The sequence below is a fragment of the Deinococcus aetherius genome, from assembly GCF_025997855.1.
Lineage (GTDB): Bacteria > Deinococcota > Deinococci > Deinococcales > Deinococcaceae > Deinococcus > Deinococcus aetherius.
On record NZ_AP026561.1, the window covers coordinates 1 to 56,810 of the forward strand.

A 56,810-nucleotide genomic window follows, 5' to 3' on the forward strand; every position below is an offset into this window, starting at 1 on the left:
GGGATTATTCGATCAGGTTGTTGCAGTGGGCCGCCCTAGCGACCTGAATGTGCTCCACAGGGTGGAGCACGGGAAGTTCCCGGATCGCCGCCCCATAACTCCAGAGCTTGTCGGTATGAATGACCTCCGGAACCTCGTACTCACCCAGCAGTCGGGTGAAGAAGGTCCGCGCCGCCTCCGACTCCCGGTGATGCTGGAGCAGGAGGTCAAGCACCGTGCCGTGCTCGTCCACAGCCCGCCACAGCCCATGTTTAACCCCTCCCACCGGTACGCAGACCTCGTCGAGATGCCACCGGGAACCCCGTCGGGGTTCCCGGTGACGCAGTTGCTCGGTGAGCAGGGGAGCGAACTTGATGTTCCACTGACAGATGGTCTCGTGGCTGACGGTAATCCCGCACCCTTGCAGCAACTCTTGGACGTCACGCTGGCTGAGCGGGAAGCGGTGGTACAGCCACAGGGCGTAGCCGACGATGCTCAAGGGGAATCGGTGGCGGTACGGCTTCCGGTCAGACACAGCTCACCACCCTACTCGCCTTAACTTGCCAGAACCACTACGAAAAAGCCACCCCGCGGGGTGGCTCAGATGACGATGACGCCCGGAATGTCCTTCAGCAGCTGCCGCAGGTCCTGGTCGACCTCGTCAGCGGGAGACTCGCACTCGATCTGGTCGGCCAGGCGCCGGGCCATGCGTTCGGCGTTGTAGGAGAAATCGGGTATGGACCTCAGCGTCTTCTTCGCCGTCTGCCACACCGCACTCTTGAGCAGTTCCATTTCCCCTCCTTACCTGCCGGGCAGGGCCTGTTCCACAAGCTGTGCCCAACTGCCACCCGTAGTCTCACTGTACCCGATGATGGGTGCGATATCAGGGTGGTTGACACCAAGCGCAGTCAACTCACCAGTCAGCCAGGCCTTCACGTCGGGGGTGGTCCTCGACTCCCAGGCCCACGCCAGGGCCGCGCCCGTGCCCCTGCGGCGTTCTCCGAGCCTCAGAACTCCGGTCACCAGGCCCCGGTAGACCTGAATGCGGCGCAGGCTTCCGTCCACCCCGGTCAGGGTTTCGAGCATGCGGTCCGCGAACAGTTCCGCCCCACCCTCCTCCAGACCGTAGACCCGCTGCCTGTCTGTACGAAGGGCATGCCACCATTCGTGAAGCAGGAACCGGAGGCCACACAGCCTCGAACGCACGTCCGGGTGATTCAACATGGCGGTGAGGCCAGGAGTCACGACGATGGCATGCGCGGGCCAGACGTAGAAGGTTGTGGTTACCCTAGCGTCATCGTAGGCAACGCGAAGGACGCTGCACACTGCCCGCAGCACCTGATCGTCCGGAGCAACGAGGAGCTGCGGCACCCCGCGCCCCGGACGGTGTTCCTGACTCAACCTGGTCACCAGGCGGGCGAGGCGCTCGTCCAGCGGCCCATCCAGGTAGGTGCGGTAATCGTGCCGGGGGAGGGGAACGTCCTCGATGGCGGTGGTGTTGGCGTTGGCTCGGTCGATCATGGGGAAACGGTCGCCCCAGTATCGGGCACGCGAACAGCGGACGTTGTCCGCGAAACCACTTCAGGCGTCGCTCCCTGGAGACAGAGGGTGTCCGCAGTGAAGGGAGAAGTGACCGCTCCGCCACCCTGGTGGGTGACCATTGTGGTAACGGTTCTGGGGTTCTGGCAACTTAACGCCGGTAGGGTGGTGAGCTGTGACTGACCGGAAGCCCTACCGCCACCGTTTTCCCCTCAGCGTCATCGGCTACGCCCTCCGGCTCTCTTACCGCTTCCCCCTCAGCCAGCGTGATGTCCAAGAGTTGCTGCAAGGGCGCGGCGTCGTGATCAGTCACGAGACCCTGCGGCAGGGGAACGTCAAATTCGCTCCCCTCCTCACCGAGGAACTGTGCCACCGAGAACCCCGCCGGGGTTCCCGGTGGCATCTGGACGAGATGTGCGGCAAGGTCGGCGGAGTCCATCACTGGTTGTGGCGGGCGGTCGACGAACGTGGGGACGTGCTGGACATCCTCCTCCAGGAACACCGAGATACCGGGGCGGCGGGGTCCTTTTTCGTCCGCCTGCTGAGCGAGTACGACGTCCCAGAGGTCATTTACACCGACAAGCTGTGGAGTTACAGGGCGGCCCTGCGGGAACTCCCCGTGCTCCACGCTGTGGAGCACGTCGGGGTCGTGTCCACGGCCCGCTGCAACAATCTGGTCGAGCAATCGCATCGCAGGGCACGGCAGCAGGAACGCAGTCAGTTCGGCTTTCAACGGCGAAGGCGGACTCAGGAATTCCTCAACCTCCACGCTCGACTCTCGAATCTTCACCGACACTCGAACCACCGTCCCCGCCCTCGTCCGACGAAGCAACCAAACCGCAGCACTTCTCCTCTGCCGAGAGGCGATGCAGCAGGCGGCTTAATTTTCAAGCCGCCTGCTGAGCTACTCCGGCCCCGCTGAGGTTAAGTTGCCGGAACCCCACGGAGCGAGCCGATGATCTTCAGTCAGTTTCGCCCAGTTTTTGGGGGGCAGACCACTTTCCACCCAGACCCTTTCTCGGTAAGGGTTGAAGCGTGTTCACACGGCCCCCTCCCGGTCGAAGCTCTGAATTCCTTACGTCGCCGACTTCTGCGCTCAATGTGCCTGACCGCTTAACTTGCGCTGTTAGTATACATGCTTAGTACAAATCTGTACAGTGGAGGGGTGAGCCAGCCCAAGACACGACCCCGCAACCGTCGCGGTGAGGGTGGACGCCTGCGCGAGGACATCCTGCGCACCGCCGCCGAACTGCTGGACGGGGGAGGTGAGGGGGCCGTGACCCTGCGCGATATCGCCCGGATCGTCGGCATTTCGGCCCCGTCGATCTACAACCACTTCGCCGACCGCGACGCGATCCTGCTCGCCGTGGTGCAGCAGACCTTTGCCGAGTTGGGCGCCGAACTGGGGGCGGCGCTGGACCGGGCGGGGCCGGAACCGGTGACCCGGCTGCGGGCGTTCTGCCAGGCGTACCTGAACTTCTCCCTGGAGCGCCCGCAACGCTACCGCATCCTGTTCGGGGGCCTGTGGAACGCCCGGCAGGCGCCCAGCGTGCAGCCTCAGGCCGCCGACCTCGGGCTCGACGTGTTCGCGCTGCTGGTCGAGACGCTCAGGGCCTGTGTTCGGGCCGGGCGCTCGACCAGCACCGATCCCACGGCCGACGCGGCGGCGCTGTGGGTGGCGCTCCACGGCCTGGCCCAACTGCGCACCGCCGCCTCTCTGTTTCCCTGGCCCGAGGAGTTACTGGAGCGCCTGACCAACCGACTGGCCGGCCTCACCCCCTGGCCCTGATCGAGCGCCAACGTGCCCTGGAGCTGGAAGGTTCCCCCGGCAGGGAGTCGGGGTACGGCTACCGATTCCCCTCGTGGCCGTTGGGGATGTCGTCTGGCCAGGTCACCGGTTCACGTTGGGCCAGCGCGATGTTGAAGAGCTGCGGAGCGGGGGAGCGGTGTCACCCACCGGCGTGCGCGGCCGTCCATGGGGACCGAGCAGAGCGAGAACCTGGGACACGGAGCGCGGTCGGGGTGGATGGCCGTGCTGGGGTAGCGACACGATCCACGCAGAATCGTACGCTTAGCCCTTCGCCCTGGCCTCAGCGGGCGAGCCAACAGATGGGAACGTTCCTGGTATAAACGCCCGGGCCCTTGAGTCACCGCAGGAGCGCAGATGCGGTTGAACGAGGCGAATCATGGGCCCCTTACTCCTTGACGCCGCCCGCCATCGTGCCGCCCACGAAGTAGCGCTGGAAGCCGTAGAACAGCGCCACGATGGGCAGCGCCCCGAGGGTGGCGGCGGCGGCGAAGATGCCCCACTTGGTCGAGAACTGGCCGCTCGTGAAGCTCAGGAGCATCACGCCCACCGTCCACTTCTCCACCCCGGTCAGCAGCACGTTCGCCAGGATGAACTCGGCGTACGTACCGATGAACTGGTTCAGGAAGATGAACACCAGGATGCCCCCCGACAGCGGCAGCACCACCCGCAGGAAGGTCTGCCAGCGGGTCGCCCCGTCCACCATCGCGGCTTCCTCCAGCGACTCGGGGAGACTCTCGACGTAGCCCTTGAAGATCCAGGTGTTGAAGGCGATGGCCCCGCCCGAGTACGCCAGGATCAGCCCGGTGAAGGTGTTGTTCAGCCCGAGGAGCACCATCAGGGTATACACGGCGACGAGCGCGAGAAAGACCGGGAACATCTGGATGAAGATGAAAAACAGCAGGGTCTGGAAGCGGCCCGGAAAACGCAGACGGGCCATCGCGTACCCGGCGGAGGTGGAGAGCAGGATCGCCAGGGCGCCGGTGATGCCCGACACCAGCAGGGTGTTGCGCACCGACAGCAGGAACTTGCTCTCGTTGCCCGGCCCGGTGAACTGCGCGGGTGTCATGAAGACCACCAGCACGGCCAGCGCAGCGATCAATATGCGCATCACCCAGGTGCGGGCGCTCGTCAACCTCGCCGACTCGCCGCCCAGGCGGCCCCTCAGCGTGAGCAGCAGCAGGGCGGCCAGGGCCGCCCCGCCGATCACTGCCAGAACGATCTGCCAGCCCGGGATGGTCACCCCGTCGAAGAGCCGCCGAAAGTTCTCCAGGCTCAGGACGTTCAGGTTGGGCAGCAGCCCCGAACGGTACAGGATGTTCGGGTTGCTGAAGTCCGGGAACGCGAAGAGGCTGTTGCGGGGGTCAAAGGCTGCCAGCAGCACGTAGAAGAGGGGGTAGATCGCCACCAGCACGACCAGAATCAGAAAGAGGTGCGTGAGCTGGTCACCCAGCACGGCCGCGTAGCTGACCTTGCGCCCCGTCCGAGCCTGCCCGATGCGTTGCCCGATCAGGCTGGTGAGGGCCAGCACCCCGCTCGCCGCGAGCAGGAACAGCAGGAAGCGAATCCAGCCGCCCTCGATGAAATAGATCGTGAAGCTGCGGGGCCGCCCCTCCATATTGCGCGCCAGGAAATACCCCAACACGCCGAGGCCGAGCACCAGCGCGGCCAGCACGGTCCAGGGCAGCGCCCGCCGCAGGGGGCCTGGCTCGTGATGAACATATCCGCCCGGCGGCAGGGGAGAGGAAGAGCGGCCCGGCCCGCTGCCGGGAGTGGGCGTCGGCGTGGCGGTCATACGGGGACCTCCTGCGGGAATGGACGCGGGACCCCGGTCACTTGCGGGCCTCCCGAAACACGCCCGCCGCCCGGAAGTTCACCAGCGAGATCGCGAGCGTCAAGAAGAAGATGATCAGCGCAATCGCGCTTGCCAGCGAATAGTTCTGCCCGCCCGAGGAGGCGAAGGCCGTGTTGTACCCCCACGACAGCAGGATGTCGGTGCTCTGCGCCGTGCTCTCGCGCCCCTCCTGCGGGGGGCCGCCCTGGGTCAGCAGGTAGATGATCCCGAAGTTGTTGAAGTTGAAGGCGAAGGCCGACAGCAGAATCGGCGTGAAGGAGGTTCTGAGCAGCGGCAGCGTGATGTTCGTGATCTGCTGCCAGCGGCTGGCCCCGTCGATGCTCGCGGCCTCGTAGAGGTCCTCGTTGATCGTCGAGAGGGCGCTGATGGTGGCCGTCATCATGTACGGAAAGCCCAGCCACAGGTTGACGAACAGGATGCTGATCTTGGCCCACAGGGGATCGCCCAGCCACGGCACGGCGGTCAACCCCAGCAGCCCGAGCGTCTTGTTCACGATGCCGAACTGCTGGTTGAACAGGGCTACCCACATCTGCACGCTGATCACCGTCGGGATCGCCCACGGCAAGAAGAGCAGCGTGCGGTAGATGTTGCGGCCCTTGAGCCGCTTGTTGTACAGCAGGATGCCCAGGATCAGCCCGGCGACGGCGTTGAGCACCACCGTGGAGAAGGCGAACACCACCGTCCAGACGAAGACCGGAATCAGCGCCGTGCTCGCCTTGGCGAAGATCTCCTGGAAGTTCGCCAGCCCCACGTAGCCGTAACTGTTGATGCGCGTCGCCGACACCGGCTGGAAGGTGTCGGGCACCGGGGCGACGAGCGTCAGGGTCTTGCCCTGTACCGCCATGATCTTCACGCGCAACGGGAGGGCGGCCTCCTCGTCAAGCAGCGCCAGCGAGGCGTCCGCGCAGTTCACCGCCTTGCAGCGCAGATACTCCTGAACAGAGGTAGCCTCAGGTGTCTCCGCCAGAGTCACGGTGCGGCGCTCCGGGCTCAGCCGCACCTCCGTACGCACCGCCGAGTCGGGGTTGCCGCTGTTCTGACCGCTGTAGTTGGTGAAGGCGTAATTTACGGTCAGGACCACTGGCAGCACCGTGAAGGCCGCCAGGAACACCAGCGCCGGGAAGAGGTAGTACCAGGTGGTGATCCAGAAAAACCGGCGGGCGACGAAGGGCATCGCCACCACCAGGGCCGCCAGGCCATAGACCAGGATGATGTAGGGCGGGGCACCAGGCAGGAACCGTGCCGTCAGGCTGGAGAGGAGCCAGCCGAACAGCGCGGCGCCTCCGAGCAGCAGCGCGAGCACGAGGACGGCCAGCAGCACCCCGCGCGTGCCCTCGGGGGGCGTGGCGGACTGCCGGGGAGCAGCGGGTAGGGTTACGGTCATGGTTGTCCTTACGAGGTGACGCCGAACTGGATGGCAGCAGAAATCCAACAAAGCTGGCCGATGGCTGCCCTGAGAGCAACTTCCTCTGCTCCGGTCAACACAGTCAGCTTTTGGATAAGGGAAGGGCACTTGCCGCAAAGCGGACGGGAGGGGGCTCTCCCGTCCGCTGTTCCAGGGCGGGCGCCTTACTTGATGCTGCCCTTGATCTCCTTCAGGGCGTTCGCCAGGATCGTGGCGTAGTTGGGGCTCGGCTTCTGCACGCTCTGCGCCACGGCACTGCCCCACGGCCCCCAGACCGCTCCCATCTCCGGCACGTTCGGCATGGGGGTTCCCGCCGAGATCGCCTTGCCGAAGCCCGCCACCACCGGGTCCGCCTTGAGCCGGGTCCGCGCCGCGAGGCTCACGGGAATGCGCCCGCCCGCCTGGTTAAAGGCGAACTGCGCCGGGCTGGTGACCAGCGCCTTGGCGAACTGCGCCGCTGCACCCTTGTTCTTGCTATAGGCATTGATGACGACGCCCTGCACTCCGACGAACGGCCCCCATTTCCCGGTGGCCCCGGGAGGCGTCGGGATGGTGGTGATGCCGTAGTCGATCCCGGCCTTCTTGATGTCGCCCATGTCCCAGGGCCCGGTCACGACCATCGCCAGCCGCCCGTCTACAAAGGCGCTCTTGGCGGCGTCGGCGGACACGCCCTCCGGCACCAGCTTGTACTTGTAGCGCAGGTCGTTCATCAAGGACAGGGCCTTCTGGGCGCCAGCGTTGCCGATCCCCACGTCCCCCACGTTCAGGGTGCCGCCGTTGTTCTTGAAGATGTAGCTGCCGTAGGCGCTGAAAAAGCCGTAGTTGGCGTAGGCGTTGCCCAGATCGACCAGGAAGCCGAACTTGCCGTTTCCGGTGTTCTTCTGGGCCGCGCTGATGAACTCGTTCCAGGTGGTCGGGGCCTTGGGGACCAGCTTCTTGTTGTAGATCAGGGCTACGGACTCGGCGAACATCGGCAGACCGAAGAGCTTGCCCCGGTAAGTCATGGCCTGCACGGCGGTTCGGTCGAGGTCCGTCTTGCTCACGACGTACCTGTCCATCGGCTCGATCACGCCCGCCGCCGCCAGTTGGCCGAAGCGGTCCTGCGGGAGGGTCACGACCATATCGGGCCCCTGCCCCTTGGGGGCGGCCTGGATCAGCTTGTCGGGGATCTGGTCGAGCGGCAGGCTCACGATGGTGACCTTGTTCCCACTGGCCTTGCTGTAGGCGTCGGCCTGGGCCTTGAGCCAAGACACCTCGGCGGCGTCGGTAAAGTGGCTCCAGACGGTGAGGTTGGCGGCGCTGGCGCTGCCCGCCAGGGCCAGGGACATCAGAACGAGCATCTTTTTCATGGCACTCTCCTTGGGGCTCAGTCCCGGACTGCTCCGGGTTCTGGCGAAGTGGGTGGTTAAGTCAGTTCAGGCCGTCGATGCCGACCGTCGCGCGGGCAGCGTCGTCGAACAGGGAGCGGCGTGAGGCGTCGTCATCGGTCCAGTCGGGGGCCATCAGCCATCTGCTGCTCTGGGACCAGAAGGCTCCCCAGTAGAAGATGCCGCTGCCTCCGGCGTTCCGGACGACCGGGGTGAGAGCTTTAAGATAGTCGTACTGCCCCTGCGGGGTCTGCGGGTAGGGCAGGTTGGTGTACCCGCCCTGGTTCTGATCCCAGTAGAAGGCCGTTTCGGCCAGGTACACCTTCGCCCAGGGAAAGTTCGAGCGCAGGGCCGAGATGGTGCTGCCGAGGCCTGAGAAGTCGCCGTGCCACATGGGGTAGTACGACAACCCGATGGTGTCCACCCAGCCGCCCGCGTTGATGAACGCCTGGTACCAGGCTACGGTCTGGGCGGCGTCCCCCGTCTTGGCGAGGTGGACCATGATGGGCGGCATGGTGGCCTTGCCGCCGCTGGCGTCCCGCACCGCGTTCGCCCCGGCGTTGGTGAGCTTGACGAAGTTCGCCATGTTGGCGATGCGCCCGTTCTCCCACAGCATCCCGCCATTGATCTCGTTGCCGATCTGAACCATGTCTGGCGCGGTGCCCTGAGCGCGGAGCCCGGTGATCACGTCCTTCGTGTAGCTGTAGACGGAACTGGCGAGGGTGTTCACGTCCTGCCCGGCCCAGCGGGAGGGTGTCCACTGGTTGCCGGGGTCAGTCCACCAGTGGGAGTAGTGTAAGTCGAGCAGCACCTTCAGCCCGCGTCCCTTGGCGTCCTGCATGACCGCCTTGACATAGGGCAGGTCCTGCAACAGGCCGTACCGACCGTCCGGGTCCACCATCAGCCGCACGCGCACCCAGTTGTACCCGTGGTCGGTGACAAGCTGGAGGGCGGGCTTGACGGTGCCGTCCCGGTCCCTGAACTGCACTCCTGCCGCCTCCGCTCCCCGGGCCTCGGAGACGTCGATCCCCCTGATCCACTCGCTGGGAGCGGTGGCCTGCGCTCTCAGCGCCGCCGGGCTGGACCGCTCGGAGGAGCAGGCACCGAGGGCCAGGGTGAGCAGGCCCAGCACCGACAGATGGGGGCGGGAGTTCAGCACACTCTTCATGCGGGCACCTCCGAGAGCTGAAGTGGGCGGGTGCTGACGGGGGCCAGCTCCAGCCCCTGCCAGGTCACGGCGTGGCCGTTCCAGTTCTGAAGCAGCGTGACCCCGCCGCGCCGGGAGAGGCGCACCCCTTCGGGGAGCCGCGTGGGGCGCAGCTTCACGGCCCTGAGCCGCTCCTCCAGCACCTCGGTGATCAGGGTCTCGCTGTGCGCCCCGATCACCGTGACGTTCCCGTGGCGGATGACCGCCGCTTCCCCATCCAGTGGGCCGCCCCGGTAGCGGCAGAGCGTCTGTGCTCCCCCAGGTTCGTAGCTCTCCGCCCAGTGTTGGGCCAGATGCGGCGGCTGTTCCGTCCCCTCCACTTCCTGACCCATTCCGGGGCGCAGGCTGTCGTAGTTCGAGAGTGAGGCGCCCACCAGCGTGCTCAACTCACCGAACTGGCCCTCCTCGGGCGTGCGACCGGACGAAGTGCGGAAGGCGGTGCGGGGCCCAAAGACCAGTGTGCTGCGCCCGGCGGCCGTCTCCAGATGCCGGGCCCGCTGGGGCGTCATCATCGTCAGGGCCGGGGCCACGATCAGCGCGTAGCCGCTCAGGTCACTCTCCGGGTGCACCACGTCCACGTCCATGCCCAGGGAGCGCAGGGCGCGGTAGTAGGCGAAGGTCTGCGCCCAGTAGTTCATCCCCTCGGCGTGGGGCTGCATGTTGTACAGCCACAAGCTCTCGTAGTCGTGGAGCAGGGCAACCTTGGCGGGCACGTCTCCGGTGGGGAACTGCGCCGTGTCCAGCGCCGCGACCTCTGCGTACCCTCGGTCAGGCCGCTCGTTGTGGCGCAGGAGGCCGGAGTGCAGGACTTCCTGGGCTATGGTCGCCGCGCGCCAGCGGAAATAGCTCACCACATCCGCGCCGTGGGCCCAGGCCTGGGCGGTCCAGAGTTCCACCGCGCCCCGGGCGGGCAGCGGATTGGACGGTGCCCAGTTCACCTGTCCGCATTGTTGCTCCATCACCCAGAAGCCGGGGGGATCGTCCTTCCCTGTGCTCCCCTTCACCATGCCCCGGTACAGGTCGTGGTTGAAGGCAGTCACGTCCGGGTGGCCGGTCCGGGCAAAGTCCAGCATCAGCTCCGGCTCGGCCAGCCCCCACTCCCCCACGGCCTCCAGGGTCCCGGTCGGGTAGCTGTCCCAACTGGCGAAGTCCAGGCACCGGCTCACCCGGTAGTGGTCGAAGCCGCTGAAAAAGCCCATGTAGTTGTGGGTCACGAACCGCCCCGGCGAGCACTCCCGGAGGATGACGACCTGTTCTTCCTGGAACGTGGCGATCTGGTCACTCGAAAAGCGCAGGAAGTCCAGGGCGTGGGCCGGGTTGACTTCGGCCACCGCCTGTCCTGGCAGGGGAATCTGCTCGAAGTCGCCGTACTCCATGCTCCAGAAGACGTTGCCCCACGCCTCGTTCAGCGCCTCCACCGTGCCGTAGCGTTCCCCCAGCCAGCGCCAGAAGGCGGTCAGGGCCGCCGGGGTGTAACTCTGCGCGGTGTCCCCCCAGCCGAACTCGTTGTCGGTCTGCCAGCCCACGACCGCCGGGTGCTCGCCGTAGCGTTCCGCCATCGCCCGGGTGATCCGGCGGGAATGGTCACGGAAGACCGGGCTGGAAGGATCGTAGTGTCGCCGTGAGCCGAAGGTCTTGAGCTCGCCCGCGCGTCCCTGGGGCAGCACTTCGGGATGCTGGGCGATCAGCCAGGCCGGGGGGGCCGCCGTGGGGGTACACAGGACGACCTGGAGGCCCGCCGCCGCGTAGGTCTCTAGGGCCTCATCCAGCCAGGCCCAGTCGTACTCTCCGGGCCGGGGTTCCAGGCGGCTCCAGGCGAACTCCGCGAGACGCACGAACCGCAGGCCCAGCGCCCGTTGTGCCCGGGCGTACCCGGCCCAGCGGTCTTGCGGCACATGCTCCGGGTAATCGCAGACCCCGAGTTCGAGGTGGGAGAGGTAGAGGGGGAACGTTCGGGGCATAGACACCTCTGCGGACCGCCACACCGGGGATGGGCAGTGACGCCGGACCACGGCACGGGCACGGTGATGGAGCAAGGCTGGGAGGCCTGCTTTGCGGACAAACTGATGACCAGAAGGTAGGGGATGTTAAGGCTAACACTCGTGCGCTGACTTACCTTCGACAGGCACGGGTCCTCCCCAGTTCAAGGAATGTTCCATGCGGTTTGGTGAAGCTGCTTAGAAAGCATGACCAGGAGGCCAAATTTGCCCTAATGACTCACGACACCCTGTGGGGTACGCCCCCTTCATGAACCGGACAGCATTGGGCGGTGGGACCAAACCTCGCTTGACCTCCACGACATCAGCTCGTGTGTTAGCCTTAACACATAGAGGCATGCGTGAAGACAGGGGGAAAGGCAGCCACGCTGGCAGATGTGGCCGAGATGGCGGAGGTCTCTCAGCAGACGGTCTCGCGCGTCGTCAACAACCAGGGTCCCGTGGCGGCCCGTACCCGCGCCCGGGTGATGGAGGCGGTGGGCCACCTGAACTACGTTCCCAACCGGCTGGCCCAGGGGCTGGCGCGGCAGCGCAGTCACTCCATCGGCTTCGCCACCAACGACATCTCGCTGCACGCCCCGTCGCAACTCACCTCGGGCATCGAACGGGCCGCGCGGGAAGCGGGCTTCAGCCTGGTCGTCTCCATCGTGCCCGGCTACGGTTTGGGAAAAGTCACGCAGACGGTGCGGACCCTCAAGGAGCGCCAGGTCGATGGGGTCCTGATCAACGCCTCGCTGAGCGGCGCGGACGCCGCCGAGATCGCCCGGCGTTTTCCAGATCTGCCCTGCGTCTTTATGGACGTGCCCGCTGACGCTCCCGTGAGTGCGGCGCTGCTCGACCAGTACCATGGCGCCGCGCTGGCCGCCCGGCATCTGGTGGACCTGGGGCATACCCGCATCGCCTGCATACACGCTCCCCAGGACGCGGTGGCCGAACACTCCCGCTTGCAGGGCTGGCGGGAGGTGCTGGGGGGACGCGGCCTCACCCTCGTGGCCGAGCAGGAGGGCGACTGGAGCCCGGCGAGCGGCTACCGGGCAGCCCTGGCGCTGCTGGCCTCCGGGGTGAGCTTCACGGGGCTGCTGGTCGGAAACGATCAGATGGCGGTGGGCGTGCTCCGGGCCCTCTGGGAGCGGGGCCTGAGCGTGCCCGGCGACGTCTCGGTGATCGGCTACGACGACACGGCCGAGAGTGCGCTGCTGATCCCCCCCCTCACCACGGTCCGGCAGGACTTTCCCACGCTGGGCCAGCGGGCTTTTCACCATCTCAAGGCCCTGCTGGGCGGACAGGACCCACCGAGGATGACGCTGACCCGGCCTGCACTGGTGGTGCGGGCCAGCACCGCCGCCCCCCGCTCGGGTGAGCGGTTGCGACTGCAAGACGCCCTGCACCTCCTGCAACGCCATCTGGAGGGAGCAGGAGGGCAGGAGCCCCCGGGCCGGACTTAACGGGGACACGGGGACGGGGCAAGGTGTTTGGGCACCTGAACCGAAGTACGGCCGGGAGCCGGGCGTGCTGTTCTACACCCATGTCAGCGACCAGTACGCCCCCTTCCATACCAAGGTCATCACCACCAACGTGCGCGACGCCATCCACGTGCTCGACGGGCTGCTGTACCACCAGTCCGAACTCAAGCTTAGGGAACACTCCACCGACACGGCGGGGTACACCGAGCAGGTCTTCGGCCTGTGCTTCCTGCTGGGCTTCCGCTTCGCCCCCAGAATCCGTGACCTCGGGGAGACCCACCTGTACCCACCCGAGAAGCCCTCTGCCTACCTGGGGCTGGAGCCGATGATCGCCCAGCGCCTCCACCTCGGCCTGATCCGCGAGCACTGGGACGAACTGTTGCGGCTGGCCGCCTCGATCCGCGCAGGAACGGTGACGGCCTCGCTGATGCTCGGCAAACTCGCCTCCTACCCGCGCCAGAACGGGCTCGCACTGGCCCTGCGGGAGTTGGGGCGGGTGCAGCGGACGCCGTTCACGTTGGAATGGCTGCAAGACCCGGGGCTACGCCGCCGGGTGCAGGCGGGGTTGAACAAGGGAGAGGCGTTGCACGCGTTGAAGCGGGCGGTGGCCTTTCACCGCAGCGGGGAGATTCGGGACCGCTCCTTCGAGGCGCAGAGCCACCGCGCCAGCGGCCTGAATCTCGTCGTCGCCCTGATCAGCACTTGGAATACGGTGTACCTGGAACGGGCAGTGGAGGCGTTACGGGTGCAGGGGCGGGAGGTGCCGGACGAGGTGCTGGCGCACCTCTCGCCGCTGACGTGGGAGCACATCGGGTTGACGGGGGACTACGCCTGGCGCCCGGAGCATGTGCCAGCGCCGGGAGAGTGCCGGCGGCTCAGGCCGTAGCCGAGTGCGGCGGCGGTGTCGGATGCGGCCCCCGCCTTACCGTACGATTTTGCGCGGATCGTGTCGCTACCCCGTGCTGTCCTTCCCCCAACGGAACGGAGCACCGCGATGACACCTTGCCCCAACCCCGCGTGCTGGGTGATGCTCACCGGAAGTTGGTGCCAGCGGGGCCGCCTGGCCCGGCCCGGTGAGGCAACACCACCCACGCGGTCGTCCTGCGTCCTGCCGTCCTACCCTCTGCAGGGGCCTGGGAAACGGCTCCTCGTGCATCAGCAGCCCAGCCCGACTTCCTATGGCTAATCGAGGGCTGTCACCGAATCACGGTGACGGGCACGCCGGCGCTCAGACTGCTCCAGGCCCGGTCTGCGGTGAGCACCGGCACGCCGAGGCGCTGCGCGAGGGCGAGACAGTAGCGGTCACCGAGGGAGAGCTCAGCGCTCTTGGTCAGGGGCCGGAGGCGAGCGGCGTTCAACGCGTCCTGAACCGTCCCCACATCCACCGTCAGCAGCTTCATTACCCCGCCCGCTTCCAGCACCCCAGTGAATCCTCCGGGAAGCTGCCCCGCTCGGCCAGCCGCGACAGCACCCCTGCGAAGTTCACAGCATGAATGTCCGCTTCCGCCAGTGCAGCTTCCACCGTCTCTGCCCCGGGCTCTTCGTAGACGTAGGCCAGCAGGGCGGAGGCGTCGAGTACGATCACTTGTCCGTCTCCTGACGGCGTTCCTCAATGAAAGCATCTGTCTTGCTTTCTACCCGCTTGAGGTGAGCGAACAGCCCACGCCCTCGCCGTGCAAGGGTCTGGGGTGTGATGACCTCCGCACTTCCATCCTCCCGAACCCGGAAGATCAGGCTCTCGCCTTCTTTCACCCTCAACGCCTCCCTAAGTTCCTTGGGAAGGTTCATACGCCCGTGCTCTTTGATCGACACAGAGAATTGATCTCGTGCCGTGGTTTTGACAGTCTATCCCAATTTTCACTGTTTGAACTTCGCAGTACGCACACTCGGCGAGCTCTTCAGCGTCAGGGGAGCCAGTAACCCTACAGAAGGAAGAGAACACCCTGCTGGGCGTTCTCCGTTCATCACTAACCATGTTGAGGCGGTCAAGTTGAGGGTGTTTCGGTGTTCCGGGATTTTTTGAAGGCAAATCCCAGCGCCGCCAGGGCGGCCAGCCCTAGCAGTGCCCAGGGACCGACGGTTCCGAGGCTGTCGGCGAGGGCACCCAGAGGATTGCTCCACCCCACCCGGTCGCCGAGCCACCCCAGTGACGCGAGGACCGCGAGCGAGGCACCGAGGACGCGCACCGGCGGGTACAGCCTCGTCTGCGCCAGTAGGATCAACCACGGCATCGTCACGGCAATCACCAGGAGCTGCATCGCCTCGATCCCCAGGTTGAAGCCCAGCAGGCTCAGCACCGTCTGCCACGGGCTGAGGTTCAGCTCCGCCAGCGTGTACGAGAAGGCCAGCCCGTGAATCAACCCAAATCCTCCCGCAATCAGGAGTTCACGCCCCGGGAAGATCGGCCGCAGGGCGTGAACGGCCGAGACCAGGATGGAGACGGCGATCAGGGCCTCGATGGGCTGGTCCGGCACGTTGACGATCCGCAGCGTGCCCAGCAGCAGCGTCAGCGAGTGACCGACGGTGAAGGCGGTGGTGATCTTGACGATGTTGAGCAAGGAGCGCCGGGTGCCGCCGAAACCGCCCCAGCGGCCCGCCACGGCCAGCAGTGGGGCGGGGAGCAGCAATGTCAGCAGGAACAGCAGGTGATCAGTGCCTTCGGCGATATGGCGCACCCCGAGCTTGAAGATGCCGACGAAGCCCTGCCACGCGCTGCCCTGGTCCTGATTGACGGGCAGGAGGGGCACCAATCCGGTGCGCGGGTCTGCACGAATGACGCCCACTTCCACATTCTCGTTGCCGCCCTCGTTGTTGAGCCCACGCTCCCAGTCGCGCCGCACGGACACGAGGATGGAGTGCGTCCTGACCTCACGCACGACGGCGTCGTACTTCAGGGTGAAGTCCCGCACACCCGCCCCGGGTGGGGGCGTGAGTCGCGCGGGCACCACGAACTCCTGGTAGGGTCCGCTCGCGGTCTGCTGCGCCTGGGACAAGATGGGCTCACCGATCTCAACCGTCCACGTCCGCCCATTCGTTCCGGTGAGCGCGAGGTGCCGGGCGAGGTACGCGCGCAGCGGCTCCCCGTACTGTGCCAGAACCTGCGGGTTGTTCACGAGCTTCCAGCCCGTCGCCAGTTGCAGCTCGTTCAGGGGCAGGGCGAGTTCCGCCGCGACGTACCCCGAGTGCAGGTCGAGTTGCACCGTCGTCGTCGGCATGGGGTGGGCGAGGCTGCGGCCCGGCAGCAAGGCGAGGACGAGGGCGAGGAGCCACGAAGGCGGAAGAAAGGATCGTGGGCGGGTCAAGGGGTCACCTCCTTGCCCGTTCAGGACCGGGCCACGATGTACTTCACGGTGAGTTGTCGGCCGTCGTTGCTGTGCCCCTGCCCGGTGACCCCGTACTGCCAGCCCGCGCCCGGCAGCAGGAAGATGTTCGCCACCCACTGGCTTTTGACCGGCTGGTAGCGGTTCTGGTAAGTCAGGGTCTGCGCGCCCGGCCTGTCTGCGCGCCTCGCCGTCGCGTAGATCTTGAGGACGCCGCCCTCCTTGAGCAGTGCGACCGGCGGCACCTCCACCTTCTCCAGTGTCCAGGGGACGGCCACCCCGTTCAGGCTCAGGGTGGACTGACCCAGCACCCGCCCGGCGTAGGTCCGCGCCTCCGCAGCAGTGACCTTCCCGTCGCCGTTCGGGTCGAGGGCTTTGATGATGGTCCCCACCACCTGCACCCCGGGCGTCAGGTCCAGTTCGAGTTGCACGGCCCCCGGCGCGAGGGTCAGGTAGGCGGCCTGAACCACCTCGTCCACCGGATGCGCCCCGGCCCAGCCGGACCACAGGGCCAGCAGCGTGAGGGTGAAGCGCCTCATCTCACCGCCTCATTTCGTCAGGGCCGCGCCGTAGTCGTTGCCCGGCTCGCGGTACATGTTGTGCAGGTGGTTGGAGGGATCGCCGCCCATGCTCTGCGGCGAGAACTCGATCAGGACCGTGGGGCCGGTCACCCGGTAGTACGCATTCGCGGCACCCTCCGCCGTCGTCGGGCCGTACCATGCGAAGTAGGTCTGGTCGAGGTTCTTTTGCACCGCCGCGAGCTTGGGGGCCGCGTCATCGGCGTTCAGGATGCCCAGGCGGTCCTTGATCAGGGTCAGGAGCTGCGCCTTTTGGGCGGCGGTCATCGCGCTGCCCGGCAGGCCCTCGGGTTGCAGGGTCTTCCCGTCCTGTCCCGGCCCGAGCACGAGGTCGATTCGCTGCGTGCTGACGACGGCCCTGGCGCGCTGGGTGGTGTTCAGGCTGCTGAGGAGGGCGTAGGCGTCCTTGACCTCCTGCGGCACCTTCTGCACTACGACGACCGTCTTGCCGTTCTGGGTCGCCCTGATCGGCTGCCCGCCGGTGAGGCTGGGGGCGAGGGTGATGTTGGGTCCGACCACGGTCGCGTTGATCGCCAGGTGGTGCCCGCCGAACTGCAAGGTCCATGGCGAGGTGGTCGAAGGCGTGCCCAGGAACGACACGTAATACTCGTCGCTGCCGAAGATCAGCCGCCCGCCTCCGCCGCCGTCCGTGTTCTTCAGCACGTCGTCGGCGTTCATCTGCTGCTTCACCATCGTGAGGCCGTCGGGGCTGAGCACCGTGCCGAGCAGGTTCATCAGGGCCGTGCGCTGCGCGGCACTCAGGTCACCGTACCGCACCCCCGCGCGCTGAAAGATGCCGGTGGGAAAGTTCGACCAGCGGGCCCGCTGCGCGCTGTCCGTGTAAGCGAAGCTCACCGCCTTCTTCTGCGCTGCGGTCAGCGTGCCGAGAAAGGCGTTGGCGGCGCCCACCACCCGGGTAGTCTGGGCGTCTGCCGTCATCTTCGTCGCCGAAGTGGAGGTCGCCGCTCCCTGCGAGACGGCATACGCCGAGTAGGTGCCGCACAGGGCGGCGACGGTCAGGCCGGAAAGAATCCTTTTGTTCACGGGAAGCTCCTCGGGGAATGGGACGTGGGGTCGCCGAACGGTACGGCATGGCCTTCTGGCCAGTGACCGAGCGTCACAGCCAGGAAGCTACGGGGGACCTGTGAAGGTTCTGTTCATACCCGCCTCGCCCTCGGTGCAGGAGCATTCCGGCCTGAGAACCACGAAGCGGGCTGGGAGCCCTCCCAGCCCGCTTCGCGCCGGGCCCTCCTTCGGCGAGGTCCAGGCCGCGCCGTACTCGTTGGTGGAGTCACGGGACATGTACCCGTGAGGCTCGGGGAGAGGGTGATATTCGGCCCGACGACGGTGGCGTTGGTGGCGAGGTGGTGGACGGGGTACGGGGTGCCGACGAAGGACACGAAGTAGTAGTCGCTGCCGAAGCTCAGCGCGGGTCGGCTGCCAGCGGGAGCACCTCCCGCCGACGTATTGCTCGTCCCACCTGTGGAGGCCCCCCCGTGTTCTGTGTGCCTGACGGGGCCGGAGCGGTGCTTGCTGCTCCCGTGGTGGCCTCACCACCACTCGTCGCGGAGGGGGTCTGGCTTCCGGCTCCACGTGCAGCCGCGGCCAGCCTTCAATTAATACAAACAGGACCTGTCCTGGGCTACCCCGCAGCACAACCCGTCGGGAGACCAAATGGGCGGTCGTCAGGTCGAACAGCACACTCGGGCGGACGGTGCTGGTGGCGACCCGCGCGTACAGCCAGCGGATGAGCCGGAACGCCTGCGCGTCGTCGAACGGCCGGTAATCCAGGTGCGTGAGGATCAGTCGCTGATGCTCGAAACGCGTATTGACCTGCCCGAGGTCCTGGGGCAACACCTCGGGGTCGAGGTGCAACTGGTCGGCGACGTTCTCAAGGACGACACTCGGAACGTCGGAGGTCGGCCTCCTGGCTGGACCTGGGCTTTTTGCCCGGAAGGTCTTGTCCAACCAGCGCCGTGAGGACAGCCCGCCCGGGGTCGCGCCTCGGGAGCAATGCAGGCTGCCGGCTGCGTTCGGAGCGTTGTTCCGCTGGCGGAGGGAGGGCTTGACACTCTCCGGTTACGTGTAGATACTCCTACCATGGCGGGGGAAGCAGAACAGGCACCGGGAGTGCAGGGGCAGCTCAACCTGCCATGCGCTTGCAGCCGGCTGCGCAAGGCCGCCCGCGCCACCACCCGCCTGTACGACGACGCCCTCCGTCCGGTCGGGCTGCGCATCACGCAGTTCAACGTGCTCTCCAGCCTCGCCTACCACGGTCCAGTCACCCTGACCAGGCTCGCCGACGATCTGGTGCTGGAGCGCACCACCCTCGCCCGTGACCTCAAACCTCTCGAGCGCGACGGCCTGATCACGGTGGGTGTCGGGCAGGACCGCCGTTCGCGCGTCGTGACCCTCACGGACAGAGGCCGGGCCTTGCTGGACCGCGCGGCGCCCCTGTGGCAGGCGGTCCAGCATCAACTGGCGCTCAGCCTCGGCGAGGAGCGGCTGTCGGATCTGCTGCAAGAACTCCGGGAGGTGGTCAGCGTCACCCGTCGCCAGTAACTTTTTCGGACCTTTTACGTGTAGGTACCCGTATCTGCCTCGACGTTCCATCCCTTCCAGGAGACCCCATGACCTTCCAGACCATCCTGATCACCGGCGCCGGAAGCGGCTTCGGCCGGCTCACCGCCCTCGAACTCGCCCGGCGCGGCCACACCGTCTTCGCCGGCATCCGCGACACCACCGGCCGCAACGCGGGGGCCAGCGGGGAGCTGCGCGACCTCGCCGCCGCCGAAGGGCTCGCCCTGCACGTCCTCGACCTCGACGTGCAAAGTGACGTCTCTGTGGAAAACGCCGTGGGGGAGGCCCTGGGGCGGGCCGGGCGCCTCGACGTCGTGGTCAACAACGCGGGCCTCAGCGCCATCGGCCCCATCGAGGCCTTCAGCTCCGCACAGGCGCACCTGCTGTTCGACACGAACGTCCTGGGCAACCTGCGCGTCATCCGCGCCGCGCTCCCGACCATGCGCGTGCAGGGCAGCGGGCTGCTCATCCAAATCAGCTCGGTCCTCGGGCGCGTCGCCTCGCAGTTCACCGGCCTGTACGCCGCCAGCAAGTTCGCCCTCGAAGGCCTCACCGAAGCCCTGCACCACGAACTCGCCCCGTTCGGCATCGAGGCCGTCGCGCTCGAACCCGGGGCGTATCCGACCGATCTGCTCGCCAAAGGGGTACAGCCGGGGAGCCCGGCCGTCACCGCCTACGCCGCCGGGCTCCAACAGTTCGGCGCCGCGGTCGGGAGTGCGATGCAGTCGGCGGGCGAAGCGGACCCGGGTGACGTGGCGAAGGCGGTGGCCCGTCTGATCGAGATGCCTGCCGGAACGCGCCCCGTGCGCCTCGTCGTCGCGCCCGGCAGGCAAGGACAAGGCCCCGAGACCGTGAACACCGCGAGCGAGCGCGCCACGGCCGAGTTCTTTTCGGCGATGCACCTGACCGCGGGCGAGCTGACCTCGGGGCAGGACCCGTACACGACGCCGACCGCCACCGACTGATCCCTCCCGACGTTCGTCGCCGACCGGCCCCGAGGCCTCCACCCGGGTTCACGGCAGCCCGCGTGCCTTTCCTGACCGTCCTCCAGCGACACACCATCCCACATGCGGCGCCGTCTCTCGGCGTCCGTCTCCTCAAGGAGCATCCATGCGTTACAAACTCTTCGGCCCCACGGGGCTGCGGGTATCGGAACTCACCCTGGGCACGGGCACGTTCGGTACAGGCTGGGGACACGGCGCCGAGAAGGAGGAGAGCCGCCGCGTCTTCGATACGTTCGCCGAGGCGGGCGGCAACTTCATCGACACCGCCGACGTGTATCAGGGCGGCCAGAGCGAGGAATTCCTGGCCGATTTCCTGCGATCAGACCGCGACCACTTCGTCGTCGGCACGAAGTACACCATCGGCCCGGGCGCCCTCTCGAAAAGCGGCAACAACCGCAAGAACATGCGCCGCGCCCTGGAGGCCAGCCTGGGACGCCTCGGGACCGAGTACGTGGACGTGTACTGGCTGCATGTCGCGGACGGCGTGACCCCGATGGAGGAGGTCATGCGGGGCCTGGACGACCTGGTGCGCGAAGGCCGGGTGCACTACGTCGGGCTCTCGGATTTTCCCGCGTGGCAGGCGGCGCAGGGCGCGACCATCGCCCAGTTGCGCGGCCTCGCGCCGCTCACGGCCCTCCAGATCGAGTACAGCCTGGTGGAGCGCAGCGCGGAGCGTGACCTGCTGCCCATGAGCCGCGACTTCGGCCTGAGCTTCCTGGCGTGGTCGCCCCTGGCGGGCGGGCTTCTCACCGGCAAGTACCGGGACGCGGGGGCGCAGGGCCGCAAGACGCAGGGTGGCGGTCCCATCCAGCCCGAGAACGCCCGGACGGGTGCCATCGTGGACGTGGTGGTGCAGGTCGCCTCGGAACTGGGATGCACGCCGTCGCAGGTGGCCCTCGCCTGGGTGCGGCAGCAGGACCTGGGCATCATCCCGATCCTCGGGGCCCGCACCCAGGCGCAGTTGCAGGACAACCTGGGCGCCCTGAACGTCACCCTCTCGGGTGAGCACCTCGCCCGACTGGACGACGTGAGCCGCATCGACCTCGGTTTCCCGCACGCCATGCTGGCCTCCGACGGGATTCGTCGGTCGGTGACGGGGGGCAAGGACGACCTGATCGACCAGCGTTCGGCCCGCCGGTAAGCCGGGTGATTCCCCGACCCTCGCTGTTCGTGTCGCCCGGCTGTGCCCGCACCTGACCGCACGAACCGGGCGCCCTGGTCTCGTGAAACCCGGCACCCGCCCTGCCCCGGAGGAGCCCCATGACCCCACCTCTTGCCGTCATCGTCGGCGCCGGACCCAACCTCGGTCTCGCCCTGGCCCGCCGTTTCGGCGAGGACGACCACGCCGTCGCCCTCGTCGCCCGCGACGGTGACCACCTGGCCGGGCTGATCGGTGAGCTGCGGGCCGCCGCCATCACCACGCACGCCTAACGCCCCGGACAGTTCGAACGCGAGATCGTCGGTAGATCAGGAACCGCGCCGCGGACGCGCGCGTTCACCCGGCCAGACGCCTTCCTCGTTTCCCCATGATCCCGCCTCCAGGAGAATGACACCCAACCCTCGTCGTCGCCGGAGCAGGCCCGGTTCTCGGCCTCAGTCTCGCCCGGCAGTTCGGTCGGCGCGGCTTTCGCGTCGCCCTGATCGCCCGACACCAGGAGGCCCTCGACGACCTGGTGCAGGACCAGGACCTCTCCGCTCACGACATCGAGGCGGCCTTTGCCGGGATCAGGGCGCGGTTCGGCCCGGTGGAGGTGCTGGAATCCAGCCCCATGCCCAACTTCGCCACGGGTCCAGGCGGCTTCGGCGCTCACGGCGGGGCGTGTCCAGGAGACGTTCCAGACCCAGGTCCTGGGCGCGATCAACAGCGTCACCCAGGTGTTGCCCGACATGCGCGTGCGCGGGCGCGGCACGCTGCTGTTCACCACCGGCGCGGCCACCGTGCTCAGCGTCCCGGCCATCAGTTCGGTCGCCGTTCCCCTGGCCGCCCTGCGGAAGTACGCTCTCGACCTGAACGCCGAACTCGCCGACCAGGGCATCTACGCGGCACACGTCTGCATCGGCCGGGTTATCGAACCCGGCACCGAGGGTGACCCGGACCGGCTTGCCGAGGCGTGCTTCGAGCTGTATCAGCAGCGCGACCGTGCCGAGCGGTTGCTGGCCTTTCCGGAGCGTTGAGGCGGTGTTTCCCCCACAAGCGGGGCAGGACCTCGAGTTCATGGTTCAGTTGCGCCATCCCGAAAAGACCCTGGCCATCTTTCCCGGCCTGCGCGACCTCACGCCCGAGGACCACGCGAGGCTCTTCGGCCTCGGGGCGGCGGCGTACGGGCAGACGCTGGAGGACTTCACGGCACGGGTGCGCGGCGTGGCACGGGAGTTGCCGGCGGACCCCGAGTTCGCCGCCCTGCCCCTCGAACCGGGGCAAACCATTCTCGGGCTGGGAGACAGCCTCACCGCCGACCGTCAGTCCTGGTTCGAGGTGTTGCGCCAGGTGCTGGAGCTGCGCCGACTGAACGACCGGTTGCGCCTGATCAACGCGGGTGTCTCGGCGGACACGACGGTGCACCTGCTGACCCGTCTTGCCCCACTTACCGTGCACAATCCCGCATGGATCCTCACGCTGATCGGCACGAATGACGTGCGCCTCCACGGCAAGCATTCCACCAAGCGGCGTGCACAAGAACAGCGGCATTCACAACAAGGCGGCGTATCACGTCATGACGGCCAGAGCCGCCGACGGCCGCTGGCTCTTCGGGGCCGAGGAGCTGGTCCGGCTGTTCTACCTGCCCCTGCTCCAGGGGCTCGGCGAAACCTGGGCTTTTCAGCCAGCCGCCGCGCCCTGGAGCGCGCGGTCCTGACCCTGTTTCCCTCGCCTGCCCGGCAGATCCAGGCGCAGGCCGTTCAGACCGCCCTCGACGCGGTGGGAGTGGTGGGCTGAGTTCACCCGAACCGCGTGTCCGGGGGGCTGTGAGCTGCAGGCCCTGCCCGCCGGGGACACGTCGTTCACCAGCGGGCAGGTGCTGCACCCCGACGGCGGTGAGGTCGTGGGTGGGGAGGGGAGACCAAGAAGGGCGGGCCGGGAACTTCCCGGCCCGCCCTGTGCTCGCGTTCCCTGAACAGGAGAACGTGACAGGAACGTTTTGGTTAGGACCGCACTCCGGCGGTCGCAGGCTGACCACTCAGGTCGGATGAATTCAAGTGATGACCTCCTGTGAATGAGATGCGGCAGGATAGCTCGAACTGGCGGCCGGTTTTGTTCTGGCTTTACTTTGGATGTTCGTGCTGTTCGGTCCGGGGGAACAGCCCTCTTCGGGGAATGCTGGCAGCGCATCAGACGAGGGTCTGGGGCGGGGGCGGGTGCATGGGGGAGGGGAGGGGGCACGAGGTGGGCTGAAGACCTTCTTCCTGCTTGTACTTGTATTAATTCGAGTTGAGCGACGCTGGAGCCCGGGGGCGGTGTGGGACAGCGGTGACGCTTTCGACACGCTCGAATCCGATGGCCACCCTCTCCAACACCCCTCCTGACCCTCGCAGGGGGCCTGATCAAATGACGGGTGGTGAGCCAGATGAAGAGAGGAAGATCCTTAACGGCCGGTGCAGGCGGCGTTCACCTTCGCCTTCGCCGCCGGGTGAAGGGTAGGGGGGCTGTGGGGGCGAGCAGCCCCGGCTCACGGCCCGCACGAGACCGGCCCTCAGGAGGACTCTAGCCATGACGACGTACCGCAGACTGGGCCGCAGCGGCCTGCACCTCTTTCCCATCGGCCTGGGGTCGATGCAGTTCGGCTGGAGCGCCGACGAGGCCACCTCACAGGGCATCATGGACGCCTATGCCGAGGCGGGGGGCAACTTCATCGACACCGCCGACATCTACACGACCTGGACGCCTGGCAATCCCGGCGGCGTCTCCGAGGAGATCATCGGGCGCTGGATGAAGGCGCGCGGCAACCGCCAGGACATCGTGGTCGCCACCAAGGTCCGAGGCCCGATGGGCGAGTTCGGGGGCGAGGGGCGGCAGACGGTCCACCAGCGCGAGGGGCTGTCCCGGCGCTGGATCATGCGAGCCTGCGAGGACAGCCTCCGAAGGCTCCAGGTGGACTACATCGACCTGTACCAGGCACACTGGATCGACAACCAGACGCCGGTCGAGGAGACGCTGGAGGCCTTCACGGAACTCGTGAGGCGCGGCTACGTCCGCTATATCGGCTGCTCGAACTACTCGGCGTGGCGGCTGATGCAGGCCCTGTGGACGAGCGACAAGAAGGGGCTGGAGTCCTACATCAGCATTCAGCCCGAATACAGCCTGCTCTCGCCCACGCGGGCCAACTTCGAGCGCGAACTCATGCGGGTCTGCGAGGCGTACGAGATCGGCATCGTCCCGTGGAGCCCGCTGGGCGGCGGGATGCTGACGGGCAAGTACAGGCGCGGCCAGCCCCTCCCCGAGAGCGTGCGGGCGGACGAGAACGCGCGGCGGCGCTTCAGCGACAAGAACTTCGACATCGTGGAGACGCTGGAGGCGGTCGCGGGGCGGCACGGGGTAGGGCCCGCGCAGGTGGCGCTGGCCTGGATGCTCGCCCAGCCCATGATGACGGCCCCCATCGTCGGGGCGAACAACGTGACCCAGCTCGGGGAACTCCTCGGCACGCTGGGGCTGGAGCTGACCCCGGAAGACCTGGACGAGATCACCCGCGTCAGCGACTGGGAGCGGGCGAGGACAGAGCTGGAGATGTGAGGGGGAGTCGTTCCCTTCCTGCGCGAGAATCGAACGAGAAGCCATGACGGATACACGACAGCCAGTCACGTCGCGGCCCTGGGGCACGTCCCCGGACGGGCAGCCGATCACCCTCTACACGTTGCGGAACCGAAACGGCCTCCAGGCCGACATCATGGATTACGGGGGCGTCGTGGTGCGCCTCCTCACGCCCGACCGGGAGGGCAACCCGGGCGATATCGTCCTGGGTCACGACCGCGCCGAGCCGTATTTCAGCCTGGAGACCTCGCCCTACTTCGGCGCCTTGATTGGAAGGTACGGCAACCGGATCGCGGGGGGACAGTTCACCCTCGACGGAAAGACGTACCAGCTTCCGCTCAACAACGGCCCCAACTCGCTCCACGGCGGCGAGCGGGGGTTCAACCAGCGCCTCTGGACGGGCCGCCCTTCCACCGGCGAGGACGGCCCCGCCCTCGAACTCACCTACCTCAGCCCGGACGGCGAGGAGGGGTATCCCGGCAACCTGTCCGTCCGGGTGACGTACACCCTCACCGAGGACAACACGCTCCAGATCGACTACGAGGCGACGGCCGACGCGCCCACCATCCTCAATCTGACGAACCACTCGTACTGGAACCTGAGCGGGGACGCGGGGCGGGACGTGCTGGGGCACGAACTCACCGTGCGGGCCGACCACATCACGCCCATTGACGAGACGCTGATCCCAACGGGCGAACTGCTGCCGGTGGAGGGCACGCCCTTCGACTTCCGGCACCCCACGGCGGTCGGGGCGCGGGTGGACGGGCAGGGCGAGCAACTGCGCTTTGCTGGCGGGTACGACCACAACTTCGTGCTGCGGGGGGAAGAGGGGTTGAAAGCCGCCGCGACCCTGCACGATCCGCTCTCCGGGCGGCGGGTCGAGGTGTTCACGACGCAGCCGGGGATGCAGTTCTACTCGGGCAACTTCCTCGACGGCTCCATCGTGGGCAAGGGCGGCCAGCGGTACGGGCACCGCTGGGCCGTCTGCCTGGAGACGCAGCACTTCCCGGACTCGCCCAACCAGGCGACGTTTCCCTCCACCAGGCTGCAACCCGGGGAACGCTTCACCTCGCGGACGGTGTACGCCTTCACCGCTCGTTGAGCCCTGGGGCCCGGGCGGGCACACAGCAGGCTCCAGCGGGGACGGCGTGAAAAAGGACGCGCCGACCGACCGGGCCGTAAGGGTGAAGAGAGGGACGGGCCGTCAGGCTGGGGCCAGGTTCGCGCCGACCGGTTCTCCTCGCGGCGCCCGGAGACGCCCTTGCCCATGCCCGCCCCGACCCCGTTTGCCCGTTATCACCAGCTCGTGCAGGTGCTGGCCGCCCTCGCGCGCAGCAGCCGGGACGTGGGGGCGGTGGTCCAGACGGTCCACCGGCAATCGGAGACGCTCTTTTCGACCCACGTGACCCTGCTGGCCCTGCTCGCCTCCCCGGCCCAGTGGGTCTGGGAACTGTACGAGGGCCGCCAGCACACGACGAGCCGCCTGCCCGTCTACGAGGAGGGCATCGTCGAGCAGGTGTTGTGCCACGGCCCCCTGTCGATTCCCGACCTGGAGGCGTACCAGGTGGCCAACCCGGTGCGGGTGCGGCGGGTGCTGAGCCCGGACGAGATCGTCCTCGACGACCACCTGCCGGGGGACGACCCCGAGAGCGTGCGCTCGCTGCTGTTGGTCCCCCTGGAGATCGGGGGGGAGCGGGTGGGGGTGCTGTCTCTCCAGAGTTACCGCACCGGCGCCTTCGACGAGACCGACCTGCTGTTTCTGGAGCTGCTGGGGCAGCACGTCTCCATCGCGCTGGAAAACGCCCGCTGGCACGCCCAGCTCGAACGGGCCACCCTCACCGACCCCCTGACCGGGCTGCCTAACCGGCGGGCCTTTAACGCCCACGCCGGGCGGGCCCTGGACGCCGCCCGCGCCGGGGGAGAGGTGACCACGCTCGTGCTCGTGGACGTCGAGCGGTTCAAGGCCGTCAACGACGCCTTCGGGCACGACGTCGGCGACGAGGTGCTGATCACCGTCGCCGGGGTCCTCGGGCGGGCGCTGCCGCCGGGGGGAGAGGCCTTTCGGCTGGGGGGAGACGAGTTCGCCCTGCTCGTGCCCGGAACCCGCCCCGAGGTCACCCGGCAGGTCGCCGGGCTGAACGCGGCCCTGCGGGGGGCCCCCTGGCCGCCGGGCGTCGGGCCGGTGTGCCTGAACGCCGGGGCCACCGGAGCGCGGCCGGGCGACACGCTGAGCGGCTGGCTGCGCCGGGCTGACCAGCGGATGTACCGGGCCAAGCGGGGCTGCGCCGACCGGGCGGGAACGCGCTGGGGCCTGGACTTCGGCCCGCCCCCAGGGTGAGGGGATGGGGGGGGGGGCACGGCGCCGCCCGGCCTGCCCTGGCCCGGAAGCCAGGCTCAGATTCGGAAACTGCTGGTCACCGAGGCGGCGCGCTTTCCCCTGCCCGGACGGCAGCCAGGGGACACGCCGGAGACGAAGATCGCCGAACGCTTCGCCGCTCTCACCCGTGCCGGTCAAACGCCCTTCGGGCGGCGGAGCACTTCACCGCGCTCACCTTCCTGCTGGCGCTGGATCACCTGGGCCAGAACTCCTGGCGTGAATTGGGCAGTGGTGACGTGGCCGAGATCGACCCCATCCTCGTCGGTGGGGTGGCCGCCTTCCTGCGGGCTTCTAGACCACCTGGGCGCCTCACGCAGGTGACGTGGAGCGGGCGCTTGAGCCTGAGCGGGAGGGCACCGGGAAGTGAACAAGGAAGTTCGTCTGGCCCCAGTTGCGCGGCTAGCGTTGTGTCTTGGACTGCGGGCCGTCGAGTTCAGGGAAGCGGGTGAACTGCTCACGCCGGGCGGGAGTGAACAAAGCCGAGGCGCTGAACGTCAAGGAACCCTCCGGGAAATGTGGCTGGGCTCTCCTCGTCGGTCGTCATGGCCCGCGCCGCCTCAGGGCGATGATGTTGTCCTTGATCGTGCCCCCCTGACCGTCCGGGCTGCTCATTTCGGTCACGGCACGCTCCGGGCTTCCCAGGTAGGCGAGGTCCCACCCGTCAAGATTCAGACCGAGGGTGCCCAGCGCTTCCTGCGCGGTGGGATACTGAATGTTGGGCTCTTTCACCCACGAAGGCGCCGAGGCGTGCTCGATCACCAGCAGCAGGCCGCCGGGCCGCACGGCGGCGGCGGCCCGGCGCAGCACCGCGTCCCGGGGAAAGGCCACGGGGGATTGCAGGTAGAGCGCGTAGACCAGATCGAACTGCCCTGCCGGAAAGCTCACCTCCAGGTCGTGCTGCTCGAAGTGGGTGCGGGCGCTCACCCCCGCACCCTCGGCGTGCTGGGCAGCACGTTTCAGGGCTGTGGCCGAGATGTCCACCCCTGTGACCTGCCAGCCCTGCCCGGCCAGCCAGACGGCGCTGTTGCCTTCGCTGCACCCCAGGTCGAGGGCGCTGCCCGGAGTCAAGGGCTCCACCCACCGCGCCAGGATGGCGTTGGGTCGCCCGGTCCAGGGCCGCGGGTTGTCCTGGTAACGCTGCTCCCAGTACGCCGGGGCAGTGGACGGGAGGGAGGGGTCGCCTGTTTCGTTCATCTGTATTCCTCCTGCGGGTCGGGGAAGGTCATGCCACGACGGACCGCCGAACGCGGCCCGGGCTGCGTTTTGAGGAAAAGTCCCGACGTTGTGGCCCTCAGTCAGTCCGAGGCGACCTGCTCCAATGCAGCCAGCGGCCCGAAGATCAGGGACTGGTGCAGGGAGGCTCCGGCGAACACCCCGTCGGCGGCGGCCATCGAGGCATTGCCGATGCCCGGGGTGAGGTCGCCCGCCGCGTACACGCCCGGCACGCTGGTCTGCTTGCCCGCGTCCGTTTGAAGCAGCGGTCCCTGGGGACCGTCCACGAGGGCGCAGCCCAGTTGCTCGGCGAGGTCGCTGGCCGGGCGGATGCGTGAGGCCAGAAAGAGGGCGTCCACGGGAACGAGGCGACCATCTGTGTGGCGCACGCCGTCCAGCGCTGGGGCTGCACCCTCCAGCCCCAGGATCGGGGCGGGCTCGACCGTGATTCCGCGTGTGGCGAACTTCGCCAGCATTGTGGAATCCGGTGGGGGGCTTCCGTTCAAGAAAAAGGTGACGGGTCCCCAGTCCGAGATCAGCAGCGCCTGGTGGGTGGACTGTGGCATGACGCTCAGGACGCCGAGCCGTTCTCCCCTGACCTCGTAGCCGTGACAGTACGGACAGTGCAGCACCGTCTGTCCCCAGCGTTCGGCCACGCCCGGCAGGTCGGGCAACAGGTCCACGACCCCGTAGGCCAGCAGCAGCTTCCGGGCGCGCAGGGTCTCACCGGAAGCGAGGGTGACGCAGAAAGCGTCCCCGTCACGTCGGGCATGGGTTGCTCGGGCGTCCAGAACCGTCACGTTGGAATAGGCGCAGAGATCGGCGCGGGCCCGGGCGATCATCTGGCGCGGGACCTGACCGTCCTGACCGAAGAACCCGTGGGAATGGGTGGCGAAACGGTTGCGCGGCTGGCCGCTGTCGAGGACGCAGACAGGGCGACCGCTGCGGGCGACTTGCATCGCGCCGGACAGCCCGGCGTAGCTGCCGCCGATGATCAGGGCGTCATAGAGCATGGGTGTTCTCCTGAGGGGCGCAAAGGGACAGTTGGAGTCGGGACTCAAAGTCGCTCGCCAGGGCCGCCAGCGTCAGGGTCTGAAGCCGTGCGGTGATCAGGGTCTCCGCCTCCCGCAAGGTGTCGTCCAGGGCCGCGTTGACGGCCTGTTCGATCAGGCAGGTGGGGCGCTCGGAGCGGTTGCCGATGGCAAAGAGCGTGGGCGAACCCAGGGCCCGGTACACGTCGAACAGGGTCGTTTGGTCGGGGTCGCAGGACAGGCGCCAGCCGCCCCCGTGCCCCTTTTCGGAGGTGACGAGACCGGCGCCGCGCAGTCCGGCCATCGTGCGGCGTACGACCACCGGGTTGCTGTTCAGGGCGGTGGCAAGCCGCTCGGAGGGGATGGCCTCCTGAGACTCCATCAAGTGCAGCAGCAGATGAAGCACGCTGGAGAGCCGACTATCGAGACTCATGACACCCGCACTGTTACATGACGAGGAGAGGCTGTCAAGGGCTGCGTGTGCTGCTGACACGATCCCCCAGACCTTCGCCCATCAGCGATACCCCGAAGAGTGCGTTGTCACCACAACTGCCCGAAAAGAGCCGTTAAGGGGGAACGTGAGTATCGGTGCAGCACATTGTTCCGGGACGTCAAGTCACGGTTCATGGGAGGTGGTCGGCCTCACTTCTCAACCGAATGACTGGCCATCATTCTGCCCACGCAACTGGTGTTGTGTTCAGACTGGGCGGCGCTTCCACTTGGCGCAGTCCGACGATGAGCAGGTCAACCATACGACGGGCCTTGTCGTGGGGGTCGACGGCACCGACACACAGGCTGCCACACCGCGCATCCGGGCGGAGGCCTCTATCTCGGGGTGAATCTCGTCAGCCTCTACCGTGGCCTCCAGCAAGGCGGCGCACACGGGCACCAGGCGATTCAGGAACGAGGGGTGCAGCGCCTGGTAATTGGCGTCGCCGGGCTGCATGCTCGCCGCGAGCCCGTGCTTGGTGGCCAGGAAATCCACGAAGAGGTTGATCCATTGCCTCAGGGCAGCGTAGGGGCTGTGGCCCGGCCTCGGCACAGGCCCCGATTTGGTGGCGGTACACGGCGATGATCAGGTCCGACCGGGTCGGGAAGTGCCGGTAGATGGTGCCCCCATCCCGACGCCCACCCCCGCCGCGATCTCGCGGACGGGCACCTCGACGCCGGAGGTGACGAAGAGGGCAGCCACTGCGTCGGAGTGCTTCTGGATGTTGCGGCGCGCATCGTTGCGTTTGAGTGGAGTCTCAGAGGCTGGCGAGTTCTTCCGTTCAGGAATCGCTGGTGAGTCTTGATCATTCATAGATAGCCGTCCTCGCTTGACAGTCGGAACAGAGTTCCGTATCGTTGTGGAACGCTGCTCCACTTGCTTGAGGCCATCCGTTCTCGGCAGCGATACAGGGGATCACCATGTCAGATCAGCCCGTCGCCCTGATCACCGGTGCCAATCAAGGGATCGGCCTTCAGGTCGCCAAAGACCTCGCCGCACACAACTTCACCGTGCTCGTGGGCTCACGGGACTTTGGGAAGGGGGAGGTGGCCGCGCAGAGCATCGGGGAAGCCGCGCACGCCATTCAGCTCGACGTGACGGATCATGCCTCCATCACGGCGGCGGCGGAGCGTATCCGCACGGAGTTCGGACGCCTCGACGTGCTCGTGAACAACGCGGCCATTTCACATGCAGGCCCGGCGGGCACGCCGATGGAAGAGATCCTCCGGTCCAACCGTCCCAGCACCGCGTCACTCGACGACGTGCGCGCGGTGTTCGAGACGAACGTCTTCGGGGTCATCGCCGTCACGCCGGCCATGCTGCCGCTCCTGCGCGAAGCGCCGGCCGGACGCATCGTCAACGTGTCGAGCGGTGCCGGCTCGCTCACCTTGAACGCGGATCCAGGTTTTCCGTACCGCGCCGGGTTCGGCGTCGTCTACACGGCCTCGAAGACTGCCCTCAACGCGGTCACACTCGCCTTCGCCATCGAACTCGAATCGACCGGCATCAAGGTCAACGCCGTGAGTCCGGGCTTCACCGCGACCGCCCTCAACAACTTCTCGGGGACGGAGACGGTCGAGCAGGGAGCGCGTCAACCTGTGCGCGTCGCCCTCGATGCCGACGGTCCGACAGGCACATTCTCGGGTCCGGACGGCCCGTTCCCGTGGTGACTCCGTCCTGATCCCAGGATTGTCGGCTCCTTCAGACAGACTGGGACAGACCCGCAGCGCTCTGCAAATAATCATCGACGTAGACGTACACCAGCGTGAACAGGTGGGTCACCGTGTCCTGACGCGGCGGAAGCTCTTGGGGAGGCCTACCGGAGCTTCCGCTTTGTTCTGACCCTTCTCCTCCCCTCGCACCCGAGGTTGTGAAGCGCCATCTGCTGCGCCCGGAGTCAGAGGTTGGGCCCCGCATCCCTGGCTGCGCTCCCCGGAGCAGGGGGGCCCAACCCAATCCCCGCCCTTCCCTCACGCCGGCGCTGCGCCGGGCCCGGCGCTGAGTTCCAGCCAGTCCAGTTCAGTCTCGACGAGGTGGTAGGCATCGTCGCCGATCTGGCCGCTGCGGCGCAACTCGCTCAGGGCACGGCGGCTGGCGGCCACGACCCCGTGGCGCAGCACGTTGTCGGGCGAGTTGTGCGGGTCCCCGCCCCCGCGGAGCTGGCCCAGGCCTTCTCTGTACTCCAACCGCAGGCGCTGTGCGGCCTCGGAGTCGTCGCCGTCCAGGGAGTGGAGGGCCGCCTTGAGTGCCATGGCCCGTGCCAGGCGCAGCTCGCGCTCCACGGTCGTGTCGGGCGGCAGGCGCAGCCACAGCAGCAGTGGGCGCAGCGTCAGGCCCTGGATGACCAGCGTGCCCAGCACCACGACGAAGGCGGTGAGCTGGATGAAGTTGCGCTCGGGAAAGCCCTCCGGCAGCGCCAGGGCCGTCGCCAACGTCACGATGCCGCGCATCCCCGACCAGCCGATCACCAGGCCACCGGCGGCGGTCGGCGGGGCAGAGGCGTCCCCCCCGGCGGCGGAACGCTTCCGAGACCGCACGACCCCGTAAACCAGCGCCCAGACGAGCCGCACGGTGACCACCACCGCCAGGATGATGAGGGCTGCCCCCAGCGAGCGCCGCAGGTCGGCCCCGCTCAGCGCGTCGAGGATGGGCCCCAGTTGCAGGCCGATCAGGGTAAAGGCCAGCACGTTGAGCACGAAGGTCACGGCGTCCCACACGGCGAAACTCGGAACCCGCAGCCGCGCCGCGAGCCCCGGGCCGCGCCCGGCGGTGAGCCCGAAGACCACGGTGGTCACCACGGGCGACAGGCCCAATCTCTCGGCCAGCAGCCACAGGGCAAAGGTCAGCCCGAACTGAAAGATGACCGAGGTCGGCGCGTCGTCGATGCGCTCGATCAGCCGCCCGACCGGCCAGGCCAGCGCCCAGCCGACGAGGGCGCTGCCAAAGACCACGAGGCCAAAGGTGGGCAGCGCACCCAGCAGCGAGAAGCTGCCGCTCGCCACGGCCCCGACCGCCAGCGTATAGATCAGCAGCGCCGAGGCGTCGTTGAGCAGGCTCTCGCCCTCCAGCACCTTGCGCAGCCGAAAGGGCGGGTTGACCTGCCGCAGCACCGCCAGCGCCGCCACGGCGTCGGGCGGCGCGACCAGCGCCCCGAGCGCGATGGCGGCGGCCCACGGAAACTCGGGCAGGAGAAGCCGGGCGGTCACGGCCACGGCCACGGTCGTCAGGCCCACCGCCACCACGACGAGCGACCCCACGGCCCCCGCGTTGGCGCGCAGGTCGCGCAGCGAGGTGTCGGCGGCGGCGTCCAGCAGCACCGGGGCCACGAACAGGGCCAGGATCAGCTCGGGCGGCAGGGTCACGCGGGGCGCGCCCGGCAGAAAGGCGACCAGCGTGCCCCCCACCGCCAGCAGGGTCGGATAGGGAATGTTCAGCCGCCGGGCGACCATCGACAGCATGGCCGCGCCCAGCAGCAGCCCGAGCAGGGTTTCAAAGATCAGCATGGCCAGGGCCTCCCACGGGCGGGCGTGCAGGTCGGGCACGACTTTCGTGGCTGACCCCACGCGCGGCCCGGTCTGGCGATGGTGGCGTGGACGCCGGATGCGGGGGCGCTGCGGGCCGTGGTGGGCCTGAAGTGAGCCAACATAGCGATGGAGGACGTCAATGCCCTGATTTCAGCCGTGCCCGCTCACCCGTGCCGCAGTCCGTTGATGAGCAGGTCAACCATGCGGCGGGCGTTGTAGTGTGGATCACTGGCGCCGATGCAGAGGCTGCCCACGCCACGCATCAATTCCTGGGCCTCAATGTCTGAGCGAACTTCACCGGCCTCCACGGCGGCGCTCAGCAGCGCCGTACACACCGGCACCAGGCGGCCGAGGAAATAGGCGTGCAGCGCCTTGAACTCATCGTTGTCCGTTCGCAGCACGGCGGCGAGCCCGTGCTTGGTGGTGAGGAAATCGACGAACAGCCCAGTCCACTGCCGCAGGGCGGCGTAAGGGCTGGCGCTGCTGGACAGCAGGGCGGGACCAGCCTCGGCGCAGCCCTCCACCTGATGGCGGTAGACCGCGATGATGAGGTCGGCGCGGGTCGGGAAGTGCCGGTAGATGGTGCCTGTCCCCACACCCGCCTTGGCGGCGATGTCACGCACCGGCACCTCCACGCCGGAGGTGACGAAGAGGGCGGCGGCGGCGTCGAGCAGCGTCTGTTCATTGCGCCGGGCGTCCGCCCGTTTGGGCGTCGCGGTTGGCGTCGGTTCATTGATGTCGGTCATCCTGTCCTTCTCCTCTTAGTTGACAAACGGAACCATGTCCCATATTTTAGTGGTACGCCGTTCCGTTTCTTAGGATACCCGGAGAAGCGCGTCTTGGACAGCGGCGAAGGAGAACACACATGGACGTGCAAGGAAAAGTGGTCATCATCACCGGGGCTTCAATGGGCATCGGCGCGGCGACGGCGCAGGTCTTCGCGGAGGCGGGCGCAAAGTTGGTTCTCGCGGCGCGGTCGGCGAACAAGTTGGACGCGGTGGCCGCCGGGCTGCCGGATGGCACCGAAACGCTGACCGTGCCGACCGACATGACCGATCAGGCGCAGGTGCAGGCGCTCATCAAGGCGGCCCGGCAGCGTTTCGGCCAGGTCGATATCCTGATCAATAACGCAGGTCAGGCGGCGGTGGGTGCGGTCGCCACCGTCAATCCCGATCACTACCGCCAGATCATCGAGCTGAACCTGCTCGGCCCGCTGCACGCCATGCAGGCGGTCGTTCCGGGCATGCGCGAGCAGGGTGGCGGCGTCATCATCAACATCAGCAGCAACGTCAGCAAGATGGCGATTCCCGGCATCGGGGCCTACGCCTCCACCAAGTACGCCCTCAACGGCCTGACGCTGACGGCCCGGAACGAGCTGGCGGCGGACAACATCCGGGTCGTCCTCTTTCACCCCGGCCTGACCGCCACCGACTTCGGTGCGAACGCCCGGCGCAGCAACCCCGGCGACGGCCCGCGCCCGACAAGTGAGCAGGCCGAGGTGATGCGCCAGCCGGATTCGGCGGAGGACGTGGCGCGGCAGATTCTGGAAGCCGCCATTCAGGAACCCGCCGAGGCCGGAATGCCCATGCACCGCTGAGCGCCCACAACGCTTCAACTTCCCGATGGCTGATTTCGGCTCCTTTGCGGACGCAGGTGATGGCGAACATCAGAGACGTGAAACGCGGTGATCCCCAGGCGACCGCGCAGGCCGTCCTGGAACTCGTGGACGCACCCGAGCCGCCGTTGCGCCTGATCCTCGGCAGCGAGACCCTGCCCATCTCGCGCGCCGCCTACGCCGAGCGACTCGCTACCTGGGAGGCGTGGGAAACAGTTTCAAACGCCGCGCAGGGCGAAACCGCCACCCCCGCATGGAGCACCCCCCCCTCGCCTTAAGGTGACGCGGCTCACCGGGGAGCGGAAGCGCGGTCTCGCCGACCTGAAGAACGAGGCGGTGCAGGTGGAGTGCGGTTCAGGAGGTTCTCGTGGCCCTACCTTTGAGCAGTGCCAGCCGGCTGGAGTTTTTCAGCGACGGTGTATTCGCCATCGTCATCACGCTGCTGGTGCTGGAGATCCGGGCCCCGCAGATTGGCGAACATGCCCGCCCGGCGGCGCTGTGGGCGGGGCTCGGTGCCCTCTGGCCGTCGTACCTGGCCTACACGCTCACGTTCTCCACCATCTTGGTGGCCTGGATCGGTCACAACCTCGTGATGGCGCAGGTGGGGCAGGTGTCGTTGAGGGTGATGCTCGTCAACGGCCTGTTCCTGCTGAACATCTCCTTTCTGCCCTTCCCGACGTCCGTGGTCGCCGAATACCTGCGCTCGGAATCAGCCAGCGCCGCCGCCGCGTTCTACGCCCTGGCCAACCTGTTCGCTGCCCTGACGCACCGCGGCCTGGTGCAGGCCGTGCTGGCCGAGTACCCACAGGGGGCTGCCGCCCTGCTCGATATCCGGGTCAAGTCGGCGTGGTCGATTCCGTGGTGCCTGGCTTGCGCGGCCTTGGCCCTGCTCAGCCCACTGGTGTCGTTCGTGTCGGTCGCGGCGATGTGGGTGTGGCTGGCCCTTCCCCAGTTCGGTCACCCGGTCAGGGAGCGCACCGGCCCCTGAACCACGGTCTGCCGGCTCCTGGTCCAGCGTCAAGCAATGAACTTGGGGCCCACGCTTCTGTCACCGGCGTCACCGAGTCGGAGCACGACCGCCCCGCGCAGTGGTGGTGCACACCGCTGAGGCGGAGCACGCCGACCAGACCAAACATGTGATCGAGGATGTACGCCGCGAACTTCGGCTCGCTGCTCCCAAAGAGAGGCGGCGTACCGTGGATCGGCTCGGCCAGGAGGAGATCGAGCGCCTGATCGAAACGGCGTACCGCCGGAACAGCAGCTCGGGCCTGATGGTCAAAACGCTGTTCTACACGGGAGCACGGGTGTCCGAGTTCGTGAACCTGCGCGTTGAGGACTTGCACCTGGGGCTGGACCCGCCCCAGGTGCACATCGCTCATGCCAAGGGGGGCAGCAACGGGTGCGTACCGATCCTGCCGATGTTGGCCCAGGAACTGCGGACCCATCTCGGAGGGCGCCGCACCGGATACGTGTTCGAGAGCAACCGGCATGATCGCTATAGCACCCGCGCGATCCAACTGGTTGTCCGGGACGTGGCGCGTCGGGCCGGGAAGGCGAAGCGATTCAGCCCGAAGCCGTGCTTGGCCTCTTTGAAAAAAGACTCGATGGCCCAGCGCCGTGCTCCTTCCCGGGCGACCAAGTCGCCCGGGAGCAGTTGGGAGGCGACGGAGAAAAAGGTGCGCTCCCCTCGGTCCACCCGGGCCAGGGTGAGCGTGTCCCACGGCCAGTTGGCGAGGTTCACCCAGCTCCCGTGTTTACAATCCTCCACCGTGACGTGCCCGGGATGGTCGGTGCGTCGAGTGGAACGGACCCCCACCACGAACTCGAAACCCAGGTCCCGCACGCCCTGAAGGAAGGCGGCGGACTCGAAGCCGCTGTCTGCCAGGACGCACACGTCAAAGCGGCGGCTGACTTCGGCGGGCAGAGTCGCCAGCAGGTCCAGGGCGAGACGAACGGGGGAAGGGGTCCCCTTCCCCCGATACACCCGATACCCCACCGGGAACTTCAGGTCCTCGTACACCGCGTACAGCACGACCAGATGAATGCCGTAAACCTCGCCCTGCACACGAACGAAGGGCAGGTCGCGTCCCGAAAACGGGACGCGGGTCAGGTCCACACACAGCCGTAAGCGAGGGTGGTGTGTGCGGCGGGCGGCGAGCAGCAGGGCGTCCCATTGAGCCTGGACCAGCGTCGTCCAGCAAGCTGCTGTGTCCCACTCGTACGCGTTCAGCAAGCGACTGAGCGCACTGGCACTGACTGTGTGGGCCCGGTGCAGCGCCTTTTTCGTCTTCAGGTCGAGAAAGAGCCCCAGCGCAGCCTGGAGGCTGCGCTGCTGATACGGACTGTTGGGGACACAGAGAAGTGCGTCTGCCAGAATACGGGCGCGCTCCCCGCGAAGCTTGAGGTTCCACACACCCCCTTTCTCGCGTCTGGGAGCGCGCTTTGGCTACCTATTCAGGTGCAAGAAATGAGCCTAACCCTACCGCTTCTTTCGCCGTGGTCCGGTCGCTCCCTTGCCGTCGCACCACGAAGTTTGACTCTGACTTCAACAGAGTCGATTAGCGACCATCGTGTGGTACACGTCAGCATTCATCAACTCCCTCTCTTGGAGGGAACCGAATTGGAACGACATGCCTATCGCCCTGGACGCAAGGGAAGTCTCTGCCTGATACACCCCGGGGTCGGCTCAATCGGCCTGTTCGGCGGCCGAGAGCGCCTCAAGCCGTACGTCCGCATCGAGCTTGGCGTAGATCGCGCTCGTCGTCACGCTGGCATGCCCCAGCACGTCCGAGACCACGTGCAGGTCCCGCGTCGCCCGGTACAGCCGCGTCCCCGCAGTCCGCCGCAAGGTGTGCGCTCCCCACATGTCCGGCGGCAGCCCAAGACGCTGGAAGTACCCGTTCACGATGCTCCGCAATCCCGCCGTCGTCAGCTTTCCCCCCAGGTTCCCCCGGTGGAACGAGACGATCAGGGTCAATTGATCCTGGGGAAGGTCGCCCGCCAGCACCAGGGCCTGCCGCATCTGGAGCCACGCGGCCAACACCTGCCCCGCCGCCGGAGGCAAAGGGATGCGCCGAGCCTTGCCCCCCTTGCCATGGGTGACATGCACCTCGCGCAGGCCGAGCCGGACGTCCCCGACCTGCAGGTCGACGATCTCCTGTGCCCGCAAGCCGAGCGTCGCTCCCAGCACCAGGATCGCCCGGTCCCGCGCGGCGGTGGCCGGGTCTGGCTGCCCGTCCGGTGCGGCGAGGAGAGCGCGGTACTGCGCGGGGGGCAGGGCCCGCCTCTTCGCGTGGGCGGGCGTGGGGTCTCGGGGCGCCGCGACTCCCTGGGTAGGATTCTCGCGCACGGCCCCTGCCCAGACGAGGGCACGGTACAACGCCCGAACCCCATACAGGTACGTTGCCACGCTGCCCAGCGTCAGTCCGGTTTTCTTCCCGTCCTGACGCAGGCGTTCCCGGGTGTGGATGATGTACGCTTCGAGGTCGTCAGGCGTCAGGTTCTGCACGCTCAGCCGGGGGGCCTCGGGGGGTCCGGTAAAGGCCAGGAAGTCACGCACGGCCACCCCGTAATTCCGCAAGGTCTGAGGGCTGACGCCACCCGCCCGCCGTGACTTGACCCGCAGGTGGTGGCTCAGCAGGTCGAGCAGCGCGTCAGCGTCCTGGCTCTGGGCTGCCCTCAACGCTTCGCGACGGCGGTTCTCCGGCTGACTCCACTTCGAGGCGAGGACGAGGCTCACCCGCCCATGATACTTACGTTTAGTGTTCTAAACGTAAGTATCGAAGAGGCTCGGATGTCGAGGCGCCCTCTCGGGCATCCAAACTACCTCGCCTCCATCCCTGGACGAGCGGCCATTCATCCGTGGCAGACGATGGTGGCGCTCACCGTTGTAGATCAAGGGCGGTCGGGGCGCAGGGCGTAGAGATGCGCGATGTACAGGAGGCGCGGCTTGCTTATGAGGCGGCCAGTGTGGCGTGTCCGAGTCGGGAGGTGTGTGGCTGAGGCGGGGGTCCGCCGTCGGGCGTGTTGACGGGCGAGGCTGTGCTGGCGCAGGCTGAGGCACCAGAGTCCGAGGCCGCCGGGAGACGTGGCCCACGCAGGGGGCTCAGCCGCCGGGAAGCCGGGACTACGACGGCCATTGGACGGGCAGGGGCACGCGGACACGTAGACGCGCCCCTGCCCCCCGCTTGTGCCCTCACGCGTACTGCTGAGCTAAGCAGGAACGGGTCCTAATTCAGGTGTGGAAGCCCGGCATGAACGGTTGAAGCGGCTGGGCCGAGGCTTCAGGGTCAAGCCCAGGCACAGCGTTACGCCGTGGTCTGCACGAGCAGGCCGGAGGGCCAACTGGTCATGGCTGCCTCCAGGGCCTCCTGCGGGGTGCCGCGCAACCAGGCGTCGAGGTCTTGAGACAACAGCAGGGCCAGCATGCGGTCATGCACGTCCAGATCAGGGACGGGCTCGCGGGTGACGACGGTGACGCTCTCGAGCGGGCCGTCCGGCGTGACCGTGACTTCCCACAGCCCGGCAGCGAGGAGGGGTCGGTGGTCCGGGCGATGCACGCGGTGCCAGCGCTTGCGCTCCCCGCGCTTCGGCGTGCGAGCGGCATCGGGCTCAAAGAACGCGCTCAGCGGCACGATGCAGCGCCGACCCTCCAGGAATGCACCCCGAAAGGTCGGTTTCTCACTTAGGGTCTCCACGCGGGCGTTGGTCGTGGTGAGGCGCTTCAGGTCCTCAGAGGTCTTCCCTGGGGGGATGAGCCCCCAACGGAGCGGTACGGCGGCGTAGCCGTCGTCCTGGACCCGAACCGCCAGGAGCGGGTCCGTGGGGTTGATCCGCTCCCGCGGCTCGGGCCAGGTAAAAATGTCGCCGAACAGGCGCTCCAGGTCCTGCCGGGCATGTGGGGCGAACTGGTCTTCAGCGCGGTTGCACATGACACATCTCCCTGAGAAGCTGCCCCCATTTTACGCTTAAAACATAACCAAGAAAGAACGCTTCTGCATTAGTGAAATACCGTCAAAATTTTCCCTGTGCTGAACGACGTTTTTCATGTGTCCTCTCAGGAGGGCCAGGAAGGGGCCTCGGAATCGTTCTGAGAGGTGTGGGGTGGGTATAGAGAACGAGAGGTGTAGGCTGGCTGGCGTGAAATTTGTGTTCCGCTAAGCCCGACTGAAGAGCCCCCGGCTGCGCCAGGGCACGTCCTCGACCAAGCGTATGTCCGCGGCTTTAAGCGCCGCGACGATCAACAGGCGGTAGCTTTGCCAGAGCCATCGGCCCCCCAGCCGCTCGCCCTGGTGGATGGAAGGAACGCCAGGGGCAAACCACCGGATGCCGCGTTTGACGGTTAGGACGGCGGGGACCATCAGGATCTTCGTGTTCCCAGCTTCAACCAGAGAGATGAGCCAGGCGCGGTACTCGGCTTCGTCACAGAATTTGCGGGCGGGCCTCCCTTTCCTTGGGATGTCAGGCCACCTCCATCACGGCCGCTGCACACCGCCCAGGAAAAAACGCAGGATGAGCGCCCAGGTGTAGCGGGCCGGGATATCCTCCAGTTGTCCGTCCAGCGCGAGGCCGTGGGCACTGGTATTGCGCAGGTTCTCGCCGACCTTCTCCACCAACAACGTCCGCAAGTCGTAGACGAAGGCTTCGCCCAGAACACGCTCAAGCGGCCGAGTGTATTTTTCGTCCGTCAGGAAGGTGTTCAGGTTGTGTTCCTGCTGAACGCCGGATGTATCCAGGCCGGTGGTCTCGACACCCTCGGTGTTCAGCATGTGCCTGAGGCCGGCCTCTAGCTGGGGCAGCAGCATCGGAATCGCGGCCAGGAAGTCACCCGCCAGGCCATACCGGAGGCCCCGCTGCACACTGGCCGCATGCCCGGCGGGGAGCCGGACGTTGCTCGCCACGATGAACGCCAGGTCCTGGGGGCCGATGGAATGCTCCTGGCGCACCTGAGCCACGGCGGCATCCAGGGAGATGACCGCCAGCAAGCGGGCGTTGGCGGCCTGCCGGCTCATCTGGAAAGCCAGGTACTCCTCCTCGCTGTTCAGCGTGACCTGCTGGCGCCCCGCGTGGTCGCCCAGGGTGATGGTGGCGAGGTGCTGAACCACCGTGGTCTTCAACGCGTCCAGGGCCGCTTTCCGCAGGGCCGCCATCGGCGGCAGGGCGGCGATGCGGGTCAGTTGCTGGAGTGCGCCCGTGAACGTCAGGCCCGTCACCTGATCCTGCCCGGCCCGCTGGTGGTCACGGACCAGCGGCGCAGGTACCTCAACGGGGAACGCCCTCATGAACCGGTCTTCCTCTCCCTGAAGGGAGCGAATCTCCCGCAAGACCTCTTGCACCCGTTCGCGTGTCGCCCCGGCGTCCCGCAGCAGCTGCACGGCCCGCATGAGTTCCTTGACCGCCAGAAAGGGAGGCGAGCCCGGCCGGATGAACCCTCGAGCGTACTGAACGAAGGCCTCGGCGGCCGCGAGCTTGGCCGCCTTGCTCTGGTCCGGCTGGCCCGCGCGGTTATGGAAGAGTGCAGCCGTATCCCAGTGCGTCCTGGCCATCGACCAGTTCGCCAGGCCTTCGCAGCGGCGGGCCAGGTCTTCGGCCTGTTCCGCCAGAACCCTGAGGTCGCCCCGTTTCAGCCTGAACAGCACCTTGAGCAGGGCGTGGCTATACCGACCCTGCTGATCGTCGTCCCGGTGCTGGGCAAGCGTACGCTCAACCGCCTGCAACACGTCGTCCAGAAGGGGTGACTTCTTCCCCGTTTGCTGCGCCAGACTGGCCGCCCGGCGCAAGCTGTCGGTGGCGTCCTGAGGATCGTCGTTCACGAGTTCCACGTGGTCCCGCGCCCGCGCGTAATCTACATAAGCAGTGATCGCCTGACGGGCAAACGGGGCCTCTCTCACCAGAAGCCACAGGATGTCGGCGAGCCGGGCCGCCAACCCCGCGTGTTGCACCTGCGTGGCCGCCTCGCGCAAGATCTTTAGCTCCTCATCGTTGTACTGCCCTCGCCGGGCGTTGCCATCCGGCCGGTAGTCCAGGCCGACGAAAAACGGAGATTGTCGTTCGTCCGGAAGCAGCGTCAGGCGGGCGACGCTCCCGATCGTGGCGTACACTTGGCGGGTCTCCAGAGCCACGCTCCGGGCTTCCAGTTCATGCAGGAGGCTCCTGACCTCCGCCATGGAGGCGTCTGGTGGCAGCCGGGTGTTTAGGGTGTCGTAGGTCCCCATGACCTCACGGTACTGACTCTTAACCTGGACCGTCACTCAAATGACCACGGCTGGACACGGCTGGGCATGTGACTGGCGGATCTCCTCACTCGTCGCGGGTATTCCGGCCTCGGCTGTGCGCCAAAGACAGCATGGCCGCACTGGGTGTTCCGCATCATCCCTATCGCGCACTATGGGTTGGATATGGCAGTGTTTTCCGACGCAGGGCGTTGCCCGCCGAGGAGTCAGGACGTGTGGACGCTCTTGAGACTCAAGCGGGCCTTCCCGCCCAGCCGCCGCGCCGGGAGGAGGGCGGGCGGAAAGGAGCTCGCCCTCCTCTCCCGCCCGGCCCAGCGCGGCGTCCCGTCAGAAGCGCTCGAGGCCCAGGGCGAGGCCTGTGCGGAGCGTTCCCGATCGGCGGCGCTCGTCAAGAATCGGAGGTTCCCCTTATCGTTCAGGAAGACCGTCCCGATCAGGATGCTGGGCTGAGGGGTGGCCTGCGCCGGCGCCAGGCTCTGGTCATGGACGCCACCGTCGCCCAGCTCGGGAAGATGGCCCACCAGACTGGCGGGCAGCGGGTTCGCCAGCGCGGGCAATGGCTGGCCGTAGGACCGTGTGCGGCACGCGCAACACAGCCCAGCCGATCCTCGAGTTCCTGGCGGCCTCGAGAACGTGCTGGAGGAGCACCCGACCCTGACGCGGGAGGACGTGCTGGCCGGTCTGGCGTTCTCCTCCCGTCTGCTCGCCCACCTGTTCACCGTTGAGAAGACTGCTTGAAGCCCGATAGCTACCTGCTGGACGAAAACTTTTCCCCAGGCTGAGGGCGGGCTTCGATCTGACTGTGCGGGTGGTCCACGCCAAGGAGTGGGAGGAGAACCCCACGGACCTGGAACTGTAGGCTTACGCCGCCCGGCTCGCTCAGGTGATCGTCAGCAAGGATGCGGCCTTCACTGACCGCGTTCCGCCCCTGGATGTGCTGCCCTGGCTGGTGCGGTCACACTGTGGCAACCTGCGCGCCCGGCCCATACGCGAGTTCCTGAAGGTGCAATGGCCGTGCGTCGAGGCCCCGCTGCCCTACCACCGCCTGATTCAGGTCTACCTGGACCGCACTGAGGCGCCGACCTGAGGGCGGGTAGAACCGCCTCCGGATGGGTGCATACCGCCAACTCGACGTGCGGCTACACGGCTCCGTTCACCGTCAAGAACGGCGACCCGGGCGTCGTCTTGATCAACATGGCCTATGACGACGCCTCAGCAGCAGTATCTGGGTTTGCCAGATGAACATAAAACCGTGGGACGTCACCCGTGGCGGTCAAGTGGAACCGGCTCGTTATGCCGTCCCGCTGTCGAATCTGAGCAACCAGGCCCTTCAGGGGCTGCTCGGCGACCACTTTGTATGGGCCGACTGTAAACCGCGTGTACTGGGCAAAGCGGTCGGGCACTGGCTCCTCCTGGAGAAGGGCCGCTGTTTCCGGGTTATCGGTCGCCACCTCACCGGCCACGCTCGGCTGATAGTTGCCTTGCAGCAGTTGGTCCATCTGCCCCAGTACAAAGGCGTCAAAGTCGCTTAGAGCATCTGGAAGAGGCAGGTGCACCGGGTCGTATCCCGCCTCCTCGATGTACTGCACGACCCGAGCCAGAGCACGGTGGATCCTGAGATGATTAATCACGTCACCTATATCGTCCACCCCAGTTACTTTCAAAAGATTGGACGCCTCGGGCAACTTTTCGTCCTCACCAGCGGAAGTTGTGTATCCCGTAATTGCTACCTGTGTGTCTTCACGCAAGATCAGCAGGAGTAGATCTAGCCAACGCACCTCTCCCCCAGTGAAGACTAGCCCGTCATCCCGAATGACCCAGCTGAGCTGCATTTTCGGCGGCAGGCTCTCAAGAGGTCGATGAATGTGAAAACTGACGTTCAGTTGCTCCGAGCCAAGCCGGAGGACCATCTCTTGCGTGTCGGCATCGTAGGTCAACGTGCCATCGACATGTTTAATGGTTGGTCCCTGCGTGATTTTGCAGCGGACCTGCATCGTCGCGATTGGTCTCTGGAGGATGAGCGACTCGGGGTCACCTTGAATGTGCAGAACCTCTTCAAGAGCAGCGTGACCCGTGGTGAAACCGATCTTCCCCTGGGCCGGTGTGAGCTGGAGGGTTCGGGGAGCATCCACGCCGCCCTGCATCCACGCCAGCATTCGCAGGGCGTTTTCACCCACAAGGTTGAGAGAGAGCCGGAGATCCTGTGCCGAGACTTGGCCCCTAGCGTCATAGGTGAGCTTGAGCTGCGGCTGGCCAGCAGCGGCCGCGATGGCCGAAATGTCCTGCCCCGCCATGCGCAAAGGATGGCGTACTCGCTCGCGGTAATCGCTCAAGACGCGGTGCAGTGAGGGGGCCAGTTGAGCCATGTGCTCGCCGTGTTCCAGGGAGTGATTCAGTCCTTCGGCCTGGCTTGTGGCCGCGCTGACCTGAATCGCTTCGAAGATGATGGCGACCACGAGCTCACGTTCGAGCTGCAGGGAATGGTACGGGCTACTGGGGGCGGGCAGAGCTACCTCGACCAGGGTGCGAATCTCGGTGACGGTATTGAAATCTGACCAGGGCCGTGGCTTGCGGGCCTCTTCTAACGCCTTGAGGATGTGTTGCACCTGCTCACTTGATCCCAGACACTCCTGAAGACGAGTGCGGAGATGCCGGGGGATTGCCTGACGCTGCCGCCAGCGTTTCTGCTGATTTTGGAGCGCTTGAACGCCGCTGCCCAGCGCGACGCCGATGAATAGTTCCGGCCAGTTGATGGCGTCGCTCATGACTGAAGAGTACGCAAGTAAGGATGCGGCGGTTCTCGAAGTCGTCCATGATGGGCTGGGGTGAAGTTCAGGTAGTGACGATCAGCCGGTGGTCCTGCGCCTTCAACACGGCCACCTCTCCAGGACCCGTCCCTCAGTCCCTCCAGCCGCCACGGGCACGTGAGACCACTCCCCTCAACTCACCGTGCAGCGGTACTCGGCGCCCTCGAGGCGAAAGCGCATTCCCAGCACCCGCCACAGACCCAAGAGGGCGTTCATTCCGAACTGGGTGAAGGTCACCTCAAGAGAGGACCGACGTGTCTCACGCCGGGCAGGAGAGACGGGTGTTTGGACATGGTCTGGCCGAGAGCGCGCGGATTCCTGGCTCACGAGCGAAGTTGATGGAGATGGACACTGTGCAGGGCGGGGGCGGCTTGAGTTGGTCGGTCACATGGTGCTGGCAGGCTCGCGTACCGGTGCTGCTCTGGTCGTCCGGATGGGCCCGGGGGGAGGAAAGCCTGGCTCAAGGTGCTCCTCCCGAACCAGGGCAGAAGAGGCCCGCGGAGCAGCGAACACCTGGCCCGCTCCCCTCCAGCCCCGTGAACGCTCTCCCAAGCTGGCGGAGGCAGGGTGCCCTTAAGCAGAGGGCGGAACTCCATGTGAACGAGACCCCAGGGCCAACGGTGAACCAGCGGGTGAGGAGGACCGGCCAAGTGGGTGGGACAAGCTGGACTACCCAGCGTCTTCGCCTGTCCGCCGTCCCGTGGGCGGAATCCCGAGTCAACGCGACCGACACGGCGGGAGGCTGGCCGGAGCCAGCCTGGCCTGGTCCATGACGATGGCGTTCGCGTTCCGGTGTTCCGTCATGCCGCGCGGTGTCAGCATGGCTTCACCGACCTTCCACGCTGAAGTCACGATGCGGGACGGTCGACCTTCCGCTGTCTGACGGAGCAACGCAATGACTTCGGGGCCACGCTGACCCGGCATCAGCCCAGCACCCACCACGACACCCAAGGTGGTGGTCGGGCCCGGTTTGCCGTCCCGGGTGCTGAACGCACTCAGGATGCCGTTCTTGTCGGCGGTCACCAGCCACTGTCCATCGGGGGTGAAGGTCCGGTCGGAGAGGTTGAAGTTGCGCAGCGAGAAAGCCGGACGGCCCTTCTGGGCGTCGTAGACACGGAGTGGTCCGGTCGCCGTCCATTCCAGAAACAGGTGGTCGCCCCCACCCAGCAAGTTGGGCGTCAGGAGGGAGGGATTGCTCCAGGTGTTGAGCGCCCGGCTGCTGGTGATGTCGAACCAGGTGTACGTGCGGTTGCCGTCGAGGACCAACACCGTCTTGGCGTCGCCCGAGAACGTGATGGCCACCGGACCATGCTTGAGGCGCAACGTTTGCAGGAGCGCGCCGCTCGCGGCGTCGTAGACCTTTACCGCGGGTTGGGTGTCCCAGCCCCCGGCCGCGACGCGCGTACCGTCTGGACTGACATCCAGGGTGAGCAGACTGCCGGTGAAGGCGGGCAAGGTCCGCAGGGGGGCGGGCGCGCCCGTGCACCAGGTGAGTCGTCCGGCGAGGTCCCCGGTGACCACGAAGGGTGTCCCGCCCACGTAACCTTCGAGGTGTCCTGTGAGCGTCTTCAGGGCGGTGAAGTCACGGCTGGCCCGGCAGGCGCTGAGGTACAGCACACCACCGTACTGGCTGAAGCTCGCGAAGACGTTGCCGCCCACGCTGAGGAGCGTTTCCCGGGCCGTCTGTGAGAGGGGCTGCGTTCCAGGGCGCCCCAGCAGTTGGGCCTGGAAGGCCTGCGCGTCGTCGGCGGTGCCGGGCAGTAGGGTGACGTCCTGTTCTCCCGTGCAGCGGTACCCGAAGCGGGCCGGGGCGTCGGTGAAGACGGCCTTGAGGTAGTCAGCGCCCACGGGGGTGAGCGAGCGCAGCCGCACTCCTTCGCGCGGCAGAGGAAAGTCGAGGAGCCGGGCCGTGTGGGTGCGCTCGTACGCGTTTTCTGGGAGGCGCAGGGATCGCCCAAATTGGGGAGGTGGTGAGTCCTGTCCGGACGCAATGGGGAGGAGGGTGAGGGCCAGCAGGGCCAGCGTGCGTTTCATCCTCAGAGTCTGTGGGGTTGGGAGGCGTGGCGGGGACGAAGTTGAGGTGCCTTCCCCCGGCACCTCAAGGGTTCGTCAAGCCCAGGGTAAGGGCACACAGACCTTAGGTGGGGTGATTGCCTCCACTTCACCGGGGTGAGGAGCCTCCTCACCGGCGGATGGGGCTAGAAGCTGGTCTTGGGTGCCTCGCGTCCGCATCAGCACACCTGCGCTCTCGTCTGGGAGGGCCCTCACCCGCTGGGGTGAAGCGGTGAACCAGCGGCTCAAGGTCCACCGGATTCAGGGTGACCCGCCTGGCCCTGATGTATTGAGCACGCTGGGGGAGGGCGGCCCTTCCCGGCCCGCACCGTCGAGGCGGTGATGCAGCGCCTCGGTGCCCACGCTGGGTTGGCCCCGGAGCCGTGCAGCCCGCATACGTGGCCGGCACGCGTACGCGACCGCGTTGCTCGTGCGGGACGCCGGCTTGAGGAGGTCCGCGAACTGCTGGCGTACGCCAGCATTGCCCGCTACCACGCAGGTGTACTCGCACGTCAGCGCGGCCCGCCTCGACAGCGGAGCGGCCAGCCTGCCGGACGCGCTCGACGTGGGTATCTAGGTCCTGGTCATCAAAGCGGGGTACTGCTGGTCGGGGTCCCTGAACCCTGTTAGAAAGGTAGACAGGCGGTCAGCGTGCAGGTACTTGTGACTTTAGCGGCTCAAGAGTGAGCGGGTGATCCCTGATGTATCAAGGATCCGTCGGGGTCTCCTGAGCATGATGGAGAGGTGCCCCGACCTGCTCTCCCCCCTCTCCTTGCCCTGACTCTTTCTCTCTCCAGCCCCACGGCCTTGGCAGCTCCGGCACCAAACGGCTCTGGGCTCAATGTTCTGGGGATGTTGCAAGGTGCCGCACCCGTCAGATCCTTCGCTCAGACCAGAACTAGCCTGTACGCTCTGGAACCGAAGCTGCGCCCGGCTGTCGTACGCATTGAGGACTGCCCCTCCGACGGTTGCAGCGTTCCAAACAGAGTGGGGACGGCCTTCCACATTGGGAATGGATACGTGGTCAGTGCCTATCACGTGATCTTCGGTGCGAAGAACCTCAGCGCCCTCACCCTCGACAAGAAACGCTACCCAGTAGAGGTGGTTGGCTACGACGACCGAGCTGATCTTGCCCTGCTGCACGTGAACCTACCTGCCAGCCTGCCCTCTTTGCCACTCGCCACCGTCCGGCCAACCGTTGGGGAGTTGACCCTCACCATCGGCAACGGGAACGGCGAGTTTCTCCAGGCCAAGACGGGTCGCGTCACCACTCTCGAAACAACCTCGGGGCGCCCGGACTTCCCGGCGAGCGTTATGCAACTGGACACGCAGATTCTGCCGGGGGACGGTGGCGGACCGATCATCACCGCACGCGGTGAGGTCGTCGGCGTGGTGAGTTTCCTTGCAGTCAGTGGAGGCCAGAGCCGTCGCGTGACCGCTTACGCCGTACCGCTCATGCAGAACGATGCACGCCTAGCGGAGCTTCGCCGGGGTGTGAAACGGGACGCGCCGAGCAGTGGGGTGGACTTGAAGCTCCTTCCTCCACTGGCGACCGAGGCGTATGCGCTGCCTGCGGAGAAGTTCGTGGAGTTCAGCCAACGCTCGAAGCTCGACCTGGGCACTACGCCAGGCGCCTTCTTTACGCAGGTTGCTCCCGGCAGTCCAGCCGCGCGGGCTGGACTGCAACCGCTCCAATTCGACCGGAAGGGGAAGCGTACGGCGGGTGACATCGTGACAGCCGTGAACGGCCAGCGGGTCGTGAACTTCTCCGACTTCCTCTCTGCCGTCTACCGCTACCAGCCAGGCGAGGTCATCACACTGACGGTTTTGCGAGCAGGCAGGCCGCTGGAGGTCAAGCTGACGCTGGTTGCACGAGCTCAGGCGGGGAATTGAACCCCGGTGGGAGTTGGGACCGTTTGCAATCTGGGGAGGTCCGCCTCGGCAGGGGTTAGCGCCTATCGGGAGGGAGGAAGTCCATGAACGTCTTTCGAATCACCTGGCTGCTCAGCCTGCTCCTCGCGGGCACGACCAGAGCGGGTGTCGCCGAGGGGATAGCCCTGTACGACCAGGGCGAGTACCGGCAGGCCTTTCAGGAGTTTGAGCTGCCCGCGAAGAAGGGGGATGCGGCGGCCCAGTTCTGGCTGGGGTACCTCTACGACCAGGGGCAAGGCGTGCGGCAAGACTTCGCCCAGGCGCTGAACTGGTACCGCAAGGCCGCCGCCCAGGGGGAGGCGGCCGCCCAGAACAACCTGGGCAACCTGTATGAGCGGGGCCTCGGGGTCAAACAGGATTACGCGCAGGCGGCGCTGTGGTACCGCAAGGCGGCCGAGCAAGGTGAGGCGGTCGCTCAGAACAACCTCGGCGTCCTGTACGAGAACGGGTGGGGTGTGCCGCGCGACGACGCCCAGGCCCTGGCGTGGTACCGCAAAGCCGCCGGGCAGGGCGACTCGGCGGCACAGAACAACGTCGGGGCGATGTACGAGCGAGGGCGCGGTGTACCACGCGACGAGGCCAAGGCCGCCGAGTGGTACCGCAAAGCCGCTGAACAGGGCTATGCGGAAGCCCAGAACAACCTGGGGCTCTTGTACGTGCATGGCCGGGGCGTCAGGCAGGATGATCACCAGGCCTTGAAGTGGTTCCGCGACGCCGCGAGTCAGGGGCACGCGGGTGGGCAGAACAATCTCGGTGTCCTGTATGAGCGCGGCCGGGGTGTGCAGCGGGATGTGGTGCAGGCGCTGACCTGGTACCGCAAGGCGGCGGCGCAGGGCTATGGGGAGGCCCAGAACAACCTCGGCCTGATGTACGCGTTGGGCGTGGGCGTGAAGCAGGACTACACTCAGGCCCGGGGTTGGTTTCGCCAGGCCGCAGCTCAAGGCTCAGTCGAGGGGTATTACAACCTGGGTGTCATCTACCTGTCGGGGCACGGCGTGAAGCAAGACGATGCCGTGGCCGTCGAGTGGTTTCGAAAGGCTGCGGAACAAGGTCATGCCGGGGCGCAGAACAATCTCGGCTTTCTGTACCACCACGGACGGGGCGTGCCGCGTGACTACGGCAAGGCCCTGTCCCTCTACCGTAAAGCTGCCGCTCAGGGGAATGTGGAGACGTATTACAACCTCGGCGTCTTGTATGAGCTTGGTCTCGGGGTGAAGCAGGATGACGCGCAAGCCCTTCATTGGTACCGAAAGGCTGCGGAAAGGGGGCATCTGGAAGCGCAATGGAAGTTGGAGAGCCTGAGCGGTGGCGTCACGCGCTGACCCACCTGCGTTGCTCTTGGGAAAGCGGGACCGGCTGTACGCCTACGCCATCGCCGCCGACGGCCGCACGACCTCCCTCACTGGCCCACACCGCGTAGACGACCCACGTGGGTCCCAGGTCGAGGCAGGTTTGACAAGTTTGGATGGCCCGACGAGCGAGGCCAGCAGGCGCCAAGTGCTGCGGCCCAGGCAGGGGTTCAGCCGCTGGGAAGCTGGGACCAGGACGGCCACCCTCCGGGCAGGGCACGCGGCCAAGGAGACGCTCCCCTGCCCCCCGCATGAACGAGCACTCACTGGCTTAATCCGCCGCGTTCGACCGGGAACCCACGGGCAACTCACACAGCCGATCCACCCTGAGGGTCACCGCCCGGCCCCGCACGTTGGCCTCCCCCTGAACGATCAGCGCCGCCGCGTCCCGCAGCAGTTGCCGGTGCGCCGCCCACACCTTCGGGGAGATCACCGCCTGCACCCGCCCCGAGCGGTCCTCCAACACGAAGAAGGCGTACCCCCGCGCCGTCGGGGGTTTTTGCCGCGCGATCACCGACCCCGCCGTCCAGACCATCTGCCCGTGCCGCAACGCCCCGATCGGCACGCACCCCAGGTCCCGCAAGCGGCCCCGGTGCGCGTCCAAGGGGTGTCGGCCCGTCTCCGTGACCCGCTTCGTCTCCAGATCGAGTCGCACCACCTCCTCCGGGGAGAGTTCGGGCAACTTGGGCGACGTGACCGACACGGACAGCAGGCCCCGGGTGCCGGACGGCCGGGCGTGGGCGACCGTTTGCAGCACGAAGAAGGTCTCGCGCCGGTTGCGCCGGGCGTCCACCGCGTCGAACGTGCTCGCCTTCGCCAGGGTCTCCAGCACGTCCCGTTGCACCTCCACCCGGTCGTAGAAGTCCTCGACGCCCGCAAACTTCCCCCCCACCAGCCGTTCCTGCACGATCCGACGGGCCGTCTCCACGCTGACGCCCTCGACGGCGGTCAGTGGCACCCGGACGACTCGCGCCGTCTCCGCGCGATAGCTCACCCCGCTCCGGTTGATGCAGGCGGGGGCCAACCGCACCCCCCAGCGCCGGGCCTCCCGCGCCAGGGTGTCGCGCGGCCACATGCCGGGGGACTCCGTGAGCACCCCCGCTAGGTAGGCGGCGGGGTGGTGCAGGCGCAGCCACGCCCCCGCATAGCAGTGCCCCGCGAACGCATGGCTGTGCGACTCGGCAAAACCGTACCCCCTGAACTTCGCGCACAGGTTGAACACCTCCAGGGCCAGCGCGGGCGAGACTCCACACGTCTCCACCGCCCCGCGCACGAAGGGCTCGCGCAGCCGGGCCAGCTCCTCCTCGTCCTCTGCCCGGCTCAGGTCGCCGCGAAACCGGTCCGCCTGCCCCCAGGCGTACCCCGCGAACCTGACCGCGATCCTGAGAATCTGCTCCTGAAACAGCAGCACCCCCAGGGTCGGGGCCAGAATCGTGCCCAGCGGCTCGGGCCACTCCGGGACCGGCTCCTCCCCCCTGGCCCGCCGAACATACGGGTGCACGCTGTCGGACTGGATGGGGCCCGGGCGAATCAGGGCGATCTGGTGTGCCAGTTGCACCAGGTTCTTCGGTTGCAGCCGCGCGGCGAGTTGGAGTTGGGCGGGGGACTCGATCTGAAACAGGGCCATCGTGTCGCCCTGACCGATGCTCTCCCACACCCGGGGATCGTCCGGCAACTCGCCGAACTCGGTCCACTCCCCGGTGAGGCGCAGCACTTCTTCCCTCGCCCGCTCCAGGGCGCCCAACAGCCGCAGCCCCAGGAGATCGAGCTTGATCAGGCCCAGGCGTTCCGAATCGTCCTTGTCCACGGTGAGCATGCGAATGCCCCCCGAACTGCGGGTCAGGGGACTGTAGTGGGTCAGAGGCGTGGCACTCAGCACCACACCCCCGGAGTGGGGCGCGAGGTGTCGGACCAGGCGTGGCTCCATTCGCGTCAGAAGCCGCAACAGCGTCTCCTTGACTGGGGCCTCCCCGAGGACTTCCGTGAACACCCGCTCCGCCTCCCGGGCCCGGTGGGGCCGCAGGTGGGCGTGGTCCCGCCCCAGGGCGTGGGTCAGGCGGGTGCGCAGCTCCTCGGGGAGGCCGAGAGCGCGCCCCAGGTCCTGGATCGCGCTGGGGAGCCGGTAGGTCACCCGGTTGGCGACCATTGCCTGCCCTGAGCCATCCAGCCCCCAGCGCTCCTCCACCCACGCCAACACCTGGTCGCGCCGGGCACTCGCGATATCGATGTCCACGTCCGGCATGGCCGTCTTCCCGGTGTGAAGGAACCGCTCGAACAGCAACCCGTGCTGGAGCGGATCGAACAGGGTGAGGCCCAGGAGGAAACACAGGACCGAGCCCGCCGCCGAGCCCCGTGCGGCGGCCAGGATGCCGTGCGAGCGGCAGTAGTCGCCGATTTCGGCGGCCGTGAGGAAAAAGCCCGCCAGGTCGAGCGATCTCACCGTCGCCAGTTCCTGCCGGAGGCGGGTGTCCACCTCCAGCACGCGGTGGGACGGGTACTTCTCTCCCACCGCCGCGAACACACGCTCCTCGAGCCGGTCCTGTGCGGTTTGGGCCGGCTGGAGCAGGGGTTCCGGGACGTGCAGCCGTTCGGGCAGAAGGTCCAGGGCGCACTCCCGAGCCAACTTCTCCGCGTTGAGCAGGGCATCCGGGAAGGGCAACCGTTGGGCCCATCCCTGGGGCGTCCCCACATGCCCGCTGTCATTGCGCGGCCTGGCAGCGTGAGGCGTCTGGGTGTCCACGCCGAGACGCGCACACATCAGGGCGTCGAGCAGCGGATAGTCGGCTGCCTCGGCCAGACACACCTGTGGCGCCGCCACCACCGGCAGGTGGAGGTCCCGGGCCAGGCCGCGCAGGTAGTTCACCCGACGGCGGTCGTTGGGGGCTTGTCCGTGGTACAGCCCCACGTACAGGTCGAAGGGAAAGCAGGTGCGCAACATCCGCAGCAACTCTGTCGCCCACGTGATCTCCTGGCGCTCGCCCAGGAGGCTCGGGAACCCGTCACGTCCTCCTGTCAGGCACGTGAGCTGGCCCTGCCCCCGGGCGGCGACCGCTTGCAGGACCGCGAGGGGCACCCCGTCCGGGCTCTCCATATTCAGGTGCGTGATCAGTTCGCACAGTCGGGCGTAGCCTTCCCGCGATTTCGCCAGCAGGACGAGTGGAAAGGCCTCGGTCGCCGTCTGTGATCGAGGCGCCGCGGGGAACAGCACCGGGAGGGTCACGCCGACGACCGCCTGCAGGCCCGCTTCCCGGGCAGCCTCGCTCAGTTCGACGGCGCCGGCAACCGAGCACCAGTCCGCCAGGCCCACTGTGGCGAAGCCCCGCTCGGCGGCCACCCGCACCAGTCGCCGGGGGCTGACCGTGCTGCGGCCGGGCGAGAACGCACTCTGGCAGGTGAGCAAGGCGGACAGGGACCGGGGCATGATTCAGGGGTGGAGGAGCGCGAGGCGTTGCTGAACGTGTTGAAACGGCAATTCGGAGTGAAACGCACCCATGTCGCGTGGTTGAGCCGGCCGGCAGGACAAGCGGTGGCCCGGGTGGGCCTGCTGCACTTTAGGCATCGGGACGGGCAAGTGCCGGTCTGGTCGGGGCGGGCCTGGCGGGACGTGCGGAACCTGCGCGAGCTGGGGTACGTGCTCGCGGAGGCCTCGAACCTGGGCACGCCACCGGAAGGGCATCAGTCCTGAATCCTCGCCAGCCACCAGCGGCCCTCCGGCCCGTCCTCGTGGTGCACCTCGGCGGTAAGGTCACCCGCCTGGACCAGGTAGCAGTCCCGGGGCGGCTCGTCCAGCCACCAGCGGCCCCCCGTCCTCCACTCGTCGAGGATGGTCAGGACCGTGAGGGTCCGGCCCTGCCAGATCACCTGGCGGGGGTGCCCGCCTTCCCGCACAATCACGCGGACCTCCTGCTGCACGGCCTTCATGGGTGCTGGCCTTCAAAGAACGCCAGGATGCGTTCCACGTTCCGCTCCCGGGCCTTTACCAGCGTCGGGGGTGTCCAGCCCCGCCGGGGCGTCATGGCGGTGGGACGGACTTCGCCGGTTAGCCAGTCCACCCAGCGGTATTGCAGGTCGGCGGTGTACGCGAAGGGATCGAGCCACTCCACCCGCACCAGCGCGTCGGGGTAGCGGTCCAGCACGGTCTGCGTCACCTCCAGTTCCGCCAGCCCGGCCCATAGCCCGACCAAGCGCGAGGGCTGGGCCAGACCGGAGAGCTGGACGGTCAACCGCTCCACCCCGAGGGCCAGGGCGTCCGTGTCCCCGAAGGCGAGCCCGGTGACGCGCTGAAGGCCTGCGGCGTCGAGCGGCCACTTGAGTCGGCGGCTGGCACTCAGGCGTCCCCCGGGTGTGTCGGCGTGGATAGTGAGGTAAGCGCAGGTGCGTCCCCGGAGTTCGGCGAACAGGCCCGGCACGAGTTCGGCGAGCACGGCCTCGACGTGGGAGGGCTCGCGCAGCGGGGGGTCGGTGCTCCGGCTCCCCTCGATCACCTGGTCTGGGACGTACCGGGGCACTGCCGTGGTGCGCTCTCCCCGGAGAAAGCGGTTGAGCTGTCCCCCGACGGTGACGCCGAAAAAGGCTTCCCGCTGGGCAGCCGACCATTTCCATACGTCCGCCAGACCACGCAGGCCCAGGTACTGGAGGTGTTCGACGTGCGCGGGGGTGAGGCCCAGGACCTGGAGATGTTCCACTGGGCTGAGTCTCAGGAAGGCCTGCTCCTCCTCCCCAGCGGGGACTTCCCGCACCTCGCCGGGCCGTGCGCGCAGGGCGGCCAGGTGGGCGACCTGGGTGCTCGCGGCGAGCCCGACGGGGGCGTGCAGGGCGGCGGCGAGGTCCCGGGCGGCGGGAGCGCGGGTCTGGAGGAAGGCCACGCCGGGCGTGCTGGAATGGACCCGGTCGCTGTAACGGGCATACAGCAGTTCCAATACCTCCGCCCAGGCCGCGCGGGCGGTGGGTCCCGTGATGACCTGGGCGTGCAACTCCGGGCAACGGCTGAGGGCCGCCACTTCGCTCATGCCGAGGTGCACCCCGGCCGTCATGGCTTCGGGGGTGGCCGCCACCACACGGCGGATGGTTTCTCCGAGGACGGCGACGGGCAGGCCGGGGTGTTGTTTGGCGAGCAGCGTGAGGGGCCAGGGGGCCAGGTGAACGCAGGCGATGGAGGCCGTGCGTCCGGGAACCACCCTCAGTCCCGCGCCTTGCTCACGCGGGGCGCGGCGATGCCGAGCCGGGCAACCATGCGGCCCTGCACCTGGATCTGCTCGGCGGGGTAGGTCATGCGGGCGTAGGTCGGGTTTTCGCTGATCAAGGTGACTTCGTCGCCGAAACGGTACAACCGCTTCAGGGTGGCGACTCCTTGATCCTGCACGAGCACCACGGCGACCTCGCCGTCCAGGACCTCGCTGGTCGGGCGGGCGAGGATGAGGTCCCCGTCCATCACGCCGATCCCGATCATCGAGTCCCCCCGGACTCGCAGGAAGAAGTCACCCGGGCGGATGCCCAGCAGTTCGTCCACGCTGGGGACGATCTCGTCGGGCCGCTGGTCGGCGAACCCGGGGGGGCCGGCGGCGATCTCGCCGTAGATGGGGATGCCGCTGCCCGCCACCATCCGGGCCTGGTCGGTGAGTTGGAGGCCACCGAAGCGCCCGAACTTGGTGACGTACCCCAGGCCGGTGAGGGCCTTGAGGTGAAAACTGACGGTGGAGGCGCCCAGACCGCACGCCTGGGCGAGGTCCTCGGCGCTGGGGGGGACGCCCCGCTCCTGGGTGAGCCGGGCGATGGTTTGGAGGAGGCGGATGCGCAGCGGGGTCAGTCGGGGGGGCATGGGCAGGTCTCCAACTATCGAACTTGACTTCGATAGTTGAAGTTATAGTGAGGCAAGCGGGATTTGGCGTCAATCCTCCCCCTATCGCCTGCCCCTGGAGGAGTCTCCATGCACAAGTCAGTCGTCATTCGGGTGGTGCCGCCGCCCGCCGTCAAGATTCCCCTGACCACGGCGATTCTTCGCATTCGAGAGTGGGACGTGGAGAAGTTACTCGACCACCTGCGGGAGAGCCTGGAGCCGCGGATTCACGCGGAACTGGGGGAGGACGTGGAGGTGCAGGTGGTGGCTGGAAGGCAGTCGGAGATTCGCCTGAACAATGTCAAACCGCGGGGTGGGGTCGTGGAGTGGAAGGAGGCGCTCGGGGAGGCCATTGGGGAGACGATGAGTGAGATCGATCCGGAAATGTTCCTGGCGCCGTAAGGGCGGGCTTCACGAGGCCCGCCGCCGGGGACAGGGGTGGATGGAAGTGGAACGGTGCGCCTGCCTCGCCGAGAGTCGGTCCCTTCTGGAGATCGCTGTCCTCAGC

The 56,810-nt window shown here is 67.2% G+C and carries 47 protein-coding genes and 6 pseudogenes; 22 read left to right on the forward strand and 31 right to left on the reverse strand.

From position 1 onward, the window contains the following. Positions 1 to 7: 7 nt before the first annotated feature. The 3 genes and pseudogenes from DAETH_RS16290 to DAETH_RS16300 all read right to left on the reverse strand — a co-directional run. Positions 8 to 514 (reverse strand): annotated as a pseudogene (locus tag DAETH_RS16290) (IS6 family transposase); the annotation flags it as partial. 65 nt (positions 515 to 579) lie between these two features. Continuing rightward, positions 580 to 771 carry a hypothetical protein gene (locus tag DAETH_RS16295; protein ID WP_264777778.1) on the reverse strand — a complete coding sequence of 64 codons (192 nt, stop codon included), beginning with the start codon at positions 769 to 771 and terminating at the stop codon, positions 580 to 582. 9 nt (positions 772 to 780) lie between these two features. Beyond that, positions 781 to 1,500 (reverse strand): hypothetical protein, encoded by a 720-nt coding sequence (locus DAETH_RS16300; RefSeq protein ID WP_264777779.1) that lies wholly within the window; start codon positions 1,498 to 1,500, stop codon positions 781 to 783. 193 nt (positions 1,501 to 1,693) lie between these two features. Between DAETH_RS16300 and DAETH_RS16305 the strand changes: the two are divergent. Both DAETH_RS16305 and DAETH_RS16310 read left to right on the forward strand, forming a co-directional pair. After that, positions 1,694 to 2,402: pseudogene (locus DAETH_RS16305) on the forward strand (IS6 family transposase). A gap of 281 nt (positions 2,403 to 2,683) precedes the next feature. Further along, positions 2,684 to 3,307 (forward strand): TetR/AcrR family transcriptional regulator, encoded by a 624-nt coding sequence (locus DAETH_RS16310; protein ID WP_264777780.1) that lies wholly within the window; start codon positions 2,684 to 2,686, stop codon positions 3,305 to 3,307. A 406-nt stretch (positions 3,308 to 3,713) separates the two neighbouring features. Here the strand turns inward: DAETH_RS16310 and DAETH_RS16315 are convergent, their stop codons facing one another. The 5 genes from DAETH_RS16315 to DAETH_RS16335 all read right to left on the reverse strand — a co-directional run bounded on the left by DAETH_RS16315 (position 3,714) and on the right by DAETH_RS16335 (position 11,120). Beyond that, positions 3,714 to 5,120 (reverse strand): sugar ABC transporter permease, encoded by a 1,407-nt coding sequence (locus DAETH_RS16315; protein WP_264774362.1) that lies wholly within the window; start codon positions 5,118 to 5,120, stop codon positions 3,714 to 3,716. A 37-nt stretch (positions 5,121 to 5,157) separates the two neighbouring features. Beyond that, positions 5,158 to 6,564 carry an ABC transporter permease subunit gene (locus DAETH_RS16320; protein WP_264777781.1) on the reverse strand — a complete coding sequence of 469 codons (1,407 nt, stop codon included), beginning with the start codon at positions 6,562 to 6,564 and terminating at the stop codon, positions 5,158 to 5,160. A gap of 185 nt (positions 6,565 to 6,749) precedes the next feature. Further along, positions 6,750 to 7,934, reverse strand: coding sequence for a sugar ABC transporter substrate-binding protein (locus DAETH_RS16325; protein WP_264777782.1), 1,185 nt, complete (start codon positions 7,932 to 7,934; stop codon positions 6,750 to 6,752). Between the two features lie 61 nt (positions 7,935 to 7,995). Then, complete coding sequence (locus DAETH_RS16330) at positions 7,996 to 9,120, reverse strand: arabinogalactan endo-1,4-beta-galactosidase (protein ID WP_264777783.1); 1,125 nt, start codon at positions 9,118 to 9,120, stop codon at positions 7,996 to 7,998. Next, complete coding sequence (locus DAETH_RS16335) at positions 9,117 to 11,120, reverse strand: beta-galactosidase (RefSeq protein ID WP_264777784.1); 2,004 nt, start codon at positions 11,118 to 11,120, stop codon at positions 9,117 to 9,119. The genes DAETH_RS16330 and DAETH_RS16335 overlap by 4 nt, the downstream gene beginning before the upstream one ends. Before the next feature lie 377 nt (positions 11,121 to 11,497). Here DAETH_RS16335 and DAETH_RS16340 point away from each other — a divergent pair, with 377 nt between their 5' ends. Together DAETH_RS16340 and DAETH_RS16345 are read left to right on the forward strand one after the other, a co-directional pair. Then, positions 11,498 to 12,601, forward strand: a complete 1,104-nt coding sequence (locus DAETH_RS16340; RefSeq protein WP_264777785.1) for a LacI family DNA-binding transcriptional regulator — start codon at positions 11,498 to 11,500, stop codon at positions 12,599 to 12,601. A 40-nt stretch (positions 12,602 to 12,641) separates the two neighbouring features. Next, positions 12,642 to 13,505 (forward strand): annotated as a pseudogene (locus DAETH_RS16345) (transposase); the annotation flags it as partial. Positions 13,506 to 13,815: 310 nt separating this feature from the next. Here the strand turns inward: DAETH_RS16345 and DAETH_RS24550 are convergent. From DAETH_RS24550 to DAETH_RS16375, 7 genes are all read right to left on the reverse strand, one after another. Beyond that, complete coding sequence (locus tag DAETH_RS24550; protein ID WP_319993753.1) at positions 13,816 to 14,019, reverse strand: PIN domain-containing protein; 204 nt, start codon at positions 14,017 to 14,019, stop codon at positions 13,816 to 13,818. After that, positions 14,019 to 14,204, reverse strand: a complete 186-nt coding sequence (locus DAETH_RS24555; RefSeq protein WP_319993754.1) for a PIN domain-containing protein — start codon at positions 14,202 to 14,204, stop codon at positions 14,019 to 14,021. Before DAETH_RS24555 ends, DAETH_RS24550 begins: the two co-directional genes overlap by 1 nt. Next, entirely contained in the window at positions 14,201 to 14,431 is a 231-nt protein-coding gene (locus DAETH_RS16355; protein ID WP_344870192.1) for an AbrB/MazE/SpoVT family DNA-binding domain-containing protein, read from the reverse strand. Before DAETH_RS16355 ends, DAETH_RS24555 begins: the two co-directional genes overlap by 4 nt. A 173-nt stretch (positions 14,432 to 14,604) precedes the next feature. Next, positions 14,605 to 15,921 (reverse strand): HupE/UreJ family protein, encoded by a 1,317-nt coding sequence (locus DAETH_RS16360; protein ID WP_264777786.1) that lies wholly within the window; start codon positions 15,919 to 15,921, stop codon positions 14,605 to 14,607. 20 nt (positions 15,922 to 15,941) lie between these two features. Continuing rightward, the gene (locus DAETH_RS16365; RefSeq protein ID WP_264777787.1) at positions 15,942 to 16,478 is read right to left on the reverse strand and encodes a hypothetical protein; all 537 of its coding nucleotides are present in this window, start codon (positions 16,476 to 16,478) and stop codon (positions 15,942 to 15,944) included. A 9-nt stretch (positions 16,479 to 16,487) separates the two neighbouring features. Then, positions 16,488 to 17,561: a DUF3500 domain-containing protein gene (locus tag DAETH_RS16370; RefSeq protein WP_264777788.1), complete on the reverse strand. Its 1,074-nt coding sequence runs from the start codon at positions 17,559 to 17,561 to the stop codon at positions 16,488 to 16,490. Positions 17,562 to 17,648: 87 nt separating this feature from the next. Next, a complete protein-coding gene (locus DAETH_RS16375; protein WP_264777789.1) occupies positions 17,649 to 18,485 on the reverse strand; it encodes a DUF4158 domain-containing protein in 837 nt (278 codons plus the stop codon). A gap of 132 nt (positions 18,486 to 18,617) precedes the next feature. Between DAETH_RS16375 and DAETH_RS16380 the strand changes: the two genes are divergently transcribed. From DAETH_RS16380 to DAETH_RS16420, 9 genes are all read left to right on the forward strand, one after another. Further along, the gene (locus DAETH_RS16380) at positions 18,618 to 19,079 is read left to right on the forward strand and encodes a MarR family winged helix-turn-helix transcriptional regulator (protein ID WP_264777790.1); all 462 of its coding nucleotides are present in this window, start codon (positions 18,618 to 18,620) and stop codon (positions 19,077 to 19,079) included. A 68-nt stretch (positions 19,080 to 19,147) separates the two neighbouring features. Then, a complete protein-coding gene (locus tag DAETH_RS16385) occupies positions 19,148 to 20,062 on the forward strand; it encodes an SDR family oxidoreductase (RefSeq protein ID WP_264777791.1) in 915 nt (304 codons plus the stop codon). Between the two features lie 145 nt (positions 20,063 to 20,207). Next, complete coding sequence (locus DAETH_RS16390; protein WP_264777792.1) at positions 20,208 to 21,242, forward strand: aldo/keto reductase; 1,035 nt, start codon at positions 20,208 to 20,210, stop codon at positions 21,240 to 21,242. Positions 21,243 to 21,361: 119 nt separating this feature from the next. Beyond that, positions 21,362 to 21,532 carry an SDR family oxidoreductase gene (locus DAETH_RS16395; protein WP_264777793.1) on the forward strand — a complete coding sequence of 57 codons (171 nt, stop codon included), beginning with the start codon at positions 21,362 to 21,364 and terminating at the stop codon, positions 21,530 to 21,532. Positions 21,533 to 21,817: 285 nt separating this feature from the next. Continuing rightward, entirely contained in the window at positions 21,818 to 22,276 is a 459-nt protein-coding gene (locus DAETH_RS16400) for an SDR family NAD(P)-dependent oxidoreductase (RefSeq protein ID WP_406585120.1), read from the forward strand. A gap of 40 nt (positions 22,277 to 22,316) precedes the next feature. Beyond that, a complete protein-coding gene (locus DAETH_RS16405) occupies positions 22,317 to 23,036 on the forward strand; it encodes an SGNH/GDSL hydrolase family protein (RefSeq protein WP_264777795.1) in 720 nt (239 codons plus the stop codon). Positions 23,037 to 23,807: 771 nt separating this feature from the next. After that, positions 23,808 to 24,827, forward strand: coding sequence for an aldo/keto reductase (locus DAETH_RS16410; RefSeq protein WP_264777796.1), 1,020 nt, complete (start codon positions 23,808 to 23,810; stop codon positions 24,825 to 24,827). Positions 24,828 to 24,870: 43 nt separating this feature from the next. After that, on the forward strand, positions 24,871 to 25,947 hold the full coding sequence (locus DAETH_RS16415) for an aldose epimerase family protein (RefSeq protein ID WP_264777797.1): 1,077 nt from the start codon (positions 24,871 to 24,873) through the stop codon (positions 25,945 to 25,947). Between the two features lie 165 nt (positions 25,948 to 26,112). After that, positions 26,113 to 27,183: a sensor domain-containing diguanylate cyclase gene (locus tag DAETH_RS16420; RefSeq protein ID WP_264777798.1), complete on the forward strand. Its 1,071-nt coding sequence runs from the start codon at positions 26,113 to 26,115 to the stop codon at positions 27,181 to 27,183. 579 nt (positions 27,184 to 27,762) lie between these two features. On the opposite strand, the gene DAETH_RS16425 is transcribed toward DAETH_RS16420, so the two are convergent. The 4 genes and pseudogenes from DAETH_RS16425 to DAETH_RS16440 all read right to left on the reverse strand — a co-directional run bounded on the left by DAETH_RS16425 (position 27,763) and on the right by DAETH_RS16440 (position 30,768). Beyond that, complete coding sequence (locus DAETH_RS16425; protein ID WP_264777799.1) at positions 27,763 to 28,416, reverse strand: class I SAM-dependent methyltransferase; 654 nt, start codon at positions 28,414 to 28,416, stop codon at positions 27,763 to 27,765. 101 nt (positions 28,417 to 28,517) lie between these two features. Continuing rightward, on the reverse strand, positions 28,518 to 29,447 hold the full coding sequence (locus tag DAETH_RS16430) for an NAD(P)/FAD-dependent oxidoreductase (RefSeq protein ID WP_264777800.1): 930 nt from the start codon (positions 29,445 to 29,447) through the stop codon (positions 28,518 to 28,520). Beyond that, positions 29,437 to 29,898, reverse strand: coding sequence for an Rrf2 family transcriptional regulator (locus tag DAETH_RS16435; protein WP_264777801.1), 462 nt, complete (start codon positions 29,896 to 29,898; stop codon positions 29,437 to 29,439). The genes DAETH_RS16430 and DAETH_RS16435 overlap by 11 nt, the downstream gene beginning before the upstream one ends. A 235-nt stretch (positions 29,899 to 30,133) precedes the next feature. After that, positions 30,134 to 30,768 (reverse strand): annotated as a pseudogene (locus DAETH_RS16440) (TetR/AcrR family transcriptional regulator). 107 nt (positions 30,769 to 30,875) lie between these two features. On the opposite strand from DAETH_RS16440, the gene DAETH_RS16445 reads away from it, so the two are divergent. Next, positions 30,876 to 31,625 carry an SDR family NAD(P)-dependent oxidoreductase gene (locus tag DAETH_RS16445; RefSeq protein WP_264777802.1) on the forward strand — a complete coding sequence of 250 codons (750 nt, stop codon included), beginning with the start codon at positions 30,876 to 30,878 and terminating at the stop codon, positions 31,623 to 31,625. Positions 31,626 to 31,925: 300 nt separating this feature from the next. Here the strand turns inward: DAETH_RS16445 and DAETH_RS16450 are convergent, their stop codons facing one another. Together DAETH_RS16450 and DAETH_RS16455 are read right to left on the reverse strand one after the other, a co-directional pair. Beyond that, positions 31,926 to 33,458 carry a cation:proton antiporter gene (locus DAETH_RS16450; protein ID WP_264777803.1) on the reverse strand — a complete coding sequence of 511 codons (1,533 nt, stop codon included), beginning with the start codon at positions 33,456 to 33,458 and terminating at the stop codon, positions 31,926 to 31,928. 185 nt (positions 33,459 to 33,643) lie between these two features. Beyond that, entirely contained in the window at positions 33,644 to 34,225 is a 582-nt protein-coding gene (locus DAETH_RS16455) for a TetR/AcrR family transcriptional regulator (RefSeq protein ID WP_264777804.1), read from the reverse strand. A 119-nt stretch (positions 34,226 to 34,344) separates the two neighbouring features. Here DAETH_RS16455 and DAETH_RS16460 point away from each other — a divergent pair, with 119 nt between their 5' ends. From DAETH_RS16460 to DAETH_RS16475, 4 genes and pseudogenes are all read left to right on the forward strand, one after another. Further along, on the forward strand, positions 34,345 to 35,076 hold the full coding sequence (locus DAETH_RS16460; protein WP_264777805.1) for an SDR family oxidoreductase: 732 nt from the start codon (positions 34,345 to 34,347) through the stop codon (positions 35,074 to 35,076). A gap of 59 nt (positions 35,077 to 35,135) precedes the next feature. Continuing rightward, positions 35,136 to 35,372: a hypothetical protein gene (locus tag DAETH_RS16465; protein ID WP_264777806.1), complete on the forward strand. Its 237-nt coding sequence runs from the start codon at positions 35,136 to 35,138 to the stop codon at positions 35,370 to 35,372. A gap of 89 nt (positions 35,373 to 35,461) precedes the next feature. Next, positions 35,462 to 36,082, forward strand: a complete 621-nt coding sequence (locus tag DAETH_RS16470) for a TMEM175 family protein (RefSeq protein ID WP_264777807.1) — start codon at positions 35,462 to 35,464, stop codon at positions 36,080 to 36,082. 208 nt (positions 36,083 to 36,290) lie between these two features. Then, positions 36,291 to 36,605: pseudogene (locus DAETH_RS16475) on the forward strand (tyrosine-type recombinase/integrase); the annotation flags it as partial. On the opposite strand, the pseudogene DAETH_RS16480 reads toward DAETH_RS16475, so the two are convergent. From DAETH_RS16480 to DAETH_RS16495, 4 genes and pseudogenes are all read right to left on the reverse strand, one after another. After that, a pseudogene (locus tag DAETH_RS16480) lies at positions 36,596 to 37,507 on the reverse strand (transposase); the annotation flags it as partial. The pseudogenes DAETH_RS16475 and DAETH_RS16480 overlap by 10 nt on opposite strands. A gap of 273 nt (positions 37,508 to 37,780) precedes the next feature. Beyond that, a complete protein-coding gene (locus tag DAETH_RS16485) occupies positions 37,781 to 38,833 on the reverse strand; it encodes a tyrosine-type recombinase/integrase (RefSeq protein ID WP_264777808.1) in 1,053 nt (350 codons plus the stop codon). A gap of 568 nt (positions 38,834 to 39,401) precedes the next feature. Then, positions 39,402 to 40,025, reverse strand: a complete 624-nt coding sequence (locus tag DAETH_RS16490; RefSeq protein ID WP_264777809.1) for an SOS response-associated peptidase — start codon at positions 40,023 to 40,025, stop codon at positions 39,402 to 39,404. A 543-nt stretch (positions 40,026 to 40,568) separates the two neighbouring features. After that, positions 40,569 to 42,308, reverse strand: a complete 1,740-nt coding sequence (locus DAETH_RS16495) for a DUF4209 domain-containing protein (RefSeq protein WP_264777810.1) — start codon at positions 42,306 to 42,308, stop codon at positions 40,569 to 40,571. A 901-nt stretch (positions 42,309 to 43,209) separates the two neighbouring features. Between DAETH_RS16495 and DAETH_RS16500 the strand changes: the two genes are divergently transcribed. Continuing rightward, on the forward strand, positions 43,210 to 43,413 hold the full coding sequence (locus DAETH_RS16500; protein WP_264777811.1) for a hypothetical protein: 204 nt from the start codon (positions 43,210 to 43,212) through the stop codon (positions 43,411 to 43,413). A gap of 112 nt (positions 43,414 to 43,525) precedes the next feature. Here DAETH_RS16500 and DAETH_RS16505 read toward each other — a convergent pair whose 3' ends face one another. Both DAETH_RS16505 and DAETH_RS16510 read right to left on the reverse strand, forming a co-directional pair. Further along, positions 43,526 to 45,091, reverse strand: a complete 1,566-nt coding sequence (locus DAETH_RS16505) for a hypothetical protein (RefSeq protein WP_264777812.1) — start codon at positions 45,089 to 45,091, stop codon at positions 43,526 to 43,528. 759 nt (positions 45,092 to 45,850) lie between these two features. Beyond that, positions 45,851 to 47,167, reverse strand: a complete 1,317-nt coding sequence (locus DAETH_RS16510) for a WD40 repeat domain-containing protein (RefSeq protein WP_264777813.1) — start codon at positions 47,165 to 47,167, stop codon at positions 45,851 to 45,853. An 870-nt stretch (positions 47,168 to 48,037) separates the two neighbouring features. Between DAETH_RS16510 and DAETH_RS16515 the strand changes: the two genes are divergently transcribed. Continuing rightward, entirely contained in the window at positions 48,038 to 49,078 is a 1,041-nt protein-coding gene (locus DAETH_RS16515) for a S1C family serine protease (protein ID WP_344870190.1), read from the forward strand. Positions 49,079 to 49,161: 83 nt separating this feature from the next. Then, positions 49,162 to 50,439, forward strand: a complete 1,278-nt coding sequence (locus tag DAETH_RS24560) for a tetratricopeptide repeat protein (protein WP_319993755.1) — start codon at positions 49,162 to 49,164, stop codon at positions 50,437 to 50,439. Positions 50,440 to 50,737: 298 nt separating this feature from the next. On the opposite strand, the gene dnaE is transcribed toward DAETH_RS24560, so the two are convergent. From dnaE to lexA, 4 genes are all read right to left on the reverse strand, one after another. Then, positions 50,738 to 53,887, reverse strand: coding sequence for a DNA polymerase III subunit alpha (gene dnaE / locus DAETH_RS16535; protein WP_264777815.1), 3,150 nt, complete (start codon positions 53,885 to 53,887; stop codon positions 50,738 to 50,740). A 254-nt stretch (positions 53,888 to 54,141) separates the two neighbouring features. Continuing rightward, positions 54,142 to 54,387: a DUF6504 family protein gene (locus DAETH_RS16540; RefSeq protein WP_264777816.1), complete on the reverse strand. Its 246-nt coding sequence runs from the start codon at positions 54,385 to 54,387 to the stop codon at positions 54,142 to 54,144. After that, on the reverse strand, positions 54,384 to 55,643 hold the full coding sequence (locus DAETH_RS16545) for a Y-family DNA polymerase (protein WP_264777817.1): 1,260 nt from the start codon (positions 55,641 to 55,643) through the stop codon (positions 54,384 to 54,386). Before DAETH_RS16545 ends, DAETH_RS16540 begins: the two co-directional genes overlap by 4 nt. A gap of 2 nt (positions 55,644 to 55,645) precedes the next feature. Continuing rightward, entirely contained in the window at positions 55,646 to 56,284 is a 639-nt protein-coding gene (gene lexA / locus DAETH_RS16550; protein ID WP_264777818.1) for a transcriptional repressor LexA, read from the reverse strand. A 108-nt stretch (positions 56,285 to 56,392) separates the two neighbouring features. Between lexA and DAETH_RS16555 the strand changes: the two genes are divergently transcribed. Then, positions 56,393 to 56,704, forward strand: coding sequence for a hypothetical protein (locus DAETH_RS16555; RefSeq protein ID WP_264777819.1), 312 nt, complete (start codon positions 56,393 to 56,395; stop codon positions 56,702 to 56,704). The last annotated feature ends 106 nt before the right edge of the window (positions 56,705 to 56,810 follow it).

Excerpts from the sequence above, each read along its gene's own strand:
- DAETH_RS16295 (WP_264777778.1), bottom strand. The coding sequence starts at position 771 with ATGGAACTGCTCAAGAGTGCGGTGTGGCAGACGGCGAAGAAGACGCTG.
- DAETH_RS16300 (WP_264777779.1), bottom strand. The coding sequence starts at position 1,500 with ATGATCGACCGAGCCAACGCCAACACCACCGCCATCGAGGACGTTCCC.
- DAETH_RS16315 (WP_264774362.1), bottom strand. The coding sequence starts at position 5,120 with ATGACCGCCACGCCGACGCCCACTCCCGGCAGCGGGCCGGGCCGCTCT.
- DAETH_RS16320 (WP_264777781.1), bottom strand. The coding sequence starts at position 6,564 with ATGACCGTAACCCTACCCGCTGCTCCCCGGCAGTCCGCCACGCCCCCC.
- DAETH_RS16325 (WP_264777782.1), bottom strand. The coding sequence starts at position 7,934 with ATGAAAAAGATGCTCGTTCTGATGTCCCTGGCCCTGGCGGGCAGCGCC.
- DAETH_RS16330 (WP_264777783.1), bottom strand. The coding sequence starts at position 9,120 with ATGAAGAGTGTGCTGAACTCCCGCCCCCATCTGTCGGTGCTGGGCCTG.
- DAETH_RS16335 (WP_264777784.1), bottom strand. The coding sequence starts at position 11,120 with ATGCCCCGAACGTTCCCCCTCTACCTCTCCCACCTCGAACTCGGGGTC.
- DAETH_RS24550 (WP_319993753.1), bottom strand. The coding sequence starts at position 14,019 with ATGAAGCTGCTGACGGTGGATGTGGGGACGGTTCAGGACGCGTTGAAC.
- DAETH_RS16365 (WP_264777787.1), bottom strand. The coding sequence starts at position 16,478 with ATGAGGCGCTTCACCCTCACGCTGCTGGCCCTGTGGTCCGGCTGGGCC.
- DAETH_RS16380 (WP_264777790.1), top strand. The coding sequence starts at position 18,618 with ATGGCGGGGGAAGCAGAACAGGCACCGGGAGTGCAGGGGCAGCTCAAC.
- DAETH_RS16385 (WP_264777791.1), top strand. The coding sequence starts at position 19,148 with ATGACCTTCCAGACCATCCTGATCACCGGCGCCGGAAGCGGCTTCGGC.
- DAETH_RS16390 (WP_264777792.1), top strand. The coding sequence starts at position 20,208 with ATGCGTTACAAACTCTTCGGCCCCACGGGGCTGCGGGTATCGGAACTC.
- DAETH_RS16395 (WP_264777793.1), top strand. The coding sequence starts at position 21,362 with ATGACCCCACCTCTTGCCGTCATCGTCGGCGCCGGACCCAACCTCGGT.
- DAETH_RS16405 (WP_264777795.1), top strand. The coding sequence starts at position 22,317 with ATGGTTCAGTTGCGCCATCCCGAAAAGACCCTGGCCATCTTTCCCGGC.
- DAETH_RS16410 (WP_264777796.1), top strand. The coding sequence starts at position 23,808 with ATGACGACGTACCGCAGACTGGGCCGCAGCGGCCTGCACCTCTTTCCC.
- DAETH_RS16415 (WP_264777797.1), top strand. The coding sequence starts at position 24,871 with ATGACGGATACACGACAGCCAGTCACGTCGCGGCCCTGGGGCACGTCC.
- DAETH_RS16420 (WP_264777798.1), top strand. The coding sequence starts at position 26,113 with ATGCCCGCCCCGACCCCGTTTGCCCGTTATCACCAGCTCGTGCAGGTG.
- DAETH_RS16425 (WP_264777799.1), bottom strand. The coding sequence starts at position 28,416 with ATGAACGAAACAGGCGACCCCTCCCTCCCGTCCACTGCCCCGGCGTAC.
- DAETH_RS16430 (WP_264777800.1), bottom strand. The coding sequence starts at position 29,447 with ATGCTCTATGACGCCCTGATCATCGGCGGCAGCTACGCCGGGCTGTCC.
- DAETH_RS16435 (WP_264777801.1), bottom strand. The coding sequence starts at position 29,898 with ATGAGTCTCGATAGTCGGCTCTCCAGCGTGCTTCATCTGCTGCTGCAC.
- DAETH_RS16445 (WP_264777802.1), top strand. The coding sequence starts at position 30,876 with ATGTCAGATCAGCCCGTCGCCCTGATCACCGGTGCCAATCAAGGGATC.
- DAETH_RS16450 (WP_264777803.1), bottom strand. The coding sequence starts at position 33,458 with ATGCTGATCTTTGAAACCCTGCTCGGGCTGCTGCTGGGCGCGGCCATG.
- DAETH_RS16455 (WP_264777804.1), bottom strand. The coding sequence starts at position 34,225 with ATGACCGACATCAATGAACCGACGCCAACCGCGACGCCCAAACGGGCG.
- DAETH_RS16460 (WP_264777805.1), top strand. The coding sequence starts at position 34,345 with ATGGACGTGCAAGGAAAAGTGGTCATCATCACCGGGGCTTCAATGGGC.
- DAETH_RS16465 (WP_264777806.1), top strand. The coding sequence starts at position 35,136 with ATGGCGAACATCAGAGACGTGAAACGCGGTGATCCCCAGGCGACCGCG.
- DAETH_RS16490 (WP_264777809.1), bottom strand. The coding sequence starts at position 40,025 with ATGTGCAACCGCGCTGAAGACCAGTTCGCCCCACATGCCCGGCAGGAC.
- DAETH_RS16495 (WP_264777810.1), bottom strand. The coding sequence starts at position 42,308 with ATGGGGACCTACGACACCCTAAACACCCGGCTGCCACCAGACGCCTCC.
- DAETH_RS16505 (WP_264777812.1), bottom strand. The coding sequence starts at position 45,091 with ATGAGCGACGCCATCAACTGGCCGGAACTATTCATCGGCGTCGCGCTG.
- DAETH_RS16510 (WP_264777813.1), bottom strand. The coding sequence starts at position 47,167 with ATGAAACGCACGCTGGCCCTGCTGGCCCTCACCCTCCTCCCCATTGCG.
- DAETH_RS16515 (WP_344870190.1), top strand. The coding sequence starts at position 48,038 with ATGTTGCAAGGTGCCGCACCCGTCAGATCCTTCGCTCAGACCAGAACT.
- DAETH_RS24560 (WP_319993755.1), top strand. The coding sequence starts at position 49,162 with ATGAACGTCTTTCGAATCACCTGGCTGCTCAGCCTGCTCCTCGCGGGC.
- dnaE (WP_264777815.1), bottom strand. The coding sequence starts at position 53,887 with ATGCCCCGGTCCCTGTCCGCCTTGCTCACCTGCCAGAGTGCGTTCTCG.
- DAETH_RS16540 (WP_264777816.1), bottom strand. The coding sequence starts at position 54,387 with ATGAAGGCCGTGCAGCAGGAGGTCCGCGTGATTGTGCGGGAAGGCGGG.
- lexA (WP_264777818.1), bottom strand. The coding sequence starts at position 56,284 with ATGCCCCCCCGACTGACCCCGCTGCGCATCCGCCTCCTCCAAACCATC.
- DAETH_RS16555 (WP_264777819.1), top strand. The coding sequence starts at position 56,393 with ATGCACAAGTCAGTCGTCATTCGGGTGGTGCCGCCGCCCGCCGTCAAG.